Origin of the sequence: Sphingopyxis indica, from assembly GCF_032879645.1 — a bacterium.
GTDB classification, from domain to species: Bacteria; Pseudomonadota; Alphaproteobacteria; order Sphingomonadales; family Sphingomonadaceae; genus Sphingopyxis; species Sphingopyxis indica.
Genome location: NZ_CP076395.1, coordinates 334987 through 389865, shown reverse-complemented (window position 1 = coordinate 389865; position 54879 = coordinate 334987). Strand labels below are relative to the sequence as shown.

General features: G+C 66.2%; 55 protein-coding genes and 1 tRNA gene (1 of these 56 only partly in view). 18 read left to right on the top strand and 38 right to left on the bottom strand.

Annotation, left to right across the window (positions count from 1 at the left end; translation table 11 throughout):
* Positions 1–65: 65 nt before the first annotated feature.
* The 13 genes from KNJ79_RS22400 to KNJ79_RS22340 all read right to left on the bottom strand — a co-directional run bounded on the left by KNJ79_RS22400 (position 66) and on the right by KNJ79_RS22340 (position 8575).
* Complete coding sequence (locus KNJ79_RS22400; RefSeq protein WP_317154207.1) at positions 66–1187, bottom strand: DUF3363 domain-containing protein; 1122 nt, start codon at positions 1185–1187, stop codon at positions 66–68.
* Positions 1188–2451: 1264 nt separating this feature from the next.
* Positions 2452–3162: a lytic transglycosylase domain-containing protein gene (locus KNJ79_RS22395; RefSeq protein WP_317154086.1), complete on the bottom strand. Its 711-nt coding sequence runs from the start codon at positions 3160–3162 to the stop codon at positions 2452–2454.
* 4 nt (positions 3163–3166) lie between these two features.
* Complete coding sequence (locus KNJ79_RS22390; RefSeq protein ID WP_013368398.1) at positions 3167–3502, bottom strand: DUF736 domain-containing protein; 336 nt, start codon at positions 3500–3502, stop codon at positions 3167–3169.
* A gap of 35 nt (positions 3503–3537) precedes the next feature.
* Positions 3538–4083, bottom strand: a complete 546-nt coding sequence (locus tag KNJ79_RS22385) for a S26 family signal peptidase (RefSeq protein ID WP_317154206.1) — start codon at positions 4081–4083, stop codon at positions 3538–3540.
* Positions 4080–4598 carry a DUF2840 domain-containing protein gene (locus KNJ79_RS22380; RefSeq protein WP_317154085.1) on the bottom strand — a complete coding sequence of 173 codons (519 nt, stop codon included), beginning with the start codon at positions 4596–4598 and terminating at the stop codon, positions 4080–4082. The genes KNJ79_RS22385 and KNJ79_RS22380 overlap by 4 nt, the downstream gene beginning before the upstream one ends.
* Positions 4595–4849: a ribbon-helix-helix domain-containing protein gene (locus KNJ79_RS22375; RefSeq protein WP_317154084.1), complete on the bottom strand. Its 255-nt coding sequence runs from the start codon at positions 4847–4849 to the stop codon at positions 4595–4597. Before KNJ79_RS22375 ends, KNJ79_RS22380 begins: the two co-directional genes overlap by 4 nt.
* The gene (gene parA, locus KNJ79_RS22370; RefSeq protein ID WP_317154083.1) at positions 4846–5499 is read right to left on the bottom strand and encodes a ParA family partition ATPase; all 654 of its coding nucleotides are present in this window, start codon (positions 5497–5499) and stop codon (positions 4846–4848) included. Before parA ends, KNJ79_RS22375 begins: the two co-directional genes overlap by 4 nt.
* Complete coding sequence (locus tag KNJ79_RS22365) at positions 5496–6641, bottom strand: replication initiator protein A (RefSeq protein WP_317154082.1); 1146 nt, start codon at positions 6639–6641, stop codon at positions 5496–5498. Before KNJ79_RS22365 ends, parA begins: the two co-directional genes overlap by 4 nt.
* A gap of 19 nt (positions 6642–6660) precedes the next feature.
* Positions 6661–6942 (bottom strand): helix-turn-helix transcriptional regulator, encoded by a 282-nt coding sequence (locus KNJ79_RS22360; RefSeq protein WP_317154205.1) that lies wholly within the window; start codon positions 6940–6942, stop codon positions 6661–6663.
* Between the two features lie 136 nt (positions 6943–7078).
* Positions 7079–7582, bottom strand: coding sequence for a DUF2285 domain-containing protein (locus KNJ79_RS22355; RefSeq protein WP_317154081.1), 504 nt, complete (start codon positions 7580–7582; stop codon positions 7079–7081).
* Entirely contained in the window at positions 7512–7844 is a 333-nt protein-coding gene (locus KNJ79_RS22350; RefSeq protein WP_317154080.1) for a transcriptional regulator domain-containing protein, read from the bottom strand. The genes KNJ79_RS22355 and KNJ79_RS22350 overlap by 71 nt, the downstream gene beginning before the upstream one ends.
* Positions 7845–7972: 128 nt before the next feature.
* Complete coding sequence (locus KNJ79_RS22345) at positions 7973–8248, bottom strand: DNA -binding domain-containing protein (protein WP_112830896.1); 276 nt, start codon at positions 8246–8248, stop codon at positions 7973–7975.
* A 60-nt stretch (positions 8249–8308) separates the two neighbouring features.
* Positions 8309–8575: a helix-turn-helix domain-containing protein gene (locus KNJ79_RS22340; protein WP_317154079.1), complete on the bottom strand. Its 267-nt coding sequence runs from the start codon at positions 8573–8575 to the stop codon at positions 8309–8311.
* Between the two features lie 319 nt (positions 8576–8894).
* On the opposite strand from KNJ79_RS22340, the gene KNJ79_RS22335 reads away from it, so the two are divergent.
* Complete coding sequence (locus KNJ79_RS22335) at positions 8895–9215, top strand: helix-turn-helix domain-containing protein (protein ID WP_317154078.1); 321 nt, start codon at positions 8895–8897, stop codon at positions 9213–9215.
* A complete protein-coding gene (locus KNJ79_RS22330) occupies positions 9193–10434 on the top strand; it encodes a type II toxin-antitoxin system HipA family toxin (protein WP_317154077.1) in 1242 nt (413 codons plus the stop codon). The genes KNJ79_RS22335 and KNJ79_RS22330 overlap by 23 nt, the downstream gene beginning before the upstream one ends.
* Positions 10435–10529: 95 nt before the next feature.
* Here KNJ79_RS22330 and KNJ79_RS22325 read toward each other — a convergent pair whose 3' ends face one another.
* Positions 10530–10856 carry a DUF736 domain-containing protein gene (locus tag KNJ79_RS22325; protein WP_009450558.1) on the bottom strand — a complete coding sequence of 109 codons (327 nt, stop codon included), beginning with the start codon at positions 10854–10856 and terminating at the stop codon, positions 10530–10532.
* 571 nt (positions 10857–11427) lie between these two features.
* The gene (locus KNJ79_RS22320) at positions 11428–11868 is read right to left on the bottom strand and encodes a hypothetical protein (RefSeq protein WP_317154076.1); all 441 of its coding nucleotides are present in this window, start codon (positions 11866–11868) and stop codon (positions 11428–11430) included.
* Positions 11869–12097: 229 nt separating this feature from the next.
* Between KNJ79_RS22320 and KNJ79_RS22315 the strand changes: the two genes are divergently transcribed.
* On the top strand, positions 12098–12598 hold the full coding sequence (locus KNJ79_RS22315) for a hypothetical protein (protein WP_142174195.1): 501 nt from the start codon (positions 12098–12100) through the stop codon (positions 12596–12598).
* Positions 12599–12630: 32 nt separating this feature from the next.
* On the opposite strand, the gene KNJ79_RS22310 is transcribed toward KNJ79_RS22315, so the two are convergent.
* The 12 genes from KNJ79_RS22310 to KNJ79_RS22255 form a co-directional block, all read right to left on the bottom strand.
* Positions 12631–13557 carry a DUF2493 domain-containing protein gene (locus KNJ79_RS22310; protein ID WP_317154075.1) on the bottom strand — a complete coding sequence of 309 codons (927 nt, stop codon included), beginning with the start codon at positions 13555–13557 and terminating at the stop codon, positions 12631–12633.
* A 307-nt stretch (positions 13558–13864) separates the two neighbouring features.
* Complete coding sequence (locus KNJ79_RS22305) at positions 13865–14902, bottom strand: DUF7146 domain-containing protein (RefSeq protein ID WP_317154074.1); 1038 nt, start codon at positions 14900–14902, stop codon at positions 13865–13867.
* Positions 14902–19224, bottom strand: coding sequence for a strawberry notch-like NTP hydrolase domain-containing protein (locus KNJ79_RS22300; protein ID WP_317154073.1), 4323 nt, complete (start codon positions 19222–19224; stop codon positions 14902–14904). Before KNJ79_RS22300 ends, KNJ79_RS22305 begins: the two co-directional genes overlap by 1 nt.
* A 157-nt stretch (positions 19225–19381) precedes the next feature.
* A complete protein-coding gene (locus KNJ79_RS22295) occupies positions 19382–20026 on the bottom strand; it encodes an antitoxin of toxin-antitoxin stability system (protein WP_317154072.1) in 645 nt (214 codons plus the stop codon).
* Positions 20019–20435: a hypothetical protein gene (locus tag KNJ79_RS22290; RefSeq protein WP_317154071.1), complete on the bottom strand. Its 417-nt coding sequence runs from the start codon at positions 20433–20435 to the stop codon at positions 20019–20021. The genes KNJ79_RS22295 and KNJ79_RS22290 overlap by 8 nt, the downstream gene beginning before the upstream one ends.
* A gap of 66 nt (positions 20436–20501) precedes the next feature.
* Positions 20502–21050: a hypothetical protein gene (locus KNJ79_RS22285; protein WP_317154070.1), complete on the bottom strand. Its 549-nt coding sequence runs from the start codon at positions 21048–21050 to the stop codon at positions 20502–20504.
* 200 nt (positions 21051–21250) lie between these two features.
* Positions 21251–21415 carry a hypothetical protein gene (locus KNJ79_RS22280; protein WP_015740132.1) on the bottom strand — a complete coding sequence of 55 codons (165 nt, stop codon included), beginning with the start codon at positions 21413–21415 and terminating at the stop codon, positions 21251–21253.
* Between the two features lie 415 nt (positions 21416–21830).
* Positions 21831–22136, bottom strand: coding sequence for a hypothetical protein (locus tag KNJ79_RS22275; RefSeq protein ID WP_272790999.1), 306 nt, complete (start codon positions 22134–22136; stop codon positions 21831–21833).
* Between the two features lie 97 nt (positions 22137–22233).
* Positions 22234–24372, bottom strand: coding sequence for a Spo0J and enkurin domain-containing protein (locus tag KNJ79_RS22270; protein ID WP_317154069.1), 2139 nt, complete (start codon positions 24370–24372; stop codon positions 22234–22236).
* Between the two features lie 124 nt (positions 24373–24496).
* Positions 24497–24892, bottom strand: coding sequence for a DUF2958 domain-containing protein (locus KNJ79_RS22265; RefSeq protein ID WP_317154068.1), 396 nt, complete (start codon positions 24890–24892; stop codon positions 24497–24499).
* Positions 24889–25851, bottom strand: a complete 963-nt coding sequence (locus KNJ79_RS22260; protein WP_317154067.1) for an ArdC family protein — start codon at positions 25849–25851, stop codon at positions 24889–24891. Before KNJ79_RS22260 ends, KNJ79_RS22265 begins: the two co-directional genes overlap by 4 nt.
* A gap of 625 nt (positions 25852–26476) precedes the next feature.
* Positions 26477–26553, bottom strand: a tRNA-Arg gene (locus tag KNJ79_RS22255).
* A 283-nt stretch (positions 26554–26836) separates the two neighbouring features.
* Here KNJ79_RS22255 and KNJ79_RS22250 point away from each other — a divergent pair.
* Complete coding sequence (locus tag KNJ79_RS22250) at positions 26837–27898, top strand: YeiH family protein (protein ID WP_317154066.1); 1062 nt, start codon at positions 26837–26839, stop codon at positions 27896–27898.
* 47 nt (positions 27899–27945) lie between these two features.
* Here KNJ79_RS22250 and KNJ79_RS22245 read toward each other — a convergent pair whose 3' ends face one another.
* Positions 27946–28728, bottom strand: a complete 783-nt coding sequence (locus KNJ79_RS22245; protein WP_317154065.1) for a zinc-ribbon domain-containing protein — start codon at positions 28726–28728, stop codon at positions 27946–27948.
* Between the two features lie 158 nt (positions 28729–28886).
* Here KNJ79_RS22245 and ftsE point away from each other — a divergent pair, with 158 nt between their 5' ends.
* The 4 genes from ftsE to KNJ79_RS22225 are packed head-to-tail and all read left to right on the top strand — an operon-like array spanning position 28887 to position 31788.
* The gene (gene ftsE / locus KNJ79_RS22240) at positions 28887–29615 is read left to right on the top strand and encodes a cell division ATP-binding protein FtsE (protein WP_089216112.1); all 729 of its coding nucleotides are present in this window, start codon (positions 28887–28889) and stop codon (positions 29613–29615) included.
* Positions 29616–29625: 10 nt separating this feature from the next.
* Positions 29626–30531, top strand: a complete 906-nt coding sequence (locus KNJ79_RS22235; RefSeq protein ID WP_317154064.1) for a cell division protein FtsX — start codon at positions 29626–29628, stop codon at positions 30529–30531.
* Complete coding sequence (locus KNJ79_RS22230) at positions 30528–31058, top strand: YdcF family protein (protein WP_089216110.1); 531 nt, start codon at positions 30528–30530, stop codon at positions 31056–31058. Before KNJ79_RS22235 ends, KNJ79_RS22230 begins: the two co-directional genes overlap by 4 nt.
* A gap of 7 nt (positions 31059–31065) precedes the next feature.
* Complete coding sequence (locus tag KNJ79_RS22225) at positions 31066–31788, top strand: lysophospholipid acyltransferase family protein (protein ID WP_317154063.1); 723 nt, start codon at positions 31066–31068, stop codon at positions 31786–31788.
* Between the two features lie 307 nt (positions 31789–32095).
* Here the strand turns inward: KNJ79_RS22225 and KNJ79_RS22220 are convergent, their stop codons facing one another.
* Entirely contained in the window at positions 32096–33004 is a 909-nt protein-coding gene (locus KNJ79_RS22220; protein WP_317154062.1) for a prephenate/arogenate dehydrogenase family protein, read from the bottom strand.
* 6 nt (positions 33005–33010) lie between these two features.
* Positions 33011–34126 (bottom strand): histidinol-phosphate transaminase, encoded by a 1116-nt coding sequence (hisC, locus tag KNJ79_RS22215; protein ID WP_317154061.1) that lies wholly within the window; start codon positions 34124–34126, stop codon positions 33011–33013.
* Positions 34127–34471: 345 nt separating this feature from the next.
* Here hisC and metX point away from each other — a divergent pair, with 345 nt between their 5' ends.
* Positions 34472–35593 carry a homoserine O-acetyltransferase MetX gene (gene metX, locus KNJ79_RS22210; protein ID WP_317154060.1) on the top strand — a complete coding sequence of 374 codons (1122 nt, stop codon included), beginning with the start codon at positions 34472–34474 and terminating at the stop codon, positions 35591–35593.
* Positions 35594–35595: 2 nt separating this feature from the next.
* Positions 35596–36183 carry a methionine biosynthesis protein MetW gene (metW, locus tag KNJ79_RS22205; RefSeq protein ID WP_317154059.1) on the top strand — a complete coding sequence of 196 codons (588 nt, stop codon included), beginning with the start codon at positions 35596–35598 and terminating at the stop codon, positions 36181–36183.
* A gap of 377 nt (positions 36184–36560) precedes the next feature.
* Here the strand turns inward: metW and KNJ79_RS22200 are convergent, their stop codons facing one another.
* A complete protein-coding gene (locus tag KNJ79_RS22200) occupies positions 36561–37196 on the bottom strand; it encodes a TetR/AcrR family transcriptional regulator (protein ID WP_317154058.1) in 636 nt (211 codons plus the stop codon).
* A 206-nt stretch (positions 37197–37402) separates the two neighbouring features.
* Here KNJ79_RS22200 and KNJ79_RS22195 point away from each other — a divergent pair, with 206 nt between their 5' ends.
* Positions 37403–39751, top strand: a complete 2349-nt coding sequence (locus tag KNJ79_RS22195; RefSeq protein ID WP_317154057.1) for a TonB-dependent receptor — start codon at positions 37403–37405, stop codon at positions 39749–39751.
* 393 nt (positions 39752–40144) lie between these two features.
* On the opposite strand, the gene KNJ79_RS22190 is transcribed toward KNJ79_RS22195, so the two are convergent.
* Together KNJ79_RS22190 and KNJ79_RS22185 are read right to left on the bottom strand one after the other, a co-directional pair.
* A complete protein-coding gene (locus tag KNJ79_RS22190) occupies positions 40145–41422 on the bottom strand; it encodes an ABC transporter permease (protein WP_317154056.1) in 1278 nt (425 codons plus the stop codon).
* Positions 41419–42369, bottom strand: coding sequence for an ABC transporter ATP-binding protein (locus KNJ79_RS22185; protein WP_317154055.1), 951 nt, complete (start codon positions 42367–42369; stop codon positions 41419–41421). The genes KNJ79_RS22190 and KNJ79_RS22185 overlap by 4 nt, the downstream gene beginning before the upstream one ends.
* A gap of 209 nt (positions 42370–42578) precedes the next feature.
* Here KNJ79_RS22185 and queG point away from each other — a divergent pair, with 209 nt between their 5' ends.
* Positions 42579–43631, top strand: a complete 1053-nt coding sequence (gene queG / locus KNJ79_RS22180; RefSeq protein WP_317154054.1) for a tRNA epoxyqueuosine(34) reductase QueG — start codon at positions 42579–42581, stop codon at positions 43629–43631.
* 245 nt (positions 43632–43876) lie between these two features.
* On the opposite strand, the gene KNJ79_RS22175 is transcribed toward queG, so the two are convergent.
* Positions 43877–44257, bottom strand: coding sequence for a hypothetical protein (locus KNJ79_RS22175; protein WP_089216099.1), 381 nt, complete (start codon positions 44255–44257; stop codon positions 43877–43879).
* On the bottom strand, positions 44254–44931 hold the full coding sequence (locus KNJ79_RS22170; protein ID WP_317154053.1) for an EI24 domain-containing protein: 678 nt from the start codon (positions 44929–44931) through the stop codon (positions 44254–44256). The genes KNJ79_RS22175 and KNJ79_RS22170 overlap by 4 nt, the downstream gene beginning before the upstream one ends.
* A gap of 262 nt (positions 44932–45193) precedes the next feature.
* Here KNJ79_RS22170 and KNJ79_RS22165 point away from each other — a divergent pair, with 262 nt between their 5' ends.
* Positions 45194–46192, top strand: a complete 999-nt coding sequence (locus KNJ79_RS22165) for an adenosine kinase (protein WP_317154052.1) — start codon at positions 45194–45196, stop codon at positions 46190–46192.
* 255 nt (positions 46193–46447) lie between these two features.
* Here KNJ79_RS22165 and KNJ79_RS22160 read toward each other — a convergent pair whose 3' ends face one another.
* The 3 genes from KNJ79_RS22160 to tsaD form a co-directional block, all read right to left on the bottom strand.
* Complete coding sequence (locus KNJ79_RS22160; protein ID WP_317154051.1) at positions 46448–47968, bottom strand: lipopolysaccharide biosynthesis protein; 1521 nt, start codon at positions 47966–47968, stop codon at positions 46448–46450.
* 76 nt (positions 47969–48044) lie between these two features.
* Entirely contained in the window at positions 48045–49052 is a 1008-nt protein-coding gene (locus KNJ79_RS22155; RefSeq protein ID WP_317154050.1) for an NAD(P)H-dependent glycerol-3-phosphate dehydrogenase, read from the bottom strand.
* Complete coding sequence (tsaD, locus tag KNJ79_RS22150) at positions 49049–50083, bottom strand: tRNA (adenosine(37)-N6)-threonylcarbamoyltransferase complex transferase subunit TsaD (protein ID WP_317154049.1); 1035 nt, start codon at positions 50081–50083, stop codon at positions 49049–49051. The genes KNJ79_RS22155 and tsaD overlap by 4 nt, the downstream gene beginning before the upstream one ends.
* 332 nt (positions 50084–50415) lie before the next feature.
* Here tsaD and hemC point away from each other — a divergent pair, with 332 nt between their 5' ends.
* The 5 genes in view from hemC to KNJ79_RS22125 are tightly spaced (at most 45 nt apart) and all read left to right on the top strand, a layout consistent with a single transcriptional unit that may run on beyond the window.
* Positions 50416–51363, top strand: coding sequence for a hydroxymethylbilane synthase (gene hemC / locus KNJ79_RS22145; protein WP_317154048.1), 948 nt, complete (start codon positions 50416–50418; stop codon positions 51361–51363).
* Positions 51360–52067: a uroporphyrinogen-III synthase gene (locus tag KNJ79_RS22140; protein ID WP_317154047.1), complete on the top strand. Its 708-nt coding sequence runs from the start codon at positions 51360–51362 to the stop codon at positions 52065–52067. The genes hemC and KNJ79_RS22140 overlap by 4 nt, the downstream gene beginning before the upstream one ends.
* A 2-nt stretch (positions 52068–52069) precedes the next feature.
* Positions 52070–52969 (top strand): mitofilin family membrane protein, encoded by a 900-nt coding sequence (locus KNJ79_RS22135; protein WP_317154046.1) that lies wholly within the window; start codon positions 52070–52072, stop codon positions 52967–52969.
* Between the two features lie 45 nt (positions 52970–53014).
* A complete protein-coding gene (locus KNJ79_RS22130; protein WP_317154045.1) occupies positions 53015–54217 on the top strand; it encodes an acyl-CoA dehydrogenase in 1203 nt (400 codons plus the stop codon).
* A 1-nt stretch (position 54218) separates the two neighbouring features.
* On the top strand, positions 54219–54879 hold the 5' portion of the coding sequence (locus tag KNJ79_RS22125; RefSeq protein ID WP_317154044.1) for a CaiB/BaiF CoA transferase family protein. It continues 470 nt past the right edge of the window; only the first 661 of its 1131 coding nucleotides appear in the window; it begins with the start codon at positions 54219–54221; its stop codon lies off the right edge, out of view.

Genomic DNA, 54879 nt, shown 5'->3' with positions numbered 1-54879 from the left:
CGGACAGGCCCTTTCAGATGCCGATGTCGACAGAACAATTTGCGAGGTGCCAGAACGGCAAAGGCTCAAATCCCGAGCCCTCGTGTTCGCCCCATTTGCCACGATACCGATCCACCCTGCACGATGCCCGCAACCTCGCGGCCGAGCTGGCGGTCGATCACTGGCCGCCATGGGACAAGAGTGAACTCGTGGCTCTTTTCGACAATGGCGAACTTGCCGCTCGATAGATGTGCGGTCCCGGTGAACTTGCCGCTGATATTTTCGCCATCGGCAGCCGCCCGGAACGGCAAGCCTTTGCTGCTGGCCATTTCCGCACCGACGCGGGCCACTTCCCTTTCTCGCAGATTGGCGAGCAGGTTGCGCCGATAGAGGATGCGTCCATTCTGCTGCCGCGTGGCATCGCCCTGTGCGATATGGTGTTCACGCCGCTGGTCCATAGCCTCGCGCACCTGCTGGCCGAACCCTGCCGGGGTAAGGTCAGAGGCGTCCGGTGTGACCAATCGCCGGTCCAACCAGGTCGCGCCATCGGCGCCGATCTGCTTTTCCAGATCGAAGGTCGAGACGACACGGATGCTGGCTTGCCGGTTGCGACCGGCATCATGGGCGGTGGCGCGGCTCTCGAAGTCTTCGGGGATGCGCCACTGGTCGGCGTCGATCCGCTCGGCAATCCCGGCCCGGCGTAGCGACTCCAATCGCCGGACATGGGCATCGACATAGCCCTCATAATCACCACCCGGCACACGTCCCTCGAACTTCGCCTGTTCGAGGTGGCGGCTCGGTCGGTAGATACCATTTTCCGAGATCGCAGCGATGGTGCGATCAGAGGGACGTTGTGCTGTATCGGCGGGACCGACTTCCACGATGCTGCCGATCCGGGCATCTTCGACGTGGGCCGGATCGTTTCCGGGAAGATGGTGCGTGCGCCCATCGATCCCGTCGACCACGAGGGTCAGCTTTTCACCCATCTCATCGGTCAGATATTTGTCCACGACGCGGCCGGTGATGGGTGCCGCCGGTGCGGCATCGTGAAGCTGGAAGGTCATCGGATCACGTTCCTGCCCATCGGCCTTCAGCGCCTTGTGCATGTTGCGGATGATGTCGCCGCGCTCACCGAGTTCACGCAGCGCCGGTTCCATCTTCGCGCCAAGCTCCCAGACGCCGGGTGCATGTTCCGTGGCTAGCCCCATCTTTTCCAGTTTGGCGAGACGGCGCAGGCGAAGCGTGCGGTTGAACTGGCGGCGCGTGTCGTCGGGATCATGGCGCAGATCGAGGATCCGTTCATCGGCCTCTTCGGTCATTGCCCGGTCGATCCGGGTGAAGCGGTCCTGGTCGATTTCGGCAGTCAACTTGCGGCTCTGCTCGATCTCGGTGGCGGGTCCAAGTTCCAGCGTGACCAGTTCGCTGGCCCGCTCACGAATACCATTTGCGAGATAGTCGCCATTGATGACCAGGTTCTCGCCCAGATCGTCCTTGCCCCGAACGATGATATGGGCATGGGGATGGCCGGTATTGTGGTGATTGACCGCCACCCAATCGAGTTTCGTGCCAAGGTCGGCCTCGATGCGGCTCATCAGGTCGCGGGTGTGTTCGGTGAGGTCGGAAAGATCGGCGGCATCTTCCGGCGAGACGATGAAGCGGAACTGGTGGCGATCATCCTTGCCGCGGTCAAGAAACGCATCTCCATCGGCGCGGTCCTCGTTCGCCGAATAAAGCTGGCCGCGCTCGCCATCACGCGATGTCCCGTCTCGCTGGATATAGCGCAGATGGGCAGCCCCTTTGCCATTCTTTCCCGCGCCTTGGACATAACGGGTTTTGACGACGACGCGGCGCGCTCCGGCCGCACTGTGACGCCAGCCGCCCGACAGGGTTCGGGCACGGACAAAGGCCGCACCACGACCACGCTTGACGCCCGGACGTTTGCCAGCCTGCGACGCCTTCCCGCTCTTTCTGGCAGAACCAGATGAAGACGACGAGGATGTCCGTGATGCGAATGAAGATGATCTGCCGGGGCTGTTGCTATGCTGACGCGCCAGCTTCTTCGCCTGCGTCAGAAAGCTCTTCGCCTTGCCCGCCTTAGGCACGTCCGACCTGATGCGGCCAGGCTTCGGGCGAAAGCGGTTCTCGTCGTCGGCGCTCATGAGCGCATCCCATGCCGTGTAGGCACGCAAACGACATATATTCGGCTATAGTGCCGGTCAAAACCCAGCGAAGCTAAGGCTCTGCGCCAAATCGCGGCACGCGAAACCCAAAAACATGGTGCCGTGCGCCGCGTCCCAAAACAGTGTGCAGACAAGGGCTTGCCCAGAAACCGCCCCGACAGGGTGCCGGTTTCCTTTATCTTGCCCTCCGCCTTTCCTTCCCTTTTTGCCCTTCCTGCCGGGAATGCTGCCAGGCGCCCCCAAGCCTGACTGCACACCGGAAATGAACCGAACGAGCGCGAAAACGCCATGCTCATGGCTTGTCGCCATCGCCCGCAAGGGCCACGAATATGCCGCTGTCCTGCGGTTCCTGAACGGCGGGATCGCGCAGAGAAACGGTTGCGTGGATGTCGCCCGACGGCTGATTTGCCGCCGCTGAAATGCCGCCGGATTGCGCAACGAAGAGCGGGGCTTCGCGCCAATCCGGTGGTGGTGGCGGCACGATTGTCGGCACATCGGGCGCAGTCGCATGCCCAAGAAGCGGCGCGAGCGTGGCGACATAGGCGCGCGTTTCTGCGGGCAAAGTGCGGCCCGTCGCCAGATGCTCGTCATAGCGACCGGGACCGGCATTGTAGGCGGCAAGCATGGCCGCAACATTGCCGTAGCGGTTCCACATCTCGCGCAGATACGCCGTGCCTGCGAGGATGTTATCGCGCGGATCGTAAGGGTCACGCCCGAGACCATGGCGGCGGCGCAGGCCCGCCCAGGTATCGGGCATGATCTGCATCAGTCCCATCGCGCCCGCCGAGGAAATTGCGCGCACATCGCCCGCACTCTCCACACGCAGCACGGCCCGAATCCAGTGCTCTGGAATGCCGAAACGCTGTGACGCCTCGGCAATGAACGCAGCATGGGGATGAGCGGTGACAGGCGCAGGTTGCAGCGTGACCTGCGCCATGGCCGGCATCGAGCCGCTGCCAGTCGACAGCAGGGCCGTGAAGAGAAGAAAGGTGCGGGATCGCATGATCTCAGTCGCGATCTTCGCGGGGCCGCGGGCGGCTCCAGTGCAGCGACCATGACGAGCCTGCATCGTCGTCGCGGAACAGGTTGGCGCGGATCGGCTGCGGCAAGGCCGGATCGTCGAGCAGCACCGAGAGATATTCGCCAGCCTTTTCGCCGGTGCGTTTCCATGCAGCACCGACCTCGGGACCGTCATGCTCAATGTAATGGACGCGATAGTCCGGCGCATTCTCCGCATCGGAATGTTCAGCGGGCACGATGACGAGATCGCGCTTCATGGTGAGCGTAACGAGCTGACCGGCGAAGCCGGATGCGTCACGCGCAAATTGACCGATCTGTGGCATGGTATGTCTCCTGTGTTGGTGGGTTTGGCGTGGGTTCAATGCGTGACCGCCCGCCATTCGTAGCGGCCATCGCCTTCCTCATCGGTCCAGAGCGGAAGCGCCCGGCCGATGACGGAACTGGCGGGAACAGGTCCGAAGTAACGGCCGTCGAGGCTGTCCCGGATTTCCCAATTCATGAGGAAGAGTTCGCCGTCGCGGATGATGCGGCAGCCCTGCCAGACCGGCAGATCGCGTCCCATGCGGTCGCGCTCCAGTGCATCGCCCATCTCGACGTTATCGACGGTGATCGTCGCACCGCTGCGGCAGACGCGCTGTCCCGGCAAGCCGAGGACGCGTTTCAGCAGCGGCACGTCCCGCCCGATATAGCCGCGCTCGACCATGAACCGCTCCAGCGGTTCGGGCGGCGCGATGACGACGAGTTCAGGAGCTTCGACCACATCGGCAGGCACAACTGTGTAGAAGCCGATGGGCGCGCTGGCGGTCGCATTCCAGATCAGCCGGGCTGGCAGATCGGCGACAGCCGTGACGACAAGCGTGCCAACGGCTATCATTGTCACGGCGAGGATATGACGGCGGCTCATGGTGCAATCCTCCGGCGGCTGACCCATGCGGCATGGCGCTCCGGGGTGTAGGGATTGGGTTCCTGGCCGGCACTCAAACGGTTGTGGACGTGCCGCCAATGATCCGGCGCAACATCGGCCGGATCGACGCCAAGCGCGTCCACGGCATCAATCAGGGCCAGCCCCCGCTGGACTTGTCGCCAGCCGTCGATACGCAGCAGGATCTCGCCGCCAGGACGAACGAAGGGCACGGTCTGGAACGGCTCGCCACGCCCGACAGCGCGCAGGATGTCGAGCCGCGAAACGATGGTGCCGTAATCGTTGGAGGCCCAACGGACGAAGGCGAAGATGCTTTCGGGCGCAAAACCGATCGAACTGCGGCGGCGGTCGATGATCTGCTCAAAGCTCTTGCGGCCAAAGCGTATCCAGCGCTCGACCTTCTTCTTCTGGAAGGTCAGTTCAACCAATGTGGTGAACGGTGCAGGCCCGTCCGCCTGCGGATGTTCATGCGCAGCGCGCACGGTTTTGCCGGTCATGGCTGATCTCCTTCGATGGGTGGAAACTCGCGGACCAGCAGCTCGCGCAGCATCGCGGCGACGGTGACGCCACGCCGGAAAGCGGCAACCTTGATGCGCCCGCGCAGTTCGGGCGCGATGTCGATGGTCAGGCGGGCGGTGAACGCCTCCGTCGCCGACTTGCCGGTTGTCGGCGCTTCGGCAGCTCTGACCCAGCTATCGGGATTGCCCGGACGCGATGCGAAGCCGGATTTGACGGGCGGACGGGTCATGGCACGATCCTCCCGATACCCAGGCCATCGATCTCGGCCACCAGCGCTGTGACTTCCCGTGCGGCCCGTTCGCCGCCATCGGTCTCCGATACCAGCCGTCCGGTCTGTGCGGTTTCGGCGAAGGCGACACGCTGGCCGACCGTCGTGGCCAGCAAGGGCGGATCATGTTCGGCCAGTGTCTTTGCCGTTTCGCGGGCGATGACGGTGCGCGCACCGCATCGGTTCAGCAGAAAACGGGCGGCCAGTTCAGGGCGATAGATGCGTGCTTCGTTCAGAAGCGCCAGCATCTCGGCCGAGGCCCAGCCGTCGAAAGGAGATGGCTGCACCGGGATCAGCACCAGATCGGCTGCAAGCAGCGCTGATCGCATCAGACCGGCGACACGAGGCGGACCATCAATGACGACATGATCGGCGTCACGCGCCAGTTCCGGCGCTTCCCTATGCAGGGTATCGCGGGCAAGGCCGATGACGGTGAACAGCCTTGACAGCCCTTCATGGCCACGCCGCTGCGACCAATCGAGTGCGGAGCCTTGCGGATCGGCGTCGATCAGGATGACGCGTTTGCCGCACGCCGCCCAGGCACCGGCGAGATGCAGCGCCAACGTGGTCTTTCCGACGCCACCTTTCTGGTTGAGGAGCGCGATGATCATCGCCGTCCCCCCGGCTTGCCAAGAGGAAGTTCAGGCGTGTTTGTTGACGTGAGCGATCCCTGCTTTGGATGTGTCAACTTGCCTTTGCGGGCACCCGATTTCAGGGCCGCGCCAGCCTTCGCGATGAGCTTTTCCACATCGCGCCGTCGCTCTTCAAAGTTAGATTCTGTGTTAGACTCTAAGTTAAGGGCGCAATTTTCGTTTTTATTACCGAAGGATAGGAGGTGTTTGGGTTCCCGATAGCACGAGCCTGCGGTTCCTGATGGCACGATAGTCCGGGTTCCCGATAGCACGAGGCTATCCACAGGTTTTCCACAGGCCGGGACAGGCTCGAAAGCGAGCAGCATCCGGCCGCCGGTTTCGACCTTGGCGAACAGGGTGTAGCCGGGCAGCGGTTGGCGGCGGATAATGTCGCGCAGCTCGAAGGCGAAGCGCTTGAACGGCGAGAGACTGCCCGATTTCTGGTGCAGGTGACGGAAGTCGAACCGCCAACCGTTTCTTTGCCGCCCACCATGCTTGCGCACCAGGCGATAGAGCCAGCGATCCAGCCCGCCGGTCAGATTGAAATAGGCCCGGTCGATGGTGAGGATCAGGGCGTCATCCAGAACCGCACTGTAGAACCAGTCGGGCACGATCATCTCGATGCCGTCCGGGCGGCCGTTGGCATCGGTCCGCTCATGCCATTCGTTGATCCACGAAAAGCGATGGCGTCGTCCGTTGGCGCGCTGGCGGATCGAGGTCGCAACCGTGGTCGATTGCAGGCGGTCCAGCGCCGCTTTCAGACGCTGATAGTCCCTCAGGGAGGTTCCGCGCCCCGTGAACGTCAGGATCTCATAGGGCGTTGCCGCCATCAGGCGCGACGTGCGCAGACCGGCGTCCCGCGCTTCAACAATCTGACTGGCCGCCCAGATCAGAATATCGGCATCCCAGATCGTCGCCATACCGTGATCGGGAACAGCTTCGACACGGATCGAGACGTCACCCAGGGCAAAGTCAATCGGGCGGATACGGTGCGATTTGGAAAGGGAAAAGAAAGGATAGGCCATGAGATCCTGCGCGTCTCGTGGAGCGAATTCACCGGGAAGCGCCCGAAACAGATCGAGTTGTCCGCGTTCCGAGGCGGATGGATGCGGGGGAGCCATCAGGGGGTGACAACCACGTTCAGCGCGTGATGCGCTTGGGCGAGGTGAATGCGGTCGGCGACAGAGGTTTCGCCGGGAGAACCTGTCCGCGTGGGTCCGACGTGGAGGTGACCGATCCGCGCGCAACCCAGGCAGCGAGATCCTCGACCGAGTAGACAACGCGGCCGCCGAGCTTGTGATAGGCAGGTCCGGTTCCGTAGGTTCTGTGCTTTTCCAGTGTACGCGCGGACAGGCTGAGGAAATCGGCGGCTTCCTTGGTGCGCAGGTAGCGTGGCGGCAAGGCGGCGAGATCAGGTCGCATGGGGTGGCCTCCGTGGTTGTGCAGGATGCCGCTGACGATCAACGGCATGACAAGCGCACGGTGGCGAAGGCGCGGCGGCATGGGGGATGAGGAAGATCGAAGGGGTAAAATCCTCACCCTCGATCAGGCGTCAGAGTCAGGGTTTGCGACGATGGCGCAAAAGATCCTGATAACCGCCGTCGATCAGCGCGGCGGCAGATCGGACAAGGGCGATGACAGAGGCGCGCAAAGCCGATGTCTTCCACGGTTCGGCCCGAACGCGCGCCTCTCCGTAGATGGCGATGGCAATCTCACGATACGTTGCCTGGTTGGCGTTTCCGTCGGCGGCTTGCATCATCAGGCGGAACCGCCGGCGCTGATACGGCGTCATCCTGGGGTCGCGGCGCGCGGGTTTCCCGGCCAGCATGTGCCAGAGCCTGAGAATGGCTTCGAGCCGATCCGGCAGATTTTCGTCAAGGGGCAGGATGAGCGCCGGTTGCGAATTGGCATCGGTATCGGCGAGGATCAGATATTGAACGCCGTCTCTGGCGTCACAGACACCATATGTCCCCTCTGGTCCGCAGATGGCATCAGCAAGATCGACCGATAAGGCGGACGGAGAAGGCGGAAGAAAACCGGGCGCTGCCCCGAACAGCAGCATGTCCGGATTGGCAACAGGCGACCAGATGACCGGTTGGTCGAGCGCGGAAAAGCCGGGGTCTGCCGGGAAATCGCAACCCCCAGCGATTTTGGACGTCATCGGCAAAGGGAAGATGCCCGGCGCCTTGCGCTACAAGATCATCGAAACTGGCCTGATAGGAGGCGTTACGGCGCAGGCATTCCCAGGCGACGCCCTCAACGGGCAGCGCATCGTAGAATTCATACTGCTCCTGGTCTCGCCAGCGGGATGTATCCGGCTTCATTGCTCCGCTCCTGGTTGAAACTGCACAGGTGGAGCGTGAAAGAATTGCGGCGCATCTACCGAGATGGAAGCCGGGACAAAGACATGGGGTGATGCTCTGAGGGCATCACTGGTGCGATGGCGCCGAGGTCAGGTCCGATCTGTCGGACGGCGGAGCAACTGGCGATAGCCGCTCTGTGTCATCCAGCGCGCGCGGGCCAGATGGCTGTCATGGACCTGCCGGGCGCGCACTGGTTCCAGGGCGGGGTCGATACCGAACAGAATGTTGACGGCTTCGGTCCATTCCGCACCATCGGCGTCAGCATCAAGCAGCCGCATGTAGAGTTTGACGTGCGCGCGATCATATTCGGTCAGCTCGTCGGCGACAGGCGCGATGTCGTCAAAGGGGACGACTGCGAATGTCATGTCGAGGGCCGCCGCAGGGCGCAGGCCGCCGCAGCGGATTGATGATGTCGCCGGCGCCGGTCAGGCGTCACGGATCTCTCGGTATCTCTTCTCGTCTTGGTCATGAACCAGCAATACTCCTTGCCCGCGATCCGTGGACAGGAGAACAATCCCTGCTGCTTCAAGCGCCCGGCGCACCTGATCCCGCGTTGTCTCATACACCTCGAGCCGGTTCTCGGACTCGAGGCGCTTCAGGGCAGTCAGCGATATTCGGGCCTTGTCAGCAAGCGTCTCCTGCGTCCAACCCAGCAACGCGCGTGCGGCCCGCGACTGTCGAGCGGTGATCATGCATGATCACCTCCCATCGCGACCGGCGCGCATTCCAGAACTACGGCTATTTTAGTCGCCTTCGCCCGATACGCCATACGAATTCGTCGAATCTGGCCAGGGCGTCATTTGCACGGCTGAGCATGCAGCCCGACTGATTCGCCCGTATGCCGCAATTGCAGCACTTGTGCTGGCCGTAGTGCCGACCAGCGCAAGATGATCCCCAAACGCTCCACGGGAAATAATCGTGATATGTTTGGAGATCATTTTCTTTGCGTTTTGCGCTGGATATGATACCCATCCAGATCAGTGCAGCAAAAATGATCCGTAAAGGCATCACATGAAGGCGGAAGAAGAAACACTGAGGCTGATCGGCGACCATTTTCGCCGCGCGCGTATTGCAGCGGGGTTGACCCAGGAGCAGGTGGCCGATCTTGCGGGCATTTCGCGCCCGCGCTACCGCGACATCGAGACGGGGGCGGCGGCTGCGCGCACCACGACATTGATCAACATTGCCAGGGCGCTTGGGCTGGAAATGATGCTGGTCCCGCAGGCAATCGTGCCCGCCATCGAGGCGCTTTTGCGCCCCGAGGCCGAGGATGATCATCCGGCCTTCAGCCCGCAACCGGAGAGCGACGATGACAGCCGTCCGTACCGCTGAGACCATCACCGCACTGGACGTGTTCCTGAACAGTGCGAAGGTTGGCACGATCGTCAGGACGCCGGGTGATTTCAACGCCTTCAGCCTTGATCCGGCCTATCGCGCGACCGGCGGCATCCCGGTTCTGAGCCTGTCCCTGCGCGCGGCATCAGGGGGCCTGCGCAAGGATCCGCGACCTGTCGCAGGCAGCCTGCCGCCCTTCTTTGCCAACCTGCTACCCGAAGACCGGCTGCGCGAGGCGATGGAAAAGCACCATGCGGGCAATGTGCGGCCGGGGAATGATTTCGATCTCCTGGCAGCTCTGGGCGCGGATCTGCCGGGTGCCGTTCGGGTGCTGCCCAGTGACGGTCAACCCGGCATCGGGGCGGCGCCAACCCAAGGGCGGCCCAAGGCCCGCTTCTCGCTGGCAGGCGTGCAGATGAAGCTCTCGGTGATGAAGAACACGGGCAAGGGCGGTGGACTGACCTTGCCGCTTGGGGATGACGAGGGCCAGTATATTGCGAAATTCCCCTCGACCGCTTTTCCGGGCGTGTCGGAAAACGAGTTCGCGAACCTCGCGCTTGCCGAAGCCATCGGCATGGACGTGCCCGAGCGGGAACTGGTCAGCCGGGACCAGTTCGAGGGCATTCCTGAAGAGTTCGAAACACTTGCCGAGGGGCTGGTCCTGCTCGTGCGGCGTTTTGATCGCGGGGCAGACGGGCAGCGCATCCATATCGAGGATTTCGCGCAGGTTTTCGGCCTGTACCCGGCGCGCAAATATGATGGCGCCGCCTCCCACGACATCGCCTCTGTGCTGAATGTTGCGATCTCGCCGTTCACCGCGCTGGAGTTTGTCCGGCGGCTGACCTTCTCGGTGGTCATGGGCAATGGCGACATGCACCTCAAGAACTGGTCGCTGATCTATCCGGGCGACGGCGACACGCCCGCTCTTGCACCGATCTACGACATGCTTTCGACCGTTCCCTATATTCCGGCAGATGGGCTGGCGCTGTCTCTGGGCGGCGAGCGAGCCTTCAAGGGCCTGGCTCCGGCCCGCTGGAAGACGTTTGCCAATCGGGCAAGGCTTCCCGAGCCAGCCGTGCTCAAGGCCGTTGTCGAAACGGTGCGGCGGATTGATGCGAAATGGTGGACCCTGCCGGAACGCGAGGCGGTCCCCCCGCTCGTGCTGGAACGGATCGACGCCCATGTGAAAACCATGATCCCGATCCTGACCGGCTGAGCAGTTCCAGCCCGGACAGATCACCGGGCCTGGCGGGCTTTCCCGCGGGCACGGGAAAGGCCCCGACCTTGCGGTCGGAGCCTTTGTTCGGCGCCTCAGTCGCCGCGGCGACCGTTGGGGCGGGACCAGATGAGGGAAAAGGTTTCGCCGTCTTCTTCGTCGAAGAGGTTGGCGTAGATCGGAGCGTTGAAGCTTGGATCGTCCAGCTTGAGGCCCAGATAGTCGCGGCCCTCGTTGGAGCGCTTGGACCAGGCGGCGCCGATCTCGGCGCGGCCGACCAGAACCCGGTGGCTGGGGGCGTTCTCGCCGGTAGCGCGCAGGTCGGGGATGATGCGCACGCCCTTGGCCTGGACGCTGAGGGTGACGATTTCGCCGGTGAATTCGTTCGAGCCGGTCTTCTTGAAGGTGCCGATGGTTGCCATTTTAAGTCTCCGATTTCCGTTTCCGAGCCCGCACCATTGCGGCCTCTATGGCGATCGACCGGCCGGAGACGAACGCTGGCGCACCCCAAAGGGGCTGGACAGCACAGGAGAAAATTTCTTGTTCCGCGCGGAATGTCGGCTTTGCCGGCAGGGGAAGAAAGTTGTGACGACGCTGTTGCGCTAGAGCGGTCGAAGCGCATCGCGCTGGTTTTCGGCCAGATCAGGCCATTGAAGAGGCCGTTTGGAGCGGTCGAGACACGGGGGGGGGGTGAACGGGGACGGTGGCAACCTCGAGGCTCCATCAGAATGACCAGACCGGCGCACCGGCTTGTCTGGTCCCCTGCGTTTCAGGCCGTGCACATCCTTTTGTCCGGCCTGTGCTATCGGCATTGCCCCAACCGGTTTTCGGTCAGTCCTCGAATGCTGGCACTGACCGTCCTGCGCTCCTATGGACCGTGCCTGTGCCTCACGCTGCCCCGGGATCCACACGCTATCTACCCACCCGCCTCCTGACGAAGACGGCAGATGATCCGTATCCGCTTCTGGTCCTGCCTCTACGGGTCACTCCAGTTCAGGTGCGTGCAAGGTTCCCGTCCGCAGGGCCGGTTGCCGCCATGCCTGCAACGCGCAGGAACGCCGTCACGCCCACCGCGACCGCACCGACTACCGAAAAGATGATCTGCCAGGTCTCGGACGGCATCATGTGTTTGACGATCCCGAGCGTAGCGTAAAACCCTGCCATGCCCGCCGGGGCAACGAAGGCCAAAGCGATCAGCAGCCGTGCCCAGATCGGACGAACCAGCATGAGCAGGCCCTGACCGACCGCCAGTGTCAGACCCGCAGCGATAAGACCGATGAGGATGCCGCCAAGCCAGCCAGCGCCCGTGCCATAGGCCCATATGCCTGCGTTCAGGCCGATAAAGAACGGCAGGGCAAAGACGGCGAGATTGAACAGCAGCCAGCACATGGTGCCGATGGCTGCAATGGAAACAATAATTCCGAGAACGATCATGGTGGTGACTCCGTGCAAAAGGTCGGACGGCTGCGCCTTCCACCACCACCATGGCGCAATCACAGCATAGCAGCATTCCTCTCACCGCGCGAGAAGCGATGGCTTTCGAGGCCAGGCCTGTCCGAAAACTAGCAGTTTGAATGAGAAAGCTTATGCGTCTGGTGGACCAGTATCTGCTGCACCTCTACGATGACCATATCGTTGGGCGGAAGGATGCGGGTTAAAGTTTATGGCAGAAGTCGATTGGTCAGATCGGGCATTTTATGATGACGGCGAATGGGTAACCTGGTCAGACATTGACGAACAGCTTCGCCACAAGGAATGGGGAGCGAAGTATCCAAACGCCATCCGATCAATGATCCCGTATTTTGAGGACCTGATCTCACTCGCTGAGAGCTACCATCTGGAGACGGGCCTGCATTTGTCCGTGTATGGCGACATCGGTGAGCTGTTCGGTGCCATCACCTACGGCATCAAGTTGAACAAGACCTACGCGCAGGGTTCGGACGGCAGGCTCGAAAACGATCATGTCGAAATCAAAACCATCACACCTTTCAAGACCAAGGACGTAGTGATGGTGGATACATCGAGGCATTTCAACAAGTTGCTCGTGGTCAAAATAAATGCGGAGTTCCAGGTCTCCGGGCGAATGGTCAGCCGCAAGCAATTGCCAAAGCGCTCAGGCCGTTATCTCCGGATTCGCTGGGAGGACCTGGCGCTCTTGCAGTAGTGCGCAATGGCGTTATGCCGAACCGGCAGCGCTCACGCGCTGCCGGTCCCGAAGCGATAGACCGGGATGCCCATCTTGCGGGCCTTGTCGGCAAGGTTGTCCTGAATGCCGGTGCCGGGGAAGATGATGACCCCGATCGGCATGATGCCGAGCATCTGGTCGTTGCGCTTGAACGGTGCTGCCTTGGCATGTTTCGCCCAGTCAGGTTTGAAGGCGACCTGTGCGACCTTGCGGTTATTAGCCCATGTGGCCGCGATGCGTTCCGCGCCCTTGGGCGATCCGCCATGCATCAGCACCATGTCCGGGTGCTTGGCGTGGACCTGATCGAGCTTGGCCCAGATCGTCCGGTGATCGGTGGTGTCACCGCCCGAGAAAGCGATTTTCGGTCCGGCGGGCAGCAGCACCTCGTTGTCGGCCCGGCGTTTTGCGGCGATGAAGTCGCGGCTGTCGATCATGGCCGAGGTCATCTGGCGATGGTTGACCCGTGAGCCGGAGCGTTGCGACCAGGGCGTTCCGGTGGTGCGCAGATAGATGTCGGCGGCGGTATCGCGGAAGGTTTCCATGCTGTCGCGGCGCTCGATCAGGCTTTGTCCCGCGCCGATCAGGGTTTCGAGCTGGACGGATTTGACCTCGCTGCCATCCTGTTCACGCTGAAGGCGCTTCTGTGCCTGCTCGTTATCGTCGAGTTTGGTCTCGATCCGCTCGATAGCGCGGTGGAAGGTGTTGACGGTGGACCAGAGGATCTCGTCGAGGTCGAAATCGAGGCTGGTGTCGGCCATGGTGGAAATCAGGGCGTCGAAGATGTCGGAGACTGCGCCCTGGATGACGTGATCTTCGGGTGTAATCCGGGGATCGGCCTCGTCTTCGGAGGGACGGTAGCCGTAGAGTTCGAGTTCTTCGATGGCATGGCCGGTCGGGGACGTGCTGTGATCGGGTTCGAAATCGTCGTGCGCGTACATGGGATGCTTCCGTCAGTTGGACCGCGACCGTCGCGGCCTTCATGGCGAGACACGCCCACGGGCGCTCCGGTCTGGCAGCGCGAGCCTCTGGCGAGGGCCTTGATGGCAAAGCCCGGCTGATTTGTTTCGCGCTGTAAAGGCGGGCTTGCCCGCCGACGGAAATCAGTCGGGCGCCGCCATTGCCTGACCGGAGCGTTTGTGGGCCGATCGCCCTCTCGGAAGGCCAAGGCGCGGTCCTCTGCTGATGACAGGATGCAGCCTGCACGCATGACAGGATCGGAACGGTCCGATCACGGCCCCGTGCCGGCTATGCAATTGAAGCCATGAAGCGGCTGACGTCCTCGGGAGCGATTTGCACCCGGACCTCTGCCCGAACGGCATCCAGCCCGTAAGTTGCGAGATATTCGTTGAAGTCCCCCATCATGGGCGAGAGCGTGATAGCCTCGATCCCGACCTCGTGCGCCCGGTCCACCAGGCTATCACGGGCGCTGTCACCTGCCGGATCGTTGTCGCGGACGATATAGAGCCTGCGTAGTTGCGGCGGGAACAGGATGGCCGCGAGGTGTCCGGCCGAGAGCGCGGAAACCATCGGCATGGTAGGCAGAGCCTGACGCAGCGACAGGATGGTTTCGATACCTTCCCCCGCTGCCATGACATCCTGCGCATCCCCAAAACGAACTGCATGTCCGAGCAGGTCGCCCATTGCCTTTCTCGGCGGATCAACAGGTGCTTTGCCGGAACCGTCCGGGGCCAGCCATGTGCGGTGTGCGCCGGTGATCCTGCCATCGAGGTCGGTGACGGCGGCGATCATCGCGGGCCATGTTTCAGTCGGGCCATCGTCCTCGGGCCGCCAGTAGCAGTTGGGATGGAAGCGCAGATTTGCGGTTTGGCGTAAATCCGTAATGCCGCGTCCGCGTAAATACGCTTGTGCGATGCTACCGATCAGCGGCTGTGTCATGCGCCAGAGGCGGCGTGCGGCCTCGGATGATCCTGATGGTGCTGGTGTTCGGCACTGACGGGATGGTGGCTGCGGTTCAGGATGCGGCAGGCTGAGGAAGCGCCGGGCCTCTTCGGCAACGTCTGCGAAGTCGATCAGGCCGAGCGAGTCCCGGATCACGTCGAGCAAATCGCCATATTCCCCCGTGGCCGAGTCCTGCCATTTACCGGCAATGCCTTTCACGCTGTCGTGCAGCCGGACGAACATGGAGCGGCCAGCCGTGTTTCGGACATCGCCAACCTGCCAGTAATTGCCCTGTTTGCGACCATTCGAAAGATAGTGACGGCACACCGCCTCGGCCTGTCGGCCGAGACGCTGCGCCAGTTCGGAAGCGTTGAGACGCGCCATTATGCGGCCTCCCGCTCACCGATGCGCTCGACCGGAAAGCGATGCAGCAGCTTGGCAGTAATCTCCGGCCCCGTTGCATCGACTGGCACGAAGAAGCGTAGTTTCCACGAGATGATCTCGCTGAAGAGGCCATAGGCCCGCAACCGGTCACGCATTGCGTCAGTAAAGCCGGTCAGCTCGATCCGGTTGGCGCCCATGACCCGGACGCGGCGCAGTTGCAACCCCTCGGCGAGATCAAGGATCGTGCGACCTTCGATCAGCGCGGCATAAGCGGCATCGGGTGTCAGGCTGCTGGTAACGCCACTGGTCGAGGCATTGGCAGCCCATGCCGGCGATACCCGGCGACCGATGATGCGTTCGCCCTCGTCGGTCTGCAGCCGATAGACGCAGGAGGAGTCCTGCGGCAGCCGTTTCCAGATCGGCAGAAGCAGCCCAGTCACCATATGCAGAATGCTGTCGGTGAACTCCGGCACCTCGGCCAGTTCTGCCTTCCAGGCCACGGTGAAGTCGGCACGGTCGGCCTCGATCCAGTGGGTCTCGCCCATCGCCCGAACCGGAATGTTCATCGCCTCCATGGGCCGGATCAGCCGCACGCGCCGTTCGATCTCGCCATCATCCAGCATGACGCTGGTGGTCGGGATCTGCACGGCGGCACGACCGGATCGCTCGTTGATGAGCAGTTTGGCACGCGGATCATCCAGTTCAGCGAGGGCCGCATCGAGCGTGACCGGCTGATTGCGCTTGCGCTCGGTGAGCGTCAGGAGCCGGGTTTCCGCCCCGGTGCCCGGATGGGTGTGGATCACCTGCCGGTCTGTCACGATGAAGCTTTCCGCCTTCAGCGTTTCCAGCCCCATGTCATAGGTGCCGGATGCAATCGCCCCGTCGATCCGCGCCTGCAGAAGCTGCTCGAAGGCCGAGAACAGAATGCCCTGCAACTCGATGGTCAGCGCCAGCAGGCGGTTGAGGAAGGTGGTGATCGGTGGCAGGTCGTCCTTCACACCATTGCTATCCATCAGCTTCAGGCCGGTGGCGGATTCAAACCGCTCCAGCGAGCAGCCCTCGACCTTGCCGCGCACGATCAGCAGATAGAGCTGGCGCAACGCATCGCGGGCATAGGCGGATTCCAGATTGTCCTCGGGACGGAACAGCCCCTGACCACCGGTCTGGCGCTGGCCGCGTGTGATCGCGCCCAGCGTGTCGAGGCGGCGAGCGATGGTCGAAAGGAAGCGCTTCTCGGCTTTGACATCCGTGGCGATGGGTCTGAACAGCGGCGGCTGCGCCTGATTGGTACGGTTGGTGCGCCCGAGCCCCTGAATGGCAGCATCCGCCTTCCAGCCCGGTTCCAGCAGGTAATGCACGCGCAGCCGCTGGTTTTTCGCCGAGAGTTCGGCGTGGTAGCTGCGTCCCGTGCCACCGGCATCAGAGAAGACCAGAATGCGCTTCTGGTCATCCATGAAGGCCGAAGTCTCGGCAAGGTTGGCAGAGGGTGCACGGTTCTCGACCGCAAGGCGTGCCGATGCACCGTCGCCCTTGCGCACGATCCGGCGCGAACGCCCCGTAACCTCCGCCACCATATCCGTGCCGAAGCGCTGCACGATCTGGTCGAGCGCACCCGGGACAGGTGGAAGCGAACCCAGCTGCTCCAGCATCTCGTCGCGTCGCGCTACAGCTTCGCGGCACTCAACCGGCTGACCGTCGCGGAAGACGGGGCGTGACGACAGGTTCCCCTCGCCATCGGTGAAGGGTTCATAGAGCTGCACCGGAAAGGAATGCTGCAAATACGAGCCGACATATTCCCTCGGAGTGACATCGACGGAAATGTCACTCCATTCCTCGGTCGGGATCTCAGACAGCCGGCGTTCCATCAGGGCTTCGCCGGTCGAGACGATCTGGATGACGGCGGCATGGCCCGCTTCCAGATCGGCATCGATGGACCGGATCAGGGTCGGGGTTTTCATGGAGGTCAGCAGATGGCCGAAGAAGCGCTGCTTCGTGCTTTCAAAGGCCGAACGGGCAGCAGACTTCGCCTGCCGGTTCAGCGTCCCCTCGCTGCCGGTGATGTTGGCGGCTTCCATCGCCGCGTCCAGATTTCCATGAATCACGGCGAAGGCGGCAGCATATGAGTCGTAGATGTGCCGCTGTTCGTCCGTGAGCTGATGCTCGATCAGTTCATATTCGACGCCATCATAGGAGAGTGAGCGGGCGGTATAGAGGCCGAGAGATCGCAGGTCGCGGGCCAGCACTTCCATGGCCGCAACGCCGCCAGCTTCGATCGCCTCGACAAACTCGGCACGCGTCTGGAACGGAAAATCCTCACCACCCCAGAGGCCGAGGCGCTGCGCATAGGCGAGATTGTGGACGGTGGTGGCGCCGGTTGCCGAGACATAAACCACGCGGGCGTCGGGCAGCGCATGTTGGAGCCGCAGGCCCGCACGTCCCTGCTGCGAGGCAGCGACATCGCCGCGTTCTCCTTTTCCGCCACCGGCATTCTGCATGGAATGGCTCTCGTCGAATATGATGGCTCCATCGAAATCGGAGCCCAACCATTCGACGATCTGCTTGACGCGGGAAACCTTCTCGCCCCGGTCGTCGGAGCGTAGCGTGGCATAGGTGGTAAAAAGGATGCCTTCCGACAGCGTGATCGGCTTGCCCTGCGGGAAGCGTGACAGAGGCGTGACCAGCAACCGTTCCATGCCAAGCGCCGACCAGTCGCGCTGCGCGTCCTCGATCAGCTTGTCGGATTTAGAGATCCAGATCGCCTTGCGCCGACCGCGCAGCCAGTTGTCGAGAATGATGGCGGCGGACTGGCGGCCTTTGCCAGCGCCGGTTCCGTCACCGAGCATGAAGCCCCGGCGAAAGCGGATCGATCCGGCAGCATCCTCGGGTGCAGCGCTCACATTGTCGAAATGCTCGTCCACGGTCCATGCACCCGCGAGATGATCGGCATGGGCTTCACCAGCATAGATCACCGTTTCAAGCTGGGCGTCCGACAGACGCGCGCAGATGTCAGCGGGCAGCATGGGCCGGTAAGAAGGCTTCGGCGGTGCGACCGAGGCCATGGCGGCGGATTGCACGAGTTTGGTCGGATGCGGCTGTGCGCCAGCGATGCGCAGCGATTGCAGCGCATATTCCTCATAGATGGCATCGGACAGGCGAGCACCTTCCGGTGGCGTCCAGTCCACGGTCTCATAGGCGAGTTCAACGCCCTCGGGATCGTTGGCGGGAGCAGCAGGAGGCCGCGCAGCTGTCGCGCGGGCCAAATAGCCCCGCACGATTTTCGGCGCGGCGGTCGAAGCAGGCACCACGATCTTCGGCAATGATACCGGCGAACGCTGCGGGACATGCGCCTCGATCCATCCGATCAGCGTGGCAACATTGGGGGCGATGCCTGGTGAGGCCGGGAAGATGCCAGGATCATCGGCGGGCCGTTTGTCGATAACGGTCAGCCGCGTGTCGATTGTGGTGCCGTGCTTTGCATAGACCGCGCCATCGACGGCGGCGGTGAACACCACACGGCCACGCGCCTGCAAGCGGATGAAAGCCGACCGCCATGCCGGAGCTTCTGGGCCAAAGCCTGCGCCAGTGATCGTCACCAGCCGACCGCCAGGAGCAAGGCGGGCCAGCGCCGAGGCAACATGGCGATAGGCCGCATCAGCGACACGCCCGCTGACATTGGCCATGACCGAGAATGGCGGGTTCATCAGCACCACGGACGGGACGGCATCCGGGGCCAGATGATCGTCAATCTGGGCGGCGTCGAACCGGGTGACGGCGAAAGCCGGAAAGAGCGAGGCCAAAAGATCGGCGCGGGTGTCGGCCAGTTCGTTGAGGATAAGCGAGCCGCCGATGGTCTGCGCCAGGATTGCCAGAAGGCCGGTCCCCGCCGATGGTTCCAGAACCCTGTCATCAGGTGTGATCGCAGCGGCTGTCAAAGCGGCAAGGCCCAATGGTAGAGGCGTGCTGAACTGCTGGAGGTTCTGGCTTTCCTCGGAACGCCGGGTCTGCGTGGGCAACAGAGTCGCGATCTTTGCCAGCACGGAAATCCGGGCAGCCGGAGACGAGGCTTTGCGGAAAAGCGCCTTTCCGTATTTGCGTAAGAAAAGGACGGTGGCGACTTCGCACGCCTCATAGGCCAGCTTCCAGTCCCAGACGCCAGTAGCGTCGGATGCGCCGAATGCGGTTTCCATCGCACCGCGCAATGTGGCGGCATCGACGCGCTGACCGCGTTCGAGATGGGGGAGCAGAAGATTGGCCGCAGCCAGGATCGCGGGCGCAGCCGCCAGCGGCGTGGCCGGATCGGTCACGGGGAAAACCATGTTCATGTCGAGAACCTCAGGAGAGCGGGAAGGACAAGCCCGGACAGCGCTCTCTCTCGACCACCCGGACCTGACCCTTTCCGGCCCGCCGCTCACTCTCAAATCGCAGCATGAAAAAGCGCCCCGACCAGATGGCGGGGCGCTTGGCAGTGTCTTCTCAGGATCATCCGAAGCGGCGACCGGCTTCGGTGAAGATGTATTCATTGGCGGCGATGGCTTCATCGACCGCCTCGTCCGAGGACAGATAATCATATTCGCGTTCAAGCTGGCGGTAGAGCCATCGGGCCAGATCGCGCAGCGCCTCGATGATCGTCTCCTCGGCATCAGCGGTCATGTCCTGCCAGGTCGGGCTGTCACGCTCGACCGAGATCGACATGCAGTATTCGTGATAATAATGGCCGCGATGGCTGGCATCGGCGCGAAGCTGATAGAAGTTGCGGCGCTGGATCGCCTGAAGGGTATCGGCGATGCGGTGCAGCTCGGTGTCCTGCGGGGCGTATTCCCGGATCCGGCGCGGTGCATGTTTGCGGTAGGAATACCAGGATTCAAAGCAGGCACCGTCACCTTGTGACCAGAAGCCCCGGAACCAGATGCAGGGGTCTTGCCGTGTGCCGCCTCCCATCAACCGGATGGTGCGGGTCTTGAGGTTCAGCCCGAGGATTTCGGCGATGCGCTGGAAATCCTCATAGACGGCATCGTACCAGTCATAGTCGAAGCCACCCTCACGATACCAGGCGCGGGCCTTGTCCTTCGCCGCATCGGACAATTCGCCCAGGCGATACACGGTGGTTTCGATGATCTCAGGCATAGGGATCTCTCCCTTCCAGAGCCGAGGAAAGCCAACCATCGGTATAGATCCAATCGACCGTTTCGCCGGTGGCGAGATCGAGGACATGCGCGCCGCCACCAAATCCGTCGATGCGCGGTTTCGAGCAGCTGTTTGCGTACTGGAAACCCCATAATCCGCTCAGGCCAAATTCGGCAGCGCAGCGTTTGACAAACTGGACGACATGCTCGGGATCGCCGGTGACATCATCGCGCATCCAGAGTTGCGTGCCGCCATGCTCTGGCTGGATGGAGAGCAGGAAGCCATCCGAGGGCGGATCTTCGGCGGCATTGTCATCCGCCAGAGCGTTGTAGAGATTGAGCGCGCGGGCAGCGTTTTCGGGGGTGCCTACGTCGAGGAGGCAGGAAAAATGCGTGTAATAGTCGGCCATGACGGTCTCCGGACATGACATGGCCCGGCGTATGGCCGAGCCGAATGGGATGGAAAGGGGTGAAGCTCAGGCGGCTTGCGGCAGGCGGAGCAGATCGGCCGCGGTCTCGCGCCAGAAGGCGTCGACCAGCCGGGCCTCCAGCGAAGCGGCTCGGTAACGCAGCCGTCTCGCATCACCGGCGTCCAAGACCCGGAATGCCATACCGCGCAGGCGGCTGGCCTCGGTCACGATCCTGCGTGCCTCGGCATCGGATGCGACCGGCTGTTGCCAGAGGATAATGTCAGCGCGGATTTCACCGGCGAGGACCAGGCGCTGATCACGGTCCTGAATGAGCATGATGCGCGGCTGAAAATACGGGAAGCTGTCTGGCCCCGTGCAAATATCTCCGCGCGACAGGCGCAAGGTCGCGGCCTGTATAGCCTCTTCCGGTGACGGGCATTCGCCAAGCGGGATCACGCGGTCGAAACTGTTCGCCGCGTCACTGGCGTCATAGCTGGCCACACCGAGGCACGAGATGCGCAGCGGCAGCTTTTGCGCCCGATAAAGCGTGGGCAGAACATCGGCAGCCAGAATCTGACCGATGGAGCGGAAGGTTTCGGAACGGACAAAGGTCATCGGGATCACTCCATGACGGGCGCCGGTGAGCCTCTCTCTCCGACCCTCAACCCGTCACGGCCGAACGGCCCGCACTCTTCCTCTCTGACCGGGCTTGTTCCCGGTTCCGCCGTCGGCGATGGGCAATCATCGCGACGCGCTGAAGGCCCGGTCGCGGGCTTGCCGCGGCCAGGCTGTCGGGGATGAGGCGCGGTCGCGCCTTACCCCCAAGGATCCAGCTCCAGCTTCACCATGTCGTCGTCGCCGTCGAACTCGGCGGCGGGACAAGCGGCGTGGGTGCCGTCCCCGGCCTGGAACACGACGATCTCGACCATCAGCGTGGCGGCGAGGCTGGCGGCGAAGGCGGTGGCATCTGCATAGGACATGGGTTCCGGCTCCTGTCTTTGGAGGCGGGGGACCGTCCCCCGCGCGACAGGCGCCCGAAGTGTCTGACCGGATCTGCAATCACCCTCGGGCGTTCGGACTTTTCCGAATCCCCGAGGGCGGCACGCTCGCGTAAGCCGACCCTTCATGGGTTGAATGCAAAGAAGCGGATCAGACCAAGGTTTGCGAATGGAAGCGGGGGTGGTTTTCGCATCTGACAGGATGCCAGATACCCGCCCGCAGATGCTCTGCCGCGCCAGCCTTGCCACCATGCTGGCATCGGGATCGTGTTCCCTTCAGGCCAGAGATGGCTGCCGCTTGTCCTGATAGAAATGGCGGATTGCATGGTGAAGCCGGATTGGATCCGTCCGGCGCTGACCTCCCATCCTCACGGGCAGACACCCTGCGATCGGGTCTTCAGCTCCAAAGCCCATCGGCAATTTCTCGGGCGATCATCGCGCGCGCCTTCATTATCAGATCATCGCCCGAGGTATCGATATGACCGAAGAAACGGGCACGAGCACCATGAGCTGCCCACTCGGCGTAGCGGCAATACTCACGGGCATCGAGCCGGAACACCCGCATGTCTTCGGACCAGTGAGGCTTTGGCTCCACGACAACAGTGATGCCATCGCGGGTTTCGGTCCACGGTAAGGTTCGATCCGAAGGGGGATGTTCGCGGTCGTCCAGAAAAATCTGATCGATGTCGATACTGATCGGCATGGCGGCTCTCCAAAGAAAAAGCCCGATCACGAGGACCGGGCGAGTTACGGAAACGGAGCGGTTGGAACGAGGCGACCGAAGCCGCCCCGCATGAGTGCTATTCAGCAGCGACCATATGCTGTTCTTCCTCGTCGTCAGCCGGGTCGTCCTCGCCATCGCCGGAAAGGAAATCGGGCAGATCGTCGGCTTCCGCCGCAGCGCCCGATGCCGGATCGACTTCGATACCATCGTCCACCATGCGCAGCGGCTCAGGCAACCAACCGGAATCGGCAAGCAGGCGTTCGGCCTCCTTGGCCATGTCGCCCTTCTTGAGGTGTCCGATCAGATCGGCGGCCCGGTCACCGGCCCCTTCGCGCACGGCTTCAAGGATACGCGGCTTGGTCACGCGGCCGAGATAGTTGCCAACAGTCGGTCGCCAACCCACGGCCACCATGTCGAGGCCGGTCGAACGGGCGAGCCGGTCAGCCTGCGACAGGCGGATGTCCAGCCCGTGCTGGCTGACGCCCACGCCGCTGTAAGGGTTGGGCTTTTCATATAGCGCGTTGACACCGAAGCTGACGCAATGGGCGAGCAGATCCATGCGCGAACCATCGTCCAGATCGGTCAGCCAATCCCAGAGGGCGGCATCATCTGCCGGGATATGATCGCCCCAGCGTTCGTGCCGGTCCTGGATCGCCTTGGCCGAAGCGCTGTCGCGCAGATCCTCGGCCTGCGCGGGCAGATGCACCTCGCGGACCTGTGCTTCGAGGCAACCGCGGCTGGAATGCGGCATGAAGCAATCCATGACCAGCCTGTGCAGCAGTGCCGTCATGGCGACATGCGGGTTTACTGCCACCGCATCCCGCAGCGCCAGCGTCCGATGCGCGGTCAGCTCGCTGACCAGGCGATCGGGCAGCGGCTTGATGGTGTCGGCCTCGTCTTCCTCCTCAGTTTCGACCGCCTGGCCGCCCAGCGTGATAACTGCACCCATGCGGCTTACCTCCGGTTCTGCCCGCTGGATCACCTCGCCGGTTTTCGGGTCAACGATTTCAGCTTCCGGTTTCGCAGGCGTTTCATCCTCGGCGCGAACATAGCCGCGCTCGATCAGCAATGCGCCATCGGCGTCGATGCTGATGAAGACACCCGCCATGCCGATCTGGTCCGGCTCGAAGGTCATCGGACGGCGCTCGAAGGTTTCCAACGCCTGTTCGATCTCACTGAGGCGGGCGTCGATCTCGTCCGGCAGTTCGTCGGCCTCGCCATATTCCGCTTCAAGCCGCTCATATTCGTCGCGCAATGCCTCGCGGGTGGCGCGTTCATCTTCGGTCAGATCGACCGTGGTGCCGACAATCTGGCGCAAGCCATGGTCGTGACCGTAGGGAAAGGTGATGGCGACCTCGATCCATTTCCAGCCCTCGGCGGCGATGGCTTCGGCCTCGGCCTTCAGTTTTTCGCCCACCAGCCTGTCGAGCAGCACAGGATCTTGCAGCCACCCACCATCGTCCTGCTGGAAGAGATCGCGCAGCACGCAGCCGCCAGCCTCCTCATAAGCGGCAATACCAACAAACACCGCCCGCTTGTCGGCGGCGCGAACCGTGGTTTCGGTCAGCAGGCGGCGGATGTGGTAGGGTTCTTTCTGCCAGCCATCCTTGATCGCTTCCCAGACCTGCTCCTGACGGGCATGGTCAGAACTGACGCTAAAGGCCATGAGCTGTTCCAGCGTCATGCCGTCCTCAGCATAGACGTCGAGCAACGCCGGTGAGACGGAAACCAGACGCAGGCGCTGTTTCACCACCTTGGCGTCCACGAAGAAGGCGGCAGCGATGGATTCCTCGGTCATGCCCTTTTCGCGCATAGCCTGGAAGGCGCGGAACTGGTCGAGCGGGTGCAGCGGTGCGCGCTCGATGTTCTCGGCAAGCGAAACCTCATCGATCAGCACATCGGCGCTGACCTCCGACACGACGCAGGGGACCGGCGCAATTTTGGCGAGGCGCTTTTGCTTGACCAGCAGTTCCAGCGCCCGGAAACGGCGACCGCCGGCGGGCACCTCGAACATGCCGGTTTCCTTGTCCTCGGCATCCACCACCGGGCGGACATGCAGGGACTGGATCAGGCCGCGACGGGCGATGGACTCGGCCAGTTCCTCGACCGAGATCCCGGCCTTAACGCGCCGAACATTGGACTGGCTGAGCACCAGCTTGTTGAAGGGAATGTCGCGCGAGGACGACAGGGTGATCTTCTGAACGGCAGTGGCCATGTCAGTGACTCCATGACGGACGCCGGTGAGCCTCTCTCTCCGGCTATCAGCCCGTCACGAAGCGAAGCGCCGCCCTCTTCCTCTAAAGAGAGCGACGCCAGCCGCAGAACCTGAAACCCGGAAATCAGGCACTCCGGTTTTCTGTATCGGCGGATGTACGGGAAAAGCTCGCGCCGACGCGGTAGAGCAGACGCTCGGCGGCGCGGATGCTGCCGGTCTCACGGGCGGCCTCGGCCCAGACCGAGATCGGGAAATCGCCGGTGAACAGCAGGTCGCGCTCGATGCCCATGCCGAAGGGCAGCCGGACTGACTGCATCTCGGCAAGGCTCCACGAACCCAGTTCGGGATGGCCGAGATCCGCCAGGCCGAACATGATGTCGTCATCCTCATCCAGTTCGGTAGCGAGCCAGACGCCTTCACCGATGGGATTGAAGAACTTTACGACCGGGATGTTATCCTGATCGCGCTGGCGACCATTCGCCAGCAGGCGGTCTCGCTGTGCGCCGGTCAGGAGGATCATGCCGCCGCCCTCCGGTCGGTTTCGCTCGCATCCGGCTCCCCGGTGTCTTCGGCAAGCATATGCGACAGCAGCCAGTCCGCCGCCTTGCTGGCCTGCGAGGCCGCGCGGACAATCGCGCGGGAATCCTCGCGCATGACCTCCAGCCACGACCCGATATAATCGGCATGGCGGACGGTCGGCACGATCCCGAGCGCGGCGCAGCTGAAAGCTGCGGCCTGTTCGGCAATCATCTCCTCGAAAGCGTATTTCTTCGAGCCGAACGAGCCGGTCAGATCGCGGTTGAGACGGCTGTGATGGCCGCTGGCGTGGCCCAGCTCATGCAGGGCCGTCCTGTGCCAGTTGATCGGTTCGAAATAGGCTTGCGGAGGCGGCACCTGCACATAGTCGAGCGACGGCATATAGAAGGCGCGATTGCCGCCAATACGGAAGTCAATGCCGGTGGCCCGGATCAGCGCCTCGACCCGAGGTTCGATCAGGCCCGGCGGCGGTGGCGGCGCGACTGCCGTGATGTCATCGGGCAGACCATCGCATTGCGCGGCATTGAAGACCGTGAACCGCTTCAGGAACGGAATGGCATGCGCATCCTCACCCGTTTCGCGGGCACGGCGCTTCTCGTCCTCAGGGGTGAAACGGTCGGCATAAACGACGGTGGTGCCACGTTCGCCCTTCCTGACATTTCCGCCAAGCGAAAGCGCCTGGCGGAAAGTCAGCCACGCCTGGCCGGGGAAACCATGCTGGATGACAGCGCCCCAGAGGATGAGAATATTGATGCCTGAATAGGACCGGCCGGTTGAAGCATTTCTCGGCAGGCCCAGCGGGGCGGTATTGGGCGACGCGCCCCAGGGCTGGACCCAGGGTAGCCGGCCTTGCTCCAGCTCAGCGATGATCTTGTTGGTGATGTCATCATAAAGGTTGCTGCGCGCGCCACCGTCAGCGGGGCTGTGAGCGTGTCTGGCCATCGGTGTAATCTCCGCGACGGGCGCCGGAAGCCTCTCTTCCAGCCCTCAACCCGTCACGGAAAACCCGTCCGCACTCTCACTCTGAAGGGGGCGTTGCGGGGTCTCCCCGCAGAAGGGGTAGGCAGAGACCAAGGCTCGGCCGCAGGGGAAGGCTTTCCCCATATCTGGCCTCTGTACGAGCGCGGAGCCCTCACAAAGGCGGACTATGGCTGACGTCTTCCTCCAGCTTTCAATCGAAGATCACACGAGGCGTTGGAGTCGTCGCTGACCGTTCGGGTCGCCCTACCCATATTCTCGAAATGGTGGCGACCCTTTGCGCCGCTTGGGAATCATCTGCCGACCACGCCCCATCTGTTAGGGACAATGCGAAAGCTTGCCGTGAGGAAAAGCGGCGGTCCAGCAAGATCCACCGGTGGCTACTGGCCTGGCTTACAGAGGCGTGCAGCCCATAATCGCGAACACGATGGCTGCCGAGACGCTCGCTTGAGATCAAGGCAGAACAGAATCAGGTCCAAGATATTGTTATAGAAAGATAAATGAGCATCCATGCTTACGTGGATTTGCCGCGTAAGCAACATCTCTCAAAAAGAGGGAGTTGATAATGTTTTGATTTTTATGGGAAAAATGGCGCACCCGAGAGGATTCGAACCTCTGGCCTCCGCCTTCGGAGGGCGGCGCTCTATCCAGCTGAGCTACGGGTGCATACCGTTCGCGAGGTGCTTACGTCATGCTTACGCGAGTTTTTTGGCTTCTTGAAGAGCAAACCCGATATTCGCTCAAGCCATTGTTAAATCAGTACCTTTTTCCAACACATTCAGCCTTCGCCGGACTTGACTACCGCCTTCGGAGGGCAGCGCTCTATCCAGCTGAGCTACGGGTGCCGGTAGAGCGGCGCGTCTAGCAGGGCTCTGCGGCGCCAGCAATGGCCTATCGACCGCGCGGCGGCAATGTGCGAAGGCGCCCCGGCACGGAAGGACGGGACGCGATGCAGGCATCCGAACGGCGCTGGCCGATGGCCGCCGACCTTTATGGCGAAATGCAGCTCGAGGCCGCGCCGCCGGCGCAGCGGCGCGTGCGCGACTATCTGCCGGGCGCGCTCGTCACCGCGATTGCGGCGCTCGCCGCGGCTTGGCTCGCCGACCATTATGCCGCGCCGATCGTGCTGATGGGCCTGCTCATCGGCCTTGCCCTGTCCTTCCTGTCGCAGGACCGGCGCACCCACGCAGGGCTCGACCTGATGTCGCAGACCGCGCTGCGGATCGGCATCGTCCTCGTCGGCGCGCGGATCACCGCCGCGCAACTCGCCGAGCTGGGGCCACAGCCCTTTGCTCTCCTCATCGGTATCATGCTCGCGGTGATCGTCGCGACGACGCTGAGCGCGCGGCTGTTCGGGCAGGATCGCGATGCCGCGCTGCTCGCGGGCGGCGCGACCGCAATCTGCGGCGCATCGGCGGCGCTCGCGCTTTACTCGCTGATCGGCGACAGGCGCGTCGACCAGGCGCGCTTTACCCTTACCCTCGTCGGCATCACCGTCGCGAGTGCGCTCGCGATGACGCTCTATCCGGTGCTCGCCGCGCAGCTGGGGCTCACCGACACGCAGGCCGGATTCCTGATCGGCGCGTCGATCCACGATGTCGCGCAGGCGATCGGCGGCGGCTTTTCCTTCTCGCAAAAGGCCGGCGAGGTCGCGACGATCGTCAAGCTGACGCGCGTCGCGCTGTTCGCCCCGATGCTGATGCTCGTCGCGCTATGGCTTGGACGCCGCGGCGAAACCGCGCCCGGGCGACGGATTCCGCTGCGCCTGCCGTGGTTCATCACCGGCTTTCTCGCGCTCGCGGCGCTCAATTCGCTGATCGCTTTCCCGAAGCCCTTGCAGGACGGTGCGACGACCACGGCGCAGGCGCTGCTGCTGCTCGCGATCGTCGCCACCGCGATGAAGGCGCGGCTCGCGTTGCTGCTCGACCAGGGCTGGCGCAGCTTCGCGCCGATCATCGTCGCGACCTTGACGAGCTTCCTCTTCGCGCTCGCCGCCGCGCTCAGCCTGTGACGGCGTAGCGGCGTGGCGGCGTGGCGTCACGCCAAGCCCTTGATCGTTCAGCCTTTGGGCAGCGCCCAGCTGACCGTCAGCTGCGTCGCGCGGCGCGGGATGTCGAGCTTCGCTTCGCTGAAATTCGCCTTTTCGCCCGGCGGCAGCGTGCGCACCGGCGGCTTGATCGTCCAGCTGTAGACGATCGTCCCCTGCGCATCGCGCAGCTCGGCGAGGATCGGCGGGACGCGCTGTTCGCGGTCGGTCGGATTGATGATCACCCCCGACGCGGCGAAATAGATGGTGCCGTCGGCAAGCTCGCGATGATCCTGGTTCGGCGGCAGTTCGATCACCAGATCGGGTTCGCCGCTGGCGCCGCCGAGCCCCTGCGCCCAGTCGGGCAAGCCATAGACATAGAGCGCCGCAGTCGCCGCGATCATCAGCAGCGCCGCGATTCCCGCGACGAGCGTCCAGCGTTTCGCGGGGTTACGGCGCGCGCGGCGGAAGGGCAGCGGCGCCTCCTCGGCGCGCGCAGGCGCGGGCCGCGGCGCGGGCGCTTCAGCGGCGGCGAAGGCCTCGGGCGGAGGCGGCGGGGGCGGCGCATCCTCGACCGGCTGCGCGGCCGCGGAAGATGTTCCGGGCCGAGGCTCGGCGGCGGCGGGCGGCGGCGAGGACGGCGGCGCCGGCGGCGTTTCGGATGCGGCGGGCTGCGGCGGCATCGCCAGCGAGGCGGCGGGTTCCTGAAACCAGCTGTGACGGCAATTGGCGCAGCGCACGGTGCGCCCGTTCGGTCCGATCGCGGTATCGGGAACGACGTAGCGCGTGTGGCAGGACGGGCAGGCTAGGATCATGGCCCCCCTCTAAACACGCTGATTCGCGGCGTTGCAAGCGCCGCGTCGCGCGCGGGCCTTTACCTCGGCGGCGGGCCGTGCGACAGCCGGCGCATGAGGGCGGCGGACTATCGCATTTCCGGGGCAGGCGGCGCGCTTTTCGGCGCGTATCTGGCGTCATGACGGGCGCCGCGACGCAGCGCGCGGGCGGCGCGATGGTCGAATTCGACAATGTCGGGCTGCGCTATGGTCCCGATGGCGAAATCCTGTCGGACATCAGCTTCAACCTGCAACCGGGCAGCTTCTATTTCCTCACCGGCGCTTCGGGCGCGGGCAAGACCTCGCTGCTCAGGATGCTCTATCTCGCGCAGCGGCCGAGCCGCGGCATCGTGCGGCTGTTCGGCGAGGATCTGGGGTCGATGCCGCGTCACCGCCTGCCCGGCTTTCGGCGCCGCATCGGCGTCGTCTTTCAGGATTTCCGGCTGATCCCGCACCTGTCGGCGCGCGACAATATCGCGCTGCCGCTGCGCATCGCCGGGGTGAGCGAAGAGGATCTGGCGGGACCGGTGGGGGAAATGCTGAGCTGGATCGGGCTCGACGCGCGCGCCGAGGCGCGCCCCGCGACGCTGTCGGGCGGCGAGCAGCAGCGCGTCGCGATCGCGCGCGCGGTGATCGCACGGCCGCAATTGCTCGTCGCCGACGAACCGACCGGCAACGTCGATCCCGAGATGGCGATGCGCCTCCTCGGCCTGTTCGAGGCGCTCAACCGGCTCGGCACCACGGTCGTCGTCGCGACGCACGACGTCCACCTGATCAGCCGCATCGACAATGCGCAGATGATGCGGCTCGAAAAGGGACGCCTTTCCGACCCCACCGGCGCGCTGCGCTATCCGCCGAACCGGTCGTGAGGGGCGCCGCATGATCATTCCGCGCGTTCCCGTCCAGCACCGCCGCCTGCTTCCCGAACCGCGCCTGTCGGGGCCGACGCCGTGGGTGATCGCGATCCTGATGATGCTGACTTTGCTCGCCGCCGGCGCCGGGGTCGGGCTCGCGCGCGCGGCCGAGGCGATCGGCGAGGCGATCGCCGGGCGGGTGACGGTGCAGATCGTCACCCCCGGCCCCGCGGCGCGCGCCGAACAGGCGGCCGAGCTTGAGCGCAGCGCAGCGCGCGAACCCTATGTCCGCGCCGCGCGCCAGGTCGGGCAGGACGAGTTGCTCGCGACGCTCGGCCAGTGGCTCGGCAGCGCGGGCGGCGACGATCCGGTGCTCCGCTCGCTGCCGCTTCCCGCGCTCGTCGACATCGACCTTGCCGCCGGCGACCGTGCGCGCCAGCTCGCGCAGCTCAAAGCGCTGGTCGACGAGATCGCGCCGGGCGCGCGCGTCATCCCGCACGCCGAATGGCTGGGGCCGGTCGCCCGGCTGATCCGTTCGCTCGCGTGGATCGCGGGCGGCCTGGTGCTGCTGATGATCCTCGCGAGCGGCGCGGTCGTCGTGATGACCGCGCGCGCCGCGCTCGGCACCCATTATGCGACGATCGAGATGCTTCACCTGATCGGCGCGACCGACCGCCAGATCGCGCGATTGTTCCAGCGGCGCATCGCGATCGACACCGCCTATGGCATCGCGCTCGGCACCGCGGTCGCGGCGGCTCTTCTGCTGCTCGTCGGCTGGCAATGGTCGCGCGTCACCGCGGGGCTCGCCGCGACCGCTTCGCTCGGCACCGGCGGCTGGGCGCTCTTGCTGGCGCTGCCGCTATTGGCTATCGCGCTCGCTGCTTTGACGGCGCGCCAGACGCTGCTCGCCGCGCTCAAGAAGATATTATGATCAAGCGCCTGATCTCCCTCCTCTTCCTCGCCTGGGTGCTGGGCTTCGCCTGGTTCGCGCTGCTGCCGCCGATGCCCGCGCCACCGCAGAAAACCGACGCGATCGTCGTGCTCACCGGCGGCCCGGGGCGCATCGACCGCGCGCTCGAACTGCTCGAGGATGGGCAGGCAAAGCGCGTGCTGATCAGCGGCGTCGCGCGCGAGGTGAAGCCCAAGGAGCTCGCCGCCGAATATAAGCGCCCGCTCGCGCTGTTCGACTGCTGCGTCGCGCTGGGGTTCGATGCCGAGGATACGCGCTCGAACGCGACCGAGGTCGCAAGCTGGGTTGCGCGGCGGGGCTACAGGACGGTGCGGCTGGTGACGACCGACTGGCATATGCGCCGCGCGCACTATGAAATCGGCCGCGCGGTCGGCAAGGATGTGACGATCGTCCCCGATGCGGTGCGCAGCGAGCCGAGCTTCAGCACCCTGTTCCGCGAATATCACAAATATCTGGCGGGGCTGGTGGGCGGCCTGCTCGGGCTGTAATATCACGATGCGCTACGCGATCGCCCTTTTCCGCTCGATCCTCTTCTGGATGCTGTTCGGGCTGATGAGCGCCCTCTGCTCGATCGGCGCGGTGGTCGCGTTGCCCGTGTCGCACCGCGCGACGCAGTGGTTCGTGCATATGTGGGCGCGTTTCCACCGCTTCATCACCCGTTTCGTGCTCGGCCAGCGCGTCATCGTCGAAGGCGCGATGCCCGACAGCCCGCTGCTCTATGTCTTCAAGCACGAAGGCGCGTTCGAGACGATCGACCAGCCCCTGCTCTTCAAATGGCCCGCGGTGTTCGCGAAGGAGGAGCTGTTCTCGATCCCCGTGTGGGGCCAGGCGGCGCATCTCTATGGCCTGATCCCCGTCGACCGCGACGGCGGCGGCAAGGCGATGCGCGCGATGCTGAATGCCGCGAGGGCCGCGCTCGAAAAGGGCCGCCCGCTCGTCCTCTTCGCCGAAGGGACGCGCGTCCCGCACGGGCTCGCGCCGCCGCTGCGATCGGGCTTCGCGGGCGTCTATCGGCTGCTCGGCGTGCCGGTGATCCCCGTCGCGGTGAACAGCGGCCTCGTCTATCCGCCGCGCCGCTGGGTCAAATGGCCCGGCACGATCACCTATCGCGTCGGCGAAACGATTCCCGCCGGCCTGCCGCGCACGGAAGCCGAGCACCGCGTCTGGCGCGCGATCAACGCGCTCAACCCGCCCGAGGCGCTCGAGCGATCCGAATAGATCGCCGCCCTAGCGGAAGCCGGGGTCGCAGGATGTGCAGCGCCCGGACCAAATGCGCTGGCTCGGGACGCGGCGGCATAATAGTCTCACACAAAGGCACGAAGGCACAAAGAAGATCGTCTGCACAACCGTCACTTTCCTGCCGCAGGCGGCGACGAAAGCAGGATAGGCTTCGCGTGGACTGGCAAACAAAGGTGCTTCGTGCGCCCTCTTTGTGCCTTCGTGCCTTTGTGTGAGATCAAAAAAAACCAGCAAAAACTCAGCTAGCGCCCCAGCCGCCCGTCACCACCAGCCCCCCAAACGAGACCTAATGCTTCCGCCCGAAATCGGGCGCCGCATCGTCCTGCCCCTGCTCGATGATCGAGCGGCGGATCGCGCGGGTGCGGGTGAACCAGTCCTCCAGCTTGTCGCCGTCGCCGCGGCGGATCGCCTGCTGGAGCACGGTCAGATCCTCGTTGAAGCGCTGGAGGGTCGCGAGCACCGCATCGCGGTTGGCGAGGAACACGTCGCGCCACATCACCGGATCGCTCGCCGCGATGCGCGTGAAGTCGCGGAAACCGCCCGCCGAATATTTGATCACTTCGCTCTCGGTCACTTCCTCGAGCTCGCTCGCGGTGCCGACGATCGTATAGGCGATGAGGTGCGGCAGGTGGCTCGTCACCGCGAGCACCATGTCGTGATGCGCGGCGTCCATCGTCTCGACCCTGGCGCCGAGCGCGCTCCAGAACGCCTCGAGCGCGGCGACCGCGCCGGCGGGCGCTTCGGCGGGCGGGGTTACGATGCACCAGCGCCCGTCGAACAGGCTCGCAAAGCCCGCCGCAGGACCGCTGTTCTCGGTGCCCGCGACCGGGTGCGCGGGGATCACCAGATGCCCCGGCAGGGCGTCGCGCAGCGCGGCGCCGACCCCGGCCTTCGACGAGCCGACGTCGGATATGATCGCCTCTGCCTTCAACCCCGGCGCCACCGCGCGCGCCGCGTCGGCCATGCCGCCGACCGGCACCGCGAAGATCACCAGGTCGGCGTCCGCCACCGCCTCGGCGGGATCGGCGGCGATCCGGTCGCAAAGGCCGAGCGCTCCCGCTTCCTCGCGCACCGCGGCGCTGACGTCATGGCCCGTCACCGCGACGCCGGGCAGCTTCGCCTTCACCGCGCGCGCGATCGACGATCCGATCAGCCCGAGCCCGACGATCGCGAGCCGCTCGATGGTGCGCGCCATGCGCGATCAGCCTTGCAGAGCGGCGCGAATCGCCGCCGCGAGCCCGCGCGTCTCGTCTTCGGTCCCGATCGTCATGCGCAGCGCGTGCGGCAGGCCCTGCCCCGGCAGCCAGCGGACGATATAGCCCGCCTCCATCAACCGCTGATTCATCATCTCGGCGGTCACATCGCCCTCGAACAGCACGAGCAGGAAGTTGGTCGCCGACGGCACGACGCGCACGCCGTGATTGCCGAGCGCTTCGAGCTCGGCCGCCAGCCACGCGCGCCACTTCGCATTATGCGCGCGGCTCCGCGCTACGAACTCATCGTCGCCGACCGCCGCGACCGCCGCCGCCTGCCCCGCGCGCGTGACGTTGAACGGCAGGCGGATGCGGTGCAGCGCCGAAATCACGTCCGAACTCGCATAGCCCCAGCCGATGCGCTCGGCGGCGAGGCCGTGAATCTTTGAAAAGGTGCGGGTGACGAAGACGTTGGGCGCACTCTTCGCCAGCTCGAGCCCGCCGTCGTCCTCCTCGTCCGACAGATATTCGGCATAGGCCTGGTCGATCACGAACAGCACGTCCTTGGGCAGCCCGGCATGGAGCCGCGCCACCTCGTCGCGCGTCGCGAGCGTGCCCGTCGGATTGTTCGGATTGGCGAGATAGACGACACGCGTCCGGTCGGTCACCGCAGCGAGCAGCGCATCGACGTCGGTCGCATAATCGCTATCGTCGGCCTCGACCGGCACCGCGCCGACACGGCGCGCGGCGATTTCGTAAACAGCAAAGCCATAGCGGACATAGAGAATCTCGTCGCCGGCCCCGGCATAGCTGCCCGCCGCGAGATGGAGCAGCTCGTCCGATCCGTTGCCGCAGATGATCCGCGCCGGGTCGAGCCCGAACTTGGCGGCGATCGCCTCGCGCAGCATCACCGACCCCGGGTCGGGATAGCGCGACAGCGCATCGGCGGCCGCGAGCGTTTCGCGAAACGCCGCGCGCGCCTTGTCACCGGTGCCGAGCGGATTTTCATTCGCCGACAGCTTGATCAGCGGCCGTCCGTCGGCGCCCGCCGACTTGCCCGGGACATAGGGTGCAATGCCGCTGATCCACGGCTTGGGTTGAAGGGTCTGGGTCGCGTCGGTCATGCCGCGGCGTTTAACGGCTGCGGCCGCCGAGTCCAGTTTGTTGATGGGATTCGCGCAGAGACGCAGAGCGCGCAGAGGGAAGAAAAAGATTCACGCGGAGACGCGGAGACGCGGAGGATATTATCCGGGGCCGAATGGCCTCCTTTTTCCGGCTGCGCCGCGATCCTGGGCGAAGCCGTGGATCGACGGCCGCTTCGCGGCTGGCATCATTTCTCCGCGTCTCCGCGTCTCCGCGTGAATCAAATTCTCTGCGCGCTCTGCGTCTCTGCGCGAATATATCCAAGCCCCGGGTCTTCCGCGCGCATCGTTGACACGCCCGGCGCGCCCGCTTAGCCCCGCCTTCCCATGGCAAGCCGGCTCCACGCGATTCAGCATCACAGCGTCACGATCGACGCGCCGCTGGCGCTCGACAGCGGGCAGGCGCTGCCGTCGGTGACGATCGCCTTTCAAAGCTATGGCACGCTTGCCGCCGACAAATCCAATGCGGTGCTGATCTGCCACGCGCTCACCGGCGACCAATATGTCGCGAGCGACCATCCCGCGACGGGCAAGCCCGGCTGGTGGGCGCGGATGGTCGGGCCGGGCAAGCCCGTCGACACCGACCTTTATTTCGTGATCTGCGCCAATGTGCTCGGCAGCTGTATGGGGTCGAGCGGCCCCGCGACCCCCGACGCCGCGACCGGCGCGCCGCTCGGCATGCAATTCCCCGTCATCACGATCGGCGACATGGTGCGCGCGCAGGCGATGCTGCTCGACCATCTCGGCATCGCGCGGCTTCATGCCGTCATCGGCGGGTCGATGGGCGGGATGCAAGCGCTCGCCTGGGCGTCGGCCTGGCCCGAACGGCTCGGCTCGGCGATCGTCATCGCCAGCGCGGCGCGCCATTCGGCGCAGAATATCGCGTTCCACGAGGTCGGGCGGCAGGCGATCATGGCCGATCCCGACTGGCAGGACGGGCAATATTACGGCAGCGACCGCGCACCGACGAAGGGGCTCGCGGTCGCGCGCATGGCGGCGCACATCACCTATCTTTCCGAAGCGGGGCTGACCGAGAAATTCGGCCGCCGCCTGCAGGGGCGCGAGGCCAAGACCTTCGGCTTCGACGCCGATTTCCAGGTCGAATCCTATCTGCGCTATCAGGGGCTCGCCTTCACCGACCGCTTCGACGCCAACGCCTATCTCTACATCACGCGCGCGATGGACTATTTCGACCTCGCCGAGCCGCACGACGGCCGCCTCGCGGGTGCCTTCGCGGGCGCCAAGGACGTGCGCTTCACCCTCGTCAGCTTCGACACCGACTGGCTTTATCCGACCGCCGAATCGCGCCGCATCGTCCAGGCGCTGCAAAGCGTCGGCGCGGCGGCGAGCTTCGTCGAGCTGTCGGCGCCCTTCGGCCACGACAGCTTCCTGCTCGACGTCCCTGCGCTCGACCGGCTCGTCGCCGGCGCGCTCAAGAACGGCGGCTGACGATGGCGCTGCGCCCCGACCTTGCGATCATCGCCGCCGCGGTTCCGGCGCGCGCGCGCGCGCTCGACATCGGCTGCGGCGACGGCGAGCTGATCGCGGCGCTCAGGGACAAGGGGGTCGACGCGCGCGGGCTGGAGATCGACCCGGCGAACGTCACCGCGGCGATCGCGCGCGGCCAGTCGGTGGTGCAGGGCGATGCGAACCGCGACCTTATCGACTATCCCGCGGACGGTTTCGACTATGCGATCCTCTCGCAGACGCTCCAGACCACCGAGCGCCCCGACCGCGTCGTCGACGAACTGCTGCGCATCGCGCCGCGCGCCTTCGTCAGCTTCCCCAATTTCGCGCACTGGCGCGTCCGCCTCGCGCTGCTGTGGAACGGCCGGATGCCGGTGACGCGCCTGCTGCCCGTCGCCTGGTACGAGACGCCGAACATCCACCATGTCACCGTCAGCGACTTCCGCCAGCTGATCGCCGACAAGGGAATCCGCGTCGAACGCGCCTGGTATCTGTCGGGCGACAAGCCGACGAGCGACGCCGCCGCGAGCTGGCGCGCCGAACATGCGATCTTTCTGATCTCGCGGGGCTGACCGCTCGGCTCGCGGCGGTTTGCGACCGATTGCTGCCGTCAGGTCACCACCAGATTCGCGCAGAGGCGCAGAGAGCGCAGAGGGCAAGCGTGAAAATCTCTGCGTTCTCTGCGTCTCTGCGCGAAATGTTTGGGAGGCGGCATCCGACTGGTTTCGGACTTTCTTAAGCCCCTCCTCTTCAGAGGAGGGGTTTGGGGTGGTGCGCTGGCTGGGCGTTCGGTCGAGGCGACCACCCCGCTGCGACTAACGCGCAAGGCGCGTAAGTCTCGCTGCCCCTCCTCTGAAGAGGAGGGGTTGGGCGAATGTCTCGAATCCACCCCCAAGCTGGCATTCAATCTTTCAATGGACGCCGCCTCACGACAACGGAATGATCGCCCTCAATCCCTCCTCTTCAGCCCGTTCGCCAGCAGATCATTGGCGATCGCGGCCACAGCCTCGATGTCGGCATCGGCGTCCCACAGGCCATAGCGCATCCCCAGAAAGACATTCATCCCGCCGATCGCCCAGGCGTGGATCTCGCCGACGTCGGACCGGATTTCGCCGCGCGCCGCGCCGGTCTCCAGTCGCTGGCGGATGCGTTCGACCGTGGTTTCATAGTGGCGGCGATAGCTGGCGTAATCGACGAACTCGGCCTCGTCGATGATGCGGTAAATCTCCTTATGCTCGCGCACGAAGCCGAGGAAGGAAGCGAGGCCGATGCGTTCGGCCTCGATCTCGTCGGGCGCGGCCTGAACGATCGGCGTCACATGGTCGCGCAGCTGCTCGCTCATATAGCGGACGAGCGCCTGGAAGATTTCCTCTTTCGAATCGAAATAGGTGTAGAAGCTGCCGAGCGCGGTCCCCGCGCGCCGCGTGATGCCGCTGATCGACGCGTCGTGAAAGCCGCGCTCGCCGAATTCGACCGCCGCGGCGTCGAGCAGCTTGCGCAAGGTGCGCCGCCCGCGCTCGGTGCGCGGCGTCTTGTCGCCCTTCGCCGTTTCGTCCCGCCCGGCCATGCCTTGCGCCTGATCCATCGCTGCCATCCGTCCCCTGCCCCCTCGATCCCGGTGCATCGTGGCTTTTGCGCACCAGTGGCAAGCAAAAAATGCCCGGGCCGGTTTATAAGTTGAAACTTGGTTCACCTTTCATTATTGAGTGCATCACGGCTTGGCAAGCGCCCGGCCCAAGAAAATGACGAAACGGGCGGCGAGGGGCCGTCCGCGCACAAGGGAGAGTTCACATGCGTCCGTTCGCCCGCCGCTTCCGCACCATCGTCTGCGCATCGAGCGCGCTGTCGCTGCTCGCCTTCGCGCCCGCCGCCCTTGCGCAGGAAGAAACCGGCGCAAGCGCCGAGGACGGCGACAATGCGATCATCGTCACCGCGCGCCGCCGCGACGAGCGGCTGATCGACGTGCCGGTCGCGATCACCGCCTATTCGGGCGACGCGCTGGACAAGGCGGGTGCGATGGACATCACCGACATCGGCCAGACCACCCCGAACACGACGCTCGAAGTGTCGCGCGGCTCGAACTCGACGCTCACCGCCTTCATCCGCGGCGTCGGCCAGCAGGACCCCGTGTCGGGCTTCGAACAGGGCGTCGGCATCTATCTCGACGATGTCTATCTCAACCGCCCGCAGGCCGCGGTGCTCGACATCTACGACGTCGAGCGGATCGAGGTGCTGCGCGGGCCGCAGGGCACGCTCTATGGCCGCAACACCATCGGCGGCGCGGTCAAATATGTCACCAAACCGCTGCCCGAGGACCCGTCGCTCACGCTCAAGGGCACCTATGGCACCTACGACCAGGCCGACCTCGTCGTCAGCGCGAGCGCGCCGATCGGCAACCTGCTGCGCATCGGCGCCGCGGGCGCGCGCCTGTCGCGCGGCGGTTTTGGCGACAATGCCACCACCGGCCTTGAAAATTACAACAAGGATGTCTGGGCGGCGCGCGGCACCGTCGAGCTCGGCGGCTATGGCGAACCGGTGCTGATCCGCATTTCGGGCGACTATACCAAGGACAAGAGCGATCCGCGCGGCGGCCATCGCCTGATCCCGTCGCTCGCGACCGATCAGCCGGTGCTCGACGACGTCTATGACAGCCGCGGCGGGCTCAACGATCCCCGCCAGGAAATCGAAGCGTACGGCCTCGCGATGAACGTCTCGGCCGAACTCGGCGACGCGCTGACGCTGCGTTCGATCAGCGCGTGGCGCAAGGATAATTCGGCGACCCCGATCGACTTCGACGCGCTCCCCGCCGCCGACCTCGACGTCCCCGGCTATTATTTCAACGAACAGGTCAGCCAGGAATTCCAGCTGCTCTACGAAGGCGACCGGCTCAAAGGCCTGCTCGGCTTCTATTATCTGAACGCGAGCGCCGACACCTTGTTCGACGTCCGCCTGTTCAACACCTTCGCCGGCTTCACCGCCTTTACCGAGGCCGATGTCGACACCGAAACCTATGCGATTTTCGGCGACTTCACCTATGATTTCACCGACCGGCTCAGCCTGTCGGTCGGCGGCCGCTATACGTGGGACAAGCGCACCGCGTCGATCCTGCGCCAGAATTATCTCGGCGGCGGATCGCCGGTCTTCGGCGGCGCGGGGGTTCCCTTCGGCACCCCGAGCACCGATTTCGAGGGCAGCCGCAACTTCAACAAATTCACCCCGCGCGTCTCGCTGCAATTCCAGCCGACGCCCGATCACAATCTCTACGCAAGCTATTCGCAGGGCTTCAAGGGCGGCGGCTTCGACCCGCGCGGCGTCGGGGTCAACGCGCCGGCGGTCGATCCCGGCAACCCGACCGACGCCGAGGTCGCCGACTTCCTCAGCTTCCGCCCCGAACAGGTCGAAAGCTACGAGCTCGGCTATAAGGGCAGCCTGCTCGACCGGCGGCTCGACGTCGCGATCGCGGCCTTCTATGCCGATTACACCGACGTCCAGATCCCGGGATCGGTCGCGTGCAACGTCGGCGGCATCCAGACCTTCTGCGGCGTCGTGTCGAACGCGGGCAAGGCGACCTTCAAGGGCGTCGAGTTCGAAGGCCGCGCGCGCCTCGGCGACGATCTCGCGGCGGCCGGCGACCGGCTGACACTCTCGACCGCGCTCGGCTTCATCGACGCCGATTATAAGGAATATGTCACCAATATCGGCGGGGTCCCCACCGACGTCGCCGACTATCGCGAGGTGCAGAATACGCCGAAATGGACCGCGAGCGGCACACTCGACTATTCGGTCCCGGCCGGCGACGGCGACCTCGGCTTCCGCACGACGCTGTCCTATCGCAGCAAGACCTATCAGTTCGAAATCCCCAACCCCTATATCGACCAGAAGGGATTTGCGCTGCTCGACGCGAGCCTCGTCTATACCGCGCCCGGCGACCGCTGGAGCCTCGGCATCTTCGGCAGGAATCTGACCAACAAGAAATACAAGACGTCGGGCTACACCTTCGTCGTGACCGATCCGACGACGGGCGCGATCATCCCCGGCGCGAACGGCCTGCCGCAATCGGCGCTCGGCACCGAAGGCACGCTGACCGCCTTTTACGGCAACCCGCGCCAGGTCTTCGTCAGCGGCACCGTGAAGTTCTGACGCCGCGCCATCGACAAGGGGGAAAGGGGCGCCCGCCGCGGCGCCCTTTTTTTTGGGCGAGGTCTGCGCGGAGAGGACAGCTTTGGGGGTGGGGAGCGGACATCTTGTGGTGCGAGAAGGCACGCGCAGAGGGCGTTGGTTGAAACCGGCGGACCGGGATTTCTTGTTTCGCGCGAAGACGCGAAGGGGCCGGTTCGCGGCCGCTAGGCCGCCTTTCCCTTCATCGCCGCGTCCGCCGCAACGCGAAAGGGAAAAGCCGCTTCGCGGCAAGCGCGACATCTTCGCGTCTTCGCGTGGGACAAATCTTGCCGTCACCCGCGGCACAGCGCGTTGCTCGCTTGCCGCACCGCCTTCGCATCCCTACGCCGCTCTCTTCCTTCAGCCCGGCGGCTGCTATTGGTCACCGGCGGCCGCCGCCTTCGCGCCCCGCTCCCAGAATTTCCAGCTGCTCCGCCCGCTGAGCACGCCCGAGCGGAAGAGGCGCACCGACAGGGTGACGACGAGCGCGACCCAGATCGCCTGCCAGCCGAGCGCGAGCAGGTGGACCGCCTTCGCATCGTCGGTCGCGGCGCGCGCCGCCATCGCCATCGGCGACGAGAAGGGAATGATCTGCGCGATCGTCGCGACGCTGCTGCCCGGCGCGTTGGCGGCGCCCGAGCAGAGGCTGAACATCGCGACCTGAAGGATGGTGATCGGCAGGCTGAGCATCTGGATTTCGCGCACCGTCCCCGCCTGCGCGCCGACGCCGAGGAAGATCGCGCCGAGGAGCAGGAAGGACATGATGAAATAGGCGAGCATGATCAGGATGAAGAAGGGCCAGCCGGTCGCGGGCGCGACGCCGAACGCGGCCGAAGTCGCCTGCGCGTTCGCCGACGCGGCGCCGGCGTTCGCGAGCGCGCCGGGGTCGAGCTGCGTCATCGCGATCAGCCCGCCGCCGACCGCCATCGCGGTCCAGAAGGCGATGAAGAGGATTGCGACGCCGAGCAGCCCGAGCAGCTTGCCGAGGAAGACGCTTTCGAGCGGCACCGCGGCGGCAAGGATCTCGATCACCTTGTTGCCCTTTTCCTCGGCGAGCATTCCGACCGACTGGCCCGCGAGGAGCAGGGTCAACAGGAAGATGACGAAGACCGCACCAAGGCCCAGCCCCTGCTGTGCGGCGATGCTCGTCCCGCCTTTCTTTAGACTTTCAAAGCGCGGCGCCGCGGGGGCGACGGTGCCGGCGGCGCGATCGCGCAGCACGTCGGTCGCGAGCAGCGCCAGATAGGCGCCCGAACGGCTCCCCGCCTCGCGCTCGACGATGCGCGGGGCGGCGATCGGGCCGCTCATCACCGCATAGGTGTCGGCGCCCTTTTCCTGCGCGACCGCGACCGGATCGACATCGCGCGCGGCGACGCGCAGTTCGAGCACCGGCGGCTTGTCGCCGGGCAGCGCATCGCGCAGCCGCGCGTCGGCGGCGCGCAGCGGCTCGATATCGGCCGGACCCGCAATCGCGACGATGCGCCCCGCGCCTCGCGCGCTGTCGGCGAGCTGCGAGGCGCCGAAGCCGCCGAGCGCGCCCATGCCGATCATGAACAGCGGCGCAAGCAGGAAGAGGAGAAAGGTCGGGGTCGCGACGATCGCCAGAAAGTCGCGCCGCGCAACCACGAAGATATTGCGAAGGAAAGGCGTCATGCAGCGGACTCCTCGATGGCGTCGGCTTGCGCATCGGCCTCGAAGCCGGCGTCGACCTGACGCACGATATGGACGAAGGCGTCGTGGAGGCCGGGGCGGCTGATCGACAGGCCGGCGACGCCGTGCCCGCTCGCGGTGATCCGCGCGAGCAGCGGCTCGACCGCGTCGCCCTCAATCGCGAAATGCCAGTCGGCGCCGCGCCGCTCGGCACCGGGCGGCAGGATCGCCGCGACGTCGCCCGCCGCGTCGCGCGGGGTGTAGCGCACCTGCATCGGCAGCAGCGCGCGCGCCTCGTCGACCGTGCCCTCGAAGCGCCGCGCCGAGCGCGCGATGATCGCGATGCGGTCGCACAATCGCTCGGCGTGCGCCATCACATGCGTCGAAAAGAGGATCGTCGCGCCGCGCTCGCGCTCACGGCGCACGAGCGTTTCGAGCCGTTCCTGATTGACCGGATCGAGCCCCGAGAAAGGCTCGTCGAGGACGATCAGGTCGGGGGCGTGGACGATCGAGCCGATCAGCTGGACCATCTGCGCCATGCCCTTCGACATCTTGCGGATCTTTTCGTCGATCACGCGCTCGAGCCCCAGCTCGGCCATGAAATCACCCGCGCGGCGGCGCCCCTCGGCCCAGTCGAGCCCGCGCAGCGCGCCCATGAAGGCGATCGCCTCGCGCGCCTTCATGCCGGGATAGAGGCCGCGTTCCTCGGGCAGATAGCCGATGCGATGGCGCACGCTTTGCGGCTTGAACCCGCCCAGCAGCCGGCTCGTGCCCGCATCGGGGTCGATGATGCCGAGCGTCATGCGCAGGCTGGTCGTCTTGCCCGCGCCATTGGGGCCGAGCACGCCGTAAATGCTGCCCGCCGGCACCAGAAGGCTGACGTGATCGACCGCCTTGAACGCCTCGAAATATTTGGTGAGGCCGCGTGCCTCGACGCAATATTCGGTCAAAATCCGGTCCTCGATTTGGGGTCTGTCAGCTGACCCGTTCGTCCTGAGGAGCGATTGAGCTTGTCGAAGATCCGTCTCGAAGGACCATGCGCGGTGCTGGCGTCCTTCGAGACGGATCTTCGACTTCGCTCAGCCCCTCCTCAGGACGAACGGAGGATGTGTTACCGCCAGGCTATGGCACGGCCGGGCGGCTGTCGTATAGGGGCGCAATGGTTGCCAAGGCCTTGCCCCCTCTCGAAGACCGCCTCGAAGCGGTCGCGCGCGCACATGGCTTCGCCGCCTTCGGCATCGCGCGCGCCGACGCGGCGCCCGAGACCGCGGCGCGCCTCGACGCCTGGCTCGCCGAGGGGTGCCACGGCGAGATGATCTGGATGGAAAGCCGCGCGGAGCAGCGCGGCTCGCCCGCGGGGTTGTGGCCCGAAGTCCGGTCGGTGATCGCGCTCGGCATGAGCTATGCCCCCGCCGAAGACCCGCTGGCGCTCGCCGATCATCGGACACGCGGGCGCATTTCGGTCTATGCGCAGGGCGCCGATTATCATGATGTCGTCAAAAAGGCGCTGAAAGCGGTTGCGCGCTGGCTCGTCGCCGAAGCGCCGGGCGCCGAGGTCAAGGTGTTCGTCGATACCGCGCCGGTGATGGAAAAGCCGCTCGCCGCCGCCGCGGGGCTCGGCTGGCAGGGCAAGCATACGAATATGGTCAGCCGCGACCATGGCAGCTGGCTGTTCCTCGGCGCGATCTATACGACGCTCGACCTCGTGCCAAGCGCGCCGGGGCGCGATCGCTGCGGCAGTTGCCGGGCGTGTCAGGATGCGTGCCCGACGCGCGCCTTTCCCGCGCCGTACCGGCTCGATGCCCGGCGCTGCATCTCCTATCTCACGATCGAACATGCGGGGCCGATCCCCGAAGAGTTCAGGCGCGCGATCGGCAATCGCGTCTATGGCTGCGACGATTGCCTCGCGGTGTGCCCGTGGAACAAATTCGCCGATACCGCCGCGCGGCACCGCGCCTTCCTGCCGCGCGGCGAGCTTGCGGCGCCCGCGCTCGCCGACCTGCTCGCGCTCGACGATGCCGGGTTCCGGCAGGTTTTTGCGGGCTCGCCGATCAAGCGCATCGGGCGCGACCGCATGGTGCGCAACGCGGCGATCGCCGCGGGGAACAGCGGCGATCCACGCTTTCGCGCGCGGCTCGCCGAGCTGACCCGCGACGCCTCGCCGGCGGTCGCCGACGCGGCGGCATGGGCGCTCGCCGAGCTGGCGGAATGACGTTGCGCACCTGCGACTTTGCTCCCTCGGCCTCGGGCGGATTCCGGCTCGAATGTAGGATATTCCTGTTTCACGCGAAGACGCGAAGATATTGCGCTGGCCGCGAAGCGGCTTTCCCTTGCAGCGTCGCGTCGGAACGCGGGTTGGGAAAGGGAATGGGGCCTATCGGCCCGAACAGCTTCTTCGCGCCTTCGCGCCTTCGCGTGAAACAAATCTTTTCACTGAAGCGTGGAGAGAGATCAGCGTTACCGCCGCAAAGCTGCGATGCAGCTGTCGATATTGGCGTCGCGGCCGTCGGGCGTGCGCGCGTCGACGTGGGTGGCGAGCGGCTTCGCGCCCTGCCGCGGCGCGTAATAATAGACGTCGAGCACGCAGGGCCCGCCCGCGAACTGCAGCTTGCGCCCCGCCCCTTCGGTGACGTCGAGGCGCGGGCGGCCGAAGGCGCCGATCGCGGCATCGGCGTCGTGGCCGATCAGCGCGTTGTTCTGGGTGACGCGCGGCGCGGTGATCGGCGGCACGCCCGCGCTCGCGGCGGGCGGCGTCGCGCGCGGAATCGCCGCGCCCGCGCAGCCCGCGAGCAGCAGCGCGAGGCCGGCGGCGCCGGCGGCACGGCTTTGTCGGATCATGATCTTTCGCTCCCCATATGCAGCATATGGACGGCCATAGCCGCGCCAAGGATGGGGGCCAAGATATTGGCGACGGGCACCAGGAAGCTTGCGGCGGACAGCAGGCCGAGCGACCAGCGCGCGCCGCGGGCGAAGCGCGGCCGGTCGGGGTGGCGCGCGCTCACCATCGCTTCGAGGTCGCGGCCGAGCAGCAGCGCGTTGACCGCGAGCGCGAGCAACACGGTGCCGACCCCGGTGACGAGCAGCAGCAGGTAGAAGGGCAGCGCGGCAAGGTTGCCGAGGACAAGGCGGCCGAGCGAGGCGAGCGCAAGCGCGGCGTTCTGACGCCAGCCGACATCGACCGCGCGCGCCGCGGCGGCGGGATAGTGGCGCGCCTCGACGTCGGCGACGATCGCATCGGCGAACAGCCCGACGACCGCGACGCCGACGCCGCGGAACAGCAGCCAGCTTCCCGCGACCAGCAGCAGTAGGACCGCCGCGCCGGCAAGGTCGAGCCCGGCGCCGCCGAGCCACCCCATTTGCGCGATTCCCCAGCGCGCGCCGAAAAAGAGCGCCGCGCCGGCGGCGACGAAGATCAGCAAGGTCAGTGCAAGGCTCTGCGCGAGGACGCGCCGCACGCGCGGGCTGGAGAGGTCGCCAAGGGCGAGCAGCAGGGCGTGGAGCGCGCGGGCCATCGCGCGGGTGTGACGCGCGGGGGCGATGCGCGTCAAGTGCGGGACGGTCGGGGCCGGGCTCCATCTCCCCTCCCGCTTGCGGGAGGGGTTGGGGGTGGGCAAGCGACGCCGCTATGGCCCACCCCGCTGCGAGTGGCGAGCAAGCCCGCAACTCTCGCTGCCCCTCCCGCCCGCGGGAGGGGACGTCAAGCGCCGGCTTGCCTTGGCGCGCTTCGCCCCGTAAGGCGCAGCGCAGCTTTTCCCCAACAGCACAGGACAGTCCATGGCCTCCACCGCCCGTTTCGACGTCGTTGCGATCGGCAACGCGATCGTCGATGTTCTCGCCCGCACCGACGACGCGCTGATCGAGGCCGAGGGCCTGGTCAAAGGGTCGATGCGGCTGATCGACGCCGAGGAGGCGGCGCGCCTCTATGCCGCAATGGGTCCCGCGGTCGAGATGTCGGGCGGGTCGGCGGCGAACACGCTGGCGGGCATGGCGGCGCTCGGCGAGCGCTGCGCCTTCATCGGGCAGGTCGCCGACGACCAGCTCGGCCAGGTCTTCACCCACGATCTGCGCGCGCTCGGCGTCGCCTACGACACGCCGCCGCTGGCGGGCGGGGCGCCGACCGCGCGCTGCCTGATCCTCGTCACCCCCGACGGACAGCGGACGATGAACACCTTTCTGGGGGCGAGCCATTTGCTCGAGCAAGCGATGATCGACGAGGAACTGATCGCGGCGTCGGAGATCCTCTATCTCGAAGGCTATTTGTGGGACCCCGAACTATCGCGCGCGGCGATGCGGCGCGCGATCGACGTGGCGCGGGGCGCGGGGCGCGAGGTCGCCTTCACCCTGTCCGACGCCTTCATCATCGACCGTCATGGCGAGGATTTCCGCGCGCTGATCGCGGCGGGACTGTTCGACATCCTCTTCGCCAACGAAGTCGAGATCAAGGCGCTCGCGGGCGAGGAGGATTTCGAGGCCGCGGTCGCGAAGATCGCGCCGCAGGTGCCGCTGCTCGTCGTGACGCGCAGCGAAAAGGGCGCGATCGCGATCACCGGCGGCGCGCGCACTGAGGTCGGCGCCGAGCCGATCGACGCGGTGGTCGACACCACCGGCGCGGGCGACCTCTTCGCCGCGGGCTTCCTGTCGGGCCACGCCGAAGGGCGCCCGATCGCCGACTGCCTGACCATGGGCGCCGTCTGCGCGCGCGAAATCATCGCGCAGGTCGGCCCGCGCGCGCAGACCGACCTCAAGGCCAAGGTCGCGGCGCGACTGGGGTAGTGGAACGGGCGTGAGGCCGGGTGTTGCCATTATCGCGCACAAAGCCACGAAGCCACAAAGGGGGCGCCGCGCCGTCCGCCAATTTGCCTCCACTTCGGGCTCAACGCCTCGAAGCATCGTTCTTCCTTTGCAACGTCGAAAGAAAGAGGGCCCTTCGACAAGCTCAGGCCGAATGGGGTGCGGCCATTCTTTGTGGCTTCGTGGCTTTGTGCGAGACATTTTCCGCGGTTGGAGGAGCGCGCTTGACGAGCGCCCCTACGCTGCGACCGCGCTTTCGGGATGCTTTTTGAACAATGCGCGGTCGGCGGGGCCGAAGCCGCGCGTCCAGATCAGCCACGCATAGATGCCGAGGATGACGGGGACGCCGAACAGCAGCTCGGCCCATTCGGGCATCTGCGTCGCGCCCCAGCCCAGGATCGCCGCGCCCGCGGTCGCCCAGACGAGCGCCCAGCGCAGGCTGTTCACCGGCGCGTGCAGGATGCGGGCGAGCAGCCACGCCTTCGCGACCGACGCAAAGCCGAGCGCAAGCATCAGCGCGCCCGCAACCGCCCCCGCATAATAGATCGGCGGCAGCCCCATCGCCTGCGCGGTGAGGATCAGCGCGACGCTGAGCACCGCCTGCAGCCCCAGCGTCGCGAGGCTGAGCAGCAGGTTGCGGTGGCGCGCGACATAGACGAGCGCCGCCTCGCTGACCACCGCGGTCGCGGCGACGACTTCGGCGGCGAGCAGGAAGGCGAGCGCGCCGGTGCCGCTGACGAATTCGGGCCCGACGAGCCCCATCACCGCCTCGCCCGGGATGCCGAGCGCGAGCGCGACCCCTGCCTGCGCGGCGATGATCCAGAAGCCGACCTGGCTGACCTGCGCGGCGACCGCCGAAAAGCGCTTTTCGGCGAGGTTGCGCGTGATGACGGGGCCGAGGATCGGCTCGAAGCTGGTCTTCAGCTTCTGCGGCAGCGACGCGACCTGCTGCGCCATATAATAAATGCCATAGATCGTCGGCGAGGTGAACTGGCCGAGGATGAACAGGTCGAGCCGCCGCGTCCCCCATTCGATCGCATCGGCGGCGGCGAGCGGCGCGTTGCGGCGCGCGAGGCCGATCAGATGCGCCATATGCGGGCGCCACACGCCCGGCCCGCCATAGTGGCGGATCATCGGCCACAGCGCGGTCAGGAAGGCGGCGACCATCGCAGCGGCATAGGCGAGCATCAGCCCGTCGCGCGGCGACACATACCAGAAACCCGCCGCCGCGATGCTGATCGTCCACGGCTCGACCACCGCGCGCGCGCGCACCGTCGCGCCGATGTCGAAGCGATAGGCGCAGGCCGCGAGCGCGATTTCGGTCCCCGCGATCGCAAAGACGAGCAGCGCCATCCAGCGATCGACCGCCGACAGGTCGCCGGCGGGGTACATGAGCTGCGGCAGCAGGAACAGCACCGCCGATCCGATCGCCGAGGCGAGAAAGGCGACAAACATGCCGTCCCAAACGACGATTCGCGGGTCGGCGCCGGGCGCGCTCAATTGCTCGGCAAGCCCGCGCTTCAGCCCGAGCGTCGCAATCTGCGCGACCAGTTCGATGACGAGCACCGCGAAGGCGAAGCGCCCGACCGCCTCCGGCCCGTACCAGCGGCCGGCGATATAGAGGAAGGGCAGCCGCGCGACGAGGCGCAGCACGAAGCCGAAGAAATTGGTGCGGCCGCCCTTCGCCAGCGCGGCCGTGTCGGCTTCGGGCAAGGGGGCGGGAGGGGGGGGCGCGGCTGCGCTGTCGGTCTGGCTCAAACCTGGCGCCCCCTCTGCTGCTCCCCTGCGCGCAGTCTAGCGCGGGGGCGTGGGGCAGGCAATCTTGTGTCGCGGGTCATCGCCCCTCGCGTCGCAGCGGGCGGCTGAGCAGCGCCTGAACGGCGTCGGCGACACCGGTCTCGCCGGCAACCAGCCGCGCAACCGCGTCGGTGATCGGCATGTCGATCCCCCCGGCGCGCGCCGCCGCGGCCACCACCGGGGCGCTGAACGCCCCTTCCGCGACGGTACGGCGGTCGGCCATCAGCGCAGCGGCGGTTTCGCCGCGCCCGAGCCCCTGGCCGAGCGCGAAATTGCGCGAATTGGACGAGGTGCAGGTGAGCACCAAGTCGCCGAGCCCGGCGAGCCCCGCGAGCGTCTCCGCCTCGGCGCCGCGCGACAGGCCGAAGCGCGTCATTTCGGCGAAACCGCGGCTGATCAGCGCCGCGCGTGCATTAAGGCCGAGCCCGGCGCCGTCGACGATCCCGCACGCGATCGCGAGGATATTCTTGACCGCGCCGCCGATCTCGGCGCCGATCATGTCGGTCGAGACATAGGGGCGGAAATGCGGGCGCGCGAGCGCCTGCGCCAGCGCGTCGGCGAGGCCCACGTCGGCGGCGGCGAGGGTGATCGCGGTCGGCAGGCCCGCGGCGACCTCGTGCGCGAAGGTCGGACCCGACAGCACCGCGAGCGGCCGGTCGGGAAAAATCGCGCGCGCGATGTCGATCGGGAAGGCGAAGCTCTCCGCTTCCATCCCCTTGCTGCAAAAGATCAGCGGCGCGTCGCCGGCGGGCAGATCGGCGAGCACCGCGCGCAGATAGGGGACGGGAACGACGACGAGCAGCGCGTCGAGCCCGGCGAGGTCGGCGAGGTCGCCGGTCGCCACCAGCGAGGGCGAGAGCGCCGCTCCGGGCAGGAAGATCGGGTTGCGATGCTCGGCGTTGATCGCCACGACGACATCGGCCTCGCGCGCCCAGAGCCGCACCGGCGCGCCCTCGGCGGCGAGCAGCTGCGCGAGCGCGGTGCCCCAAGCGCCGCCGCCAACGACCCCGAAATTGCTGTATGACGTCATGTCTTCACTCGTCATGCTTTTACTCCGGCGCCGCGCACCGCCTCGGCGGCGGGATCGAGCGGCCAGCGCGGCCGCGCGGCGGTGTCGAGCGGGTCGGTGAGCCCCGCGGCAAAGCGCTCGGCGCCCGCCCAGGCGATCATCGCGCCATTGTCGGTGCACAGCCACAGCGGCGGCGCGACGAAGCGTTTGTCATAGTCATGCGCGAGACCCGTCAGCGCGGCGCGGATCGCGCCGTTCGCCGCGACGCCGCCCGCGACGACGAAGGCGGTCGCCTGCGGACAGGCGGCGAGCGCGATGCGGCTGCGGTCGACCAGGCAGTCGACGACCGCCTGCTGGAACGAGGCGGCGAGATCGGCGACGCTGTGCGCGCCCGAGGCGGCAGCGCGCGCGACCGCGCTCTTGAGGCCCGCGAACGAGAAATGCGGCTCGGCGCTGCCGACGAGCGGGCGCGGCAGCGGCACCGCGCGCGGGTCGCCGTCCGTCGCCGCGCGCTCGACCGCGGGGCCGCCCGGATAGCCGAGCCCGAGCAGCTTCGCGGTCTTGTCGAACGCTTCGCCCGCGGCATCGTCGATCGTCGTGGCGAGGCGGCGATAGGCGCCGACGCCCTCGACCAGCAGCAATTGGCAATGGCCGCCCGAGACGAGCAGCAGCAGATAGGGGAAAGCGAGGTCGGGATCGGTGAGGCGCGGGCTCAGCGCATGGCCTTCGAGATGGTTGACCGCGACCAGCGGCTTGCCCGCGGCGTGCGCGAGCGCCTTGCCGGTGACCAGCCCGACCATCACCCCGCCGATCAGCCCCGGCCCGGCGGTCGCGGCGATCGCATCGACGTCGGCGAGCGCGACGCCCGCGTCGGCGAGCACGCCCTCGACGAGCGGCGCGAGCCGGTCGACATGCGCGCGCGCCGCGATCTCGGGCACGACGCCGCCATAGGGCCGGTGCTCGGCCTCCTGCCCCGCGACGCGATGGGCCAGAATCTGCCGGTCGCCGGTGACGAGCGCCGCCGCGGTTTCGTCGCAGCTCGATTCGAGGCCAAGGATCAGGGTCATGGTGCCGCCCGTGCCTTACCCGCGCGAAGGGCACGGGGGCAAGCGGCGGGTGATTGCGATGATTTGCTCTCAAGAGCGCAAAGCGGGTCAAGATACTGGGGTTCACGCGGAGACGCGGAGAAAAAAGATGATTGCCGCGAAGCGGCCTTCCAGGTCCGGCGCCGCGGCATCGTGCGGCGTCGATTGTTTCAGGGCCTTTCGGCCCGAACCAACCTCTCCGCGTCTCCGCGTCTCCGCGTGAATCCATGCAACCCCAAATCGCTGCACCCTCTGCGGCCTCTGCCCGAATCCCCCGTCTTTCCTTTCGTGCGCCGAGGCCCTAGCAGCGACGGATGACCGATCGTCCCACGCCCGACCATCCGCTGCGCCTCGGCACGCGCGCGTCGCCGCTCGCGATGGCGCAGGCGACGCAGGCGGTCGCCGCGCTGGTCACGGCGCACGGGCTCGATCCCGCCGCGCTCGAAATCGTGCCGGTCACCGCGACCGGCGATCGGATTCAGGACCGCGCGCTCGCCGAAGTCGGCGGCAAGGCGCTGTGGACGCGCGAGCTCGATGCGATGCTCGATGCCGGCGTGATCGACGCGGCGGTACACAGCCTCAAGGATGTCGAGACGATCCGCGACGCGCGCTTCGCGCTCGCCGCGATGCTGCCGCGCGCCGACGCGCGCGATCGGCTGGTGGTGCGCGAGGGGGTCGCGGCGCGGACGATCGCCGAGCTGCCGCCGGGCGCACGATTGGGCACGAGCAGCCCGCGCCGCGCGGCGCAGGTCCGCGCGCTGCGCCCCGACCTTGAAACCCCGCTCCTGCGCGGCAATGTGGCGACGCGGCTCGCGAAGCTCGCGGCGGGCGATTATGAGGCGACCCTGCTCGCCGCGGCGGGGCTCGAGCGGCTCGGGATGCATGACGTCGGCATCGTTCAGCCGGTCGAGGCGCTGCTGCCCGCGGCCTCGCAGGGTGCGATCGGCCTCGAATGCCGCGCCGGCGACGCGCGGGTGGCCGCGCTGCTTGCGCCGGTCGACGATGCGCCCACGCGGCGCGCGGTCGCGGCCGAGCGCGCCTTCCTCGCCGCGCTCGGCGGCGATTGCAGCTCGCCGGTCGCGGCGCACGCGCGCCTGCTCGCCGATGGGACGCTGCGGCTCGACGGGGCGATCTATTCGGAGGACGGCGGCGATCATGTCGCGGGCGACGCGCCGATCGCCCGCGACGGCGACGCCGCCGCGCTCGCGCAGCGCCTGCTCGCCGCGGCGCCCGACACGGTGCGGCGCCTGTTCGCGGCATGAGCGCCGGACTGCCGCTGATCGTCACGCGCGCCGACCCGGGCGGCGCGGCGACCGCGGCGCGCGCCGCGGCGATGGGGCTCGACGTCCGGCACCTGCCGCTGTTCGCCGCGCATGCGCTGCCGTGGACAGTGCCCGATCCGGCTGCGTTCGACGCCCTGCTGCTGACGAGCGCGCGCGCGGTTGAGCTCGCGGGCCCCGGCCTCGCGCGGCTCGCCGGGCTGCCGGTCCATGCGGTCGGGGCGGCCACCGCAGCGGCGGCAGATGCTGCTGGACTGACGATCGAAGCGGTCGGGGATCGCGATGCGCAAGGCCTTCTTGACGCAATGACGTCACAAGGAATCGCGCGAATTCTGTGGCTTTGCGGGCAGGACCGCAGCGCCTTCGACACGCGCGGCGCGGCGCTGGTGCCGCTCGCCTGCTATGCGGTCGATGCGGTGCCGCCGCCGCCGGGCTGGGCGGAAGCGATCGCGATGCCGGCGGTGCTGCTCGCGCATTCGGTGCGCGGCGCGCGGCGCCTCGCCGAACTGATCCCTGCGGGCCGCGGGCGGCTCGCCCTCGCCGCGATCAGCGCCGGCGTCGCCGCCGCAGCGGGCGAGGGCTGGGCGGCGGTCGCGGTCGCCGAGCGCCCCGACGACGCGGCACTGTTGGCAGAGGCCCATGCTTTGTGCCACAAAGGCCGCCAAATGGGGTCGTTCGAAAGATAGAAATGGCAATCGAAAGCGACAAAAATATCCGCGTGGACGAAGGTTCGGGCGGAAAGTCCTTTTCTTCCCGCAGCTTGATCGTCGGCGCCTTGATCGTCCTGATCGTCGGCGCGGTCGCGGGGGGCTGGGCGATGACGCGCCTGCTTTCGCCCGCCGGTCCCGCGCCGGCAGCGAAAGTCGTCCAGGCCCCAGCGCCGAGCCCGGTCGCCGATACCGCCGCCGTGGCAGCGGCGACCACCGAGGCCGCACCGGTCGCTCCGGCCGCCGTCGACAGCGCGAGCGCGCTCGCGGCGCGCGTCGCCGATCTCGAAACGCGGCTGTCGCGGATCACGCTCGAAGCGGCGTCGGCGTCGGGCAATGCGACGCGCGCCGAGGGGCTGCTGATCGCCTTCGCCGCGCGCCGCGCGCTCGATCGCGGGCTGTCGCTCGGCTATCTCGAGGCGCAGCTGCGCCTGCGCTTCGGCGACGACCAGCCCAATGCGGTCAAGACGATCATCGACACGTCGCGCGATCCCGTGACGCTCGAACAGCTGCGCAGCGAGCTCGACACGCTCGCCCCCGATCTCGTCGGGCGCAGCGAGAATGGCGACGGCAGCCTGTGGACCGCCTTCCGCCGCGAAATGAGCGAGCTGTTCGTCGTCCGCCCGGCGGGCACGCTGTCGCCGCGCGCCTCCGAACGGCTCGAGCGCGCGCGCCGCTATCTCGCGGGCGGGCAGGTCGACAAGGCGATCGACGAGGTGCAGGCGATGCCCGGCGCCGAGGTCGCGAACGACTGGCTGATGGACGCGCGCCGCTATCACGAGGCGCGGCGCGCGCTTGACCTGATCGAGACCGCGGCGATATTGGAGCCGCGCGACAGCCCGCCTGCCGCACTGGCCCGCCCCGCGGGCTCCACGCAATAGCCGCACCGGCCGTTCCGGGGCGGCGCCTTTAGGAAAGCCGACCCCATGGCCCTCGCCGATCCGCAGCGCATCGAGGCGCTCGACCCCTTCGACCCGCTCGCGCTCGACGCCCAGCTTTCCGAAGAGGAGCGGATGGTCCGCGACACCGCGCGCAGCTATGCGCAAAGCGAGCTGCTGCCGCGCGTCACCTCGGCCTTTCTCGAGGAGCGCTTCGACCGCGAGATCATGTCCGAAATGGGCGCGCTCGGGCTGCTCGGCGCGACGATCGACCCCGAATATGGCGGCGCGGGGCTCAACTATGTCAGCTACGGCCTGATCGCGCGCGAGGTCGAGCGTGTCGATTCGGGCTATCGCTCGGCCTGCTCGGTGCAGTCGAGCCTCGTGATGCACCCGATAGGCGCCTATGGCAGCGACGAGCAGAAGAAGCGCTTCCTTCCGGGCCTGGCCTCGGGCGAACTCGTCGGCTGCTTCGGCCTGACCGAACCCGATGCCGGCAGCGACCCCGCGGGGATGCGCACGCGCGCCGAAAGGATCGCGGGCGGCTACCGTCTCAAGGGCGCGAAAATGTGGATCACCAATTCGCCGATCGCCGACGTCTTCGTCGTGTGGGCGAAGTCGGAGGCGCACGATGGCGCGATCCGCGGCTTCCTGCTCGAAAAGGGCATGAAGGGCCTGTCGGCGCCGAAGATCGAGGGCAAGGTGTCGCTGCGCGCCTCGGTGACCGGCGAGATTGTGATGGACTCCGTCGAGGTCGGCGAGGATGCGCTGCTGCCGAACGTGTCGGGCCTCAAAGGCCCCTTCGGCTGCCTCAACCGCGCGCGCTACGGCATCGGCTGGGGCGCGATGGGCGCCGCCGAATTCTGCTATGAGGCGGCACGCAATTACACGCTCGAAAGGAAGCAGTTCGGGCGGCCGCTCGCCGCGAACCAGATCGTGCAATTGAAGCTCGCGAACATGCTCACCGAAATCGCGCTCGGCACCGAAGCCGCGCTGCGCACCGGGCGGCTGATCGACGAGGGCCGCCTCGCCCCCGACCGCATCAGCCTCTTGAAGCGCAACAATTGCGGCAAGGCGCTCGACATCGCGCGGGTCGCGCGCGACATGCACGGCGGCAACGGCATTTCGGCCGAATATCATGTGATCCGCCACGCGGTGAACCTCGAGACGGTGAACACCTATGAAGGCACGCACGACGTCCATGCGCTGATCCTCGGCCGCGCGATCACCGGCATCAGCGCCTTTTCCTGAGATGAAGCCGCTCGCAGGCCTGCGCGTCGTCGAACTGGCGCGCGTGCTCGCGGGGCCGTGGTGCGGGCAATTGCTCGCCGACCTCGGCGCCGAGGTGATCAAGGTCGAGCGCCCGGGGGTCGGCGACGACACGCGGCAATGGGGACCGCCCTTCGTCACCGGACCCGCGGGCGAAGATCTGGGCGCGGCCTATTATCACAGCTGCAACCGCGGCAAGCGCAGCGTCGCGATCGACATATCGAGCCCCGACGGACAGGCCGAATTGCGCGGCCTGCTCGCCGGTGCCGATGTGGTGATCGAAAATTACAAGGTCGGCGGGCTCGCCAAATATGGCCTGTCGCCCGAGCGGCTGCGCGAGGATTTCCCGCGGCTGATCATCTGCTCGGTCACCGGCTTCGGACAGACCGGTCCCTATGCGCACCGCGCCGGCTATGATTTCATCATCCAGGCGATGAGCGGCTTCATGTCGCTGACCGGCGAACCCGACGGGCCCCCGCAAAAGGCGGGAATCGCTTATGCCGACATCTTCACCGGCCTGTATGCGACCGTCGCGATCCTCGCGGCGTCAAGGCGTCGTGACGTCACCGGCGCGGGCGCGCATATCGACATGGCGCTGCTCGACAGCCAGGTCGCGGTGCTCGCAAACCAGGCGGCGAACTATC

Coding starts and splice junctions, on each gene's coding strand:
- KNJ79_RS22365 (WP_317154082.1), bottom strand. CDS start 6,641: ATGGCTCCCCCGCATCCATCCGCCTCGGAACGCGGACAACTCGATCTG.
- metW (WP_317154059.1), top strand. CDS start 35,596: ATGGCGCTGCGCCCCGACCTTGCGATCATCGCCGCCGCGGTTCCGGCG.
- KNJ79_RS22220 (WP_317154062.1), bottom strand. CDS start 33,004: ATGGCGCGCACCATCGAGCGGCTCGCGATCGTCGGGCTCGGGCTGATC.
- KNJ79_RS22280 (WP_015740132.1), bottom strand. CDS start 21,415: ATGTCCTATGCAGATGCCACCGCCTTCGCCGCCAGCCTCGCCGCCACG.
- KNJ79_RS22335 (WP_317154078.1), top strand. CDS start 8,895: ATGAAGGCGGAAGAAGAAACACTGAGGCTGATCGGCGACCATTTTCGC.
- KNJ79_RS22350 (WP_317154080.1), bottom strand. CDS start 7,844: ATGAAGCCGGATACATCCCGCTGGCGAGACCAGGAGCAGTATGAATTC.
- KNJ79_RS22310 (WP_317154075.1), bottom strand. CDS start 13,557: ATGTACGCGCACGACGATTTCGAACCCGATCACAGCACGTCCCCGACC.
- KNJ79_RS22315 (WP_142174195.1), top strand. CDS start 12,098: ATGGCAGAAGTCGATTGGTCAGATCGGGCATTTTATGATGACGGCGAA.
- KNJ79_RS22375 (WP_317154084.1), bottom strand. CDS start 4,849: ATGACCCGTCCGCCCGTCAAATCCGGCTTCGCATCGCGTCCGGGCAAT.
- KNJ79_RS22325 (WP_009450558.1), bottom strand. CDS start 10,856: ATGGCAACCATCGGCACCTTCAAGAAGACCGGCTCGAACGAATTCACC.
- KNJ79_RS22295 (WP_317154072.1), bottom strand. CDS start 20,026: ATGCCTGAGATCATCGAAACCACCGTGTATCGCCTGGGCGAATTGTCC.
- KNJ79_RS22290 (WP_317154071.1), bottom strand. CDS start 20,435: ATGGCCGACTATTACACGCATTTTTCCTGCCTCCTCGACGTAGGCACC.
- KNJ79_RS22130 (WP_317154045.1), top strand. CDS start 53,015: ATGGCCCTCGCCGATCCGCAGCGCATCGAGGCGCTCGACCCCTTCGAC.
- hisC (WP_317154061.1), bottom strand. CDS start 34,126: ATGACCGACGCGACCCAGACCCTTCAACCCAAGCCGTGGATCAGCGGC.
- KNJ79_RS22285 (WP_317154070.1), bottom strand. CDS start 21,050: ATGACCTTTGTCCGTTCCGAAACCTTCCGCTCCATCGGTCAGATTCTG.
- KNJ79_RS22345 (WP_112830896.1), bottom strand. CDS start 8,248: ATGACATTCGCAGTCGTCCCCTTTGACGACATCGCGCCTGTCGCCGAC.
- KNJ79_RS22300 (WP_317154073.1), bottom strand. CDS start 19,224: ATGAACATGGTTTTCCCCGTGACCGATCCGGCCACGCCGCTGGCGGCT.
- KNJ79_RS22135 (WP_317154046.1), top strand. CDS start 52,070: ATGGCAATCGAAAGCGACAAAAATATCCGCGTGGACGAAGGTTCGGGC.
- KNJ79_RS22250 (WP_317154066.1), top strand. CDS start 26,837: ATGCAGGCATCCGAACGGCGCTGGCCGATGGCCGCCGACCTTTATGGC.
- KNJ79_RS22395 (WP_317154086.1), bottom strand. CDS start 3,162: ATGCGATCCCGCACCTTTCTTCTCTTCACGGCCCTGCTGTCGACTGGC.
- KNJ79_RS22190 (WP_317154056.1), bottom strand. CDS start 41,422: ATGACGCCTTTCCTTCGCAATATCTTCGTGGTTGCGCGGCGCGACTTT.
- KNJ79_RS22400 (WP_317154207.1), bottom strand. CDS start 1,187: ATGGGGCTAGCCACGGAACATGCACCCGGCGTCTGGGAGCTTGGCGCG.
- KNJ79_RS22200 (WP_317154058.1), bottom strand. CDS start 37,196: ATGGATCAGGCGCAAGGCATGGCCGGGCGGGACGAAACGGCGAAGGGC.
- KNJ79_RS22340 (WP_317154079.1), bottom strand. CDS start 8,575: ATGATCACCGCTCGACAGTCGCGGGCCGCACGCGCGTTGCTGGGTTGG.
- KNJ79_RS22360 (WP_317154205.1), bottom strand. CDS start 6,942: ATGCGACCTGATCTCGCCGCCTTGCCGCCACGCTACCTGCGCACCAAG.
- KNJ79_RS22305 (WP_317154074.1), bottom strand. CDS start 14,902: ATGGCGCGTCTCAACGCTTCCGAACTGGCGCAGCGTCTCGGCCGACAG.
- KNJ79_RS22140 (WP_317154047.1), top strand. CDS start 51,360: ATGAGCGCCGGACTGCCGCTGATCGTCACGCGCGCCGACCCGGGCGGC.
- KNJ79_RS22275 (WP_272790999.1), bottom strand. CDS start 22,136: ATGCCGATCAGTATCGACATCGATCAGATTTTTCTGGACGACCGCGAA.
- KNJ79_RS22320 (WP_317154076.1), bottom strand. CDS start 11,868: ATGATCGTTCTCGGAATTATTGTTTCCATTGCAGCCATCGGCACCATG.
- metX (WP_317154060.1), top strand. CDS start 34,472: ATGGCAAGCCGGCTCCACGCGATTCAGCATCACAGCGTCACGATCGAC.
- KNJ79_RS22390 (WP_013368398.1), bottom strand. CDS start 3,502: ATGCCACAGATCGGTCAATTTGCGCGTGACGCATCCGGCTTCGCCGGT.
- KNJ79_RS22265 (WP_317154068.1), bottom strand. CDS start 24,892: ATGATCCTCCTGACCGGCGCACAGCGAGACCGCCTGCTGGCGAATGGT.
- KNJ79_RS22385 (WP_317154206.1), bottom strand. CDS start 4,083: ATGAGCCGCCGTCATATCCTCGCCGTGACAATGATAGCCGTTGGCACG.
- KNJ79_RS22270 (WP_317154069.1), bottom strand. CDS start 24,372: ATGGCCACTGCCGTTCAGAAGATCACCCTGTCGTCCTCGCGCGACATT.
- KNJ79_RS22235 (WP_317154064.1), top strand. CDS start 29,626: ATGATCATTCCGCGCGTTCCCGTCCAGCACCGCCGCCTGCTTCCCGAA.
- KNJ79_RS22260 (WP_317154067.1), bottom strand. CDS start 25,851: ATGGCCAGACACGCTCACAGCCCCGCTGACGGTGGCGCGCGCAGCAAC.
- KNJ79_RS22170 (WP_317154053.1), bottom strand. CDS start 44,931: ATGGCCCGCGCGCTCCACGCCCTGCTGCTCGCCCTTGGCGACCTCTCC.
- KNJ79_RS22245 (WP_317154065.1), bottom strand. CDS start 28,728: ATGATCCTAGCCTGCCCGTCCTGCCACACGCGCTACGTCGTTCCCGAT.
- ftsE (WP_089216112.1), top strand. CDS start 28,887: ATGACGGGCGCCGCGACGCAGCGCGCGGGCGGCGCGATGGTCGAATTC.
- KNJ79_RS22355 (WP_317154081.1), bottom strand. CDS start 7,582: ATGCTGCTGTTCGGGGCAGCGCCCGGTTTTCTTCCGCCTTCTCCGTCC.
- hemC (WP_317154048.1), top strand. CDS start 50,416: ATGACCGATCGTCCCACGCCCGACCATCCGCTGCGCCTCGGCACGCGC.
- KNJ79_RS22195 (WP_317154057.1), top strand. CDS start 37,403: ATGCGTCCGTTCGCCCGCCGCTTCCGCACCATCGTCTGCGCATCGAGC.
- KNJ79_RS22380 (WP_317154085.1), bottom strand. CDS start 4,598: ATGACCGGCAAAACCGTGCGCGCTGCGCATGAACATCCGCAGGCGGAC.
- KNJ79_RS22175 (WP_089216099.1), bottom strand. CDS start 44,257: ATGATCCGACAAAGCCGTGCCGCCGGCGCCGCCGGCCTCGCGCTGCTG.
- queG (WP_317154054.1), top strand. CDS start 42,579: ATGGTTGCCAAGGCCTTGCCCCCTCTCGAAGACCGCCTCGAAGCGGTC.
- KNJ79_RS22225 (WP_317154063.1), top strand. CDS start 31,066: ATGCGCTACGCGATCGCCCTTTTCCGCTCGATCCTCTTCTGGATGCTG.
- KNJ79_RS22165 (WP_317154052.1), top strand. CDS start 45,194: ATGGCCTCCACCGCCCGTTTCGACGTCGTTGCGATCGGCAACGCGATC.
- tsaD (WP_317154049.1), bottom strand. CDS start 50,083: ATGACCCTGATCCTTGGCCTCGAATCGAGCTGCGACGAAACCGCGGCG.
- KNJ79_RS22155 (WP_317154050.1), bottom strand. CDS start 49,052: ATGACGAGTGAAGACATGACGTCATACAGCAATTTCGGGGTCGTTGGC.
- KNJ79_RS22230 (WP_089216110.1), top strand. CDS start 30,528: ATGATCAAGCGCCTGATCTCCCTCCTCTTCCTCGCCTGGGTGCTGGGC.
- KNJ79_RS22330 (WP_317154077.1), top strand. CDS start 9,193: ATGACAGCCGTCCGTACCGCTGAGACCATCACCGCACTGGACGTGTTC.
- parA (WP_317154083.1), bottom strand. CDS start 5,499: ATGATCATCGCGCTCCTCAACCAGAAAGGTGGCGTCGGAAAGACCACG.